The organism is Stenotrophomonas sp. YJH_SMC_82 (genome assembly GCF_059368875.1).
Genome location: NZ_JCAFSE010000006.1, coordinates 1 through 56567, shown reverse-complemented (window position 1 = coordinate 56567; position 56567 = coordinate 1). Strand labels below are relative to the sequence as shown.

Annotated in this window: 47 protein-coding genes, 12 tRNA genes and 1 other RNA gene (1 of these 60 running past the window's edge); 34 read left to right on the top strand and 26 right to left on the bottom strand. The window is 66.1% G+C overall.

The window, feature by feature from the left end:
* The 3 genes from phoR to AC5P53_RS19645 all read right to left on the bottom strand — a co-directional run.
* Positions 1-845 carry the 5' portion of a phosphate regulon sensor histidine kinase PhoR gene (gene phoR, locus AC5P53_RS19655; RefSeq protein ID WP_005415460.1) on the bottom strand. 487 nt of this gene lie to the left of the window's left edge, so 845 of the gene's 1332 nt are visible here — the first part of the coding sequence; the start codon lies at positions 843-845; its stop codon lies off the left edge, out of view.
* Positions 846-951: 106 nt separating this feature from the next.
* Entirely contained in the window at positions 952-1641 is a 690-nt protein-coding gene (gene phoB, locus AC5P53_RS19650; protein WP_005408258.1) for a phosphate regulon transcriptional regulator PhoB, read from the bottom strand.
* A 116-nt stretch (positions 1642-1757) separates the two neighbouring features.
* Positions 1758-3404: a M48 family metalloprotease gene (locus AC5P53_RS19645; RefSeq protein ID WP_014646090.1), complete on the bottom strand. Its 1647-nt coding sequence runs from the start codon at positions 3402-3404 to the stop codon at positions 1758-1760.
* A gap of 142 nt (positions 3405-3546) precedes the next feature.
* Between AC5P53_RS19645 and grxC the strand changes: the two genes are divergently transcribed.
* From grxC to AC5P53_RS19615, 6 genes are all read left to right on the top strand, one after another.
* Positions 3547-3837: a glutaredoxin 3 gene (gene grxC, locus AC5P53_RS19640; RefSeq protein WP_004154541.1), complete on the top strand. Its 291-nt coding sequence runs from the start codon at positions 3547-3549 to the stop codon at positions 3835-3837.
* Positions 3834-4226, top strand: a complete 393-nt coding sequence (locus AC5P53_RS19635) for a carboxymuconolactone decarboxylase family protein (protein WP_004154542.1) — start codon at positions 3834-3836, stop codon at positions 4224-4226. The genes grxC and AC5P53_RS19635 overlap by 4 nt, the downstream gene beginning before the upstream one ends.
* 322 nt (positions 4227-4548) lie before the next feature.
* Positions 4549-5553, top strand: a complete 1005-nt coding sequence (locus tag AC5P53_RS19630; RefSeq protein ID WP_014036138.1) for an isocitrate dehydrogenase — start codon at positions 4549-4551, stop codon at positions 5551-5553.
* A 248-nt stretch (positions 5554-5801) separates the two neighbouring features.
* Entirely contained in the window at positions 5802-6545 is a 744-nt protein-coding gene (locus tag AC5P53_RS19625) for a cysteine hydrolase family protein (RefSeq protein ID WP_014646091.1), read from the top strand.
* Positions 6546-6598: 53 nt separating this feature from the next.
* Complete coding sequence (locus AC5P53_RS19620; RefSeq protein WP_032961780.1) at positions 6599-7507, top strand: LysR family transcriptional regulator; 909 nt, start codon at positions 6599-6601, stop codon at positions 7505-7507.
* Between the two features lie 25 nt (positions 7508-7532).
* Positions 7533-8285, top strand: a complete 753-nt coding sequence (locus tag AC5P53_RS19615) for a sulfite exporter TauE/SafE family protein (protein ID WP_049407513.1) — start codon at positions 7533-7535, stop codon at positions 8283-8285.
* A gap of 11 nt (positions 8286-8296) precedes the next feature.
* Here AC5P53_RS19615 and AC5P53_RS19610 read toward each other — a convergent pair whose 3' ends face one another.
* Together AC5P53_RS19610 and AC5P53_RS19605 are read right to left on the bottom strand one after the other, a co-directional pair.
* Positions 8297-8917, bottom strand: a complete 621-nt coding sequence (locus AC5P53_RS19610; protein WP_014646094.1) for a flavin reductase family protein — start codon at positions 8915-8917, stop codon at positions 8297-8299.
* 89 nt (positions 8918-9006) lie between these two features.
* A complete protein-coding gene (locus AC5P53_RS19605) occupies positions 9007-9765 on the bottom strand; it encodes a Bax inhibitor-1/YccA family protein (protein WP_241887137.1) in 759 nt (252 codons plus the stop codon).
* A 180-nt stretch (positions 9766-9945) separates the two neighbouring features.
* Here AC5P53_RS19605 and AC5P53_RS19600 point away from each other — a divergent pair.
* The 18 genes from AC5P53_RS19600 to AC5P53_RS19515 all read left to right on the top strand — a co-directional run bounded on the left by AC5P53_RS19600 (position 9946) and on the right by AC5P53_RS19515 (position 21146).
* Positions 9946-10022 (top strand) — tRNA-Pro (locus tag AC5P53_RS19600).
* 39 nt (positions 10023-10061) lie between these two features.
* Positions 10062-10138 (top strand) — tRNA-Arg (locus AC5P53_RS19595).
* A gap of 174 nt (positions 10139-10312) precedes the next feature.
* Positions 10313-10389 (top strand) — tRNA-His (locus AC5P53_RS19590).
* Between the two features lie 79 nt (positions 10390-10468).
* Positions 10469-10544, top strand: a tRNA-Lys gene (locus AC5P53_RS19585).
* A gap of 196 nt (positions 10545-10740) precedes the next feature.
* Positions 10741-10816: transfer RNA gene (locus AC5P53_RS19580), tRNA-Lys, on the top strand.
* Between the two features lie 220 nt (positions 10817-11036).
* Positions 11037-11405 (top strand): hypothetical protein, encoded by a 369-nt coding sequence (locus tag AC5P53_RS19575; RefSeq protein WP_241887187.1) that lies wholly within the window; start codon positions 11037-11039, stop codon positions 11403-11405.
* Positions 11406-11544: 139 nt separating this feature from the next.
* Positions 11545-11629 (top strand) — tRNA-Leu (locus AC5P53_RS19570).
* A 188-nt stretch (positions 11630-11817) separates the two neighbouring features.
* Positions 11818-13113, top strand: a complete 1296-nt coding sequence (tig, locus tag AC5P53_RS19565) for a trigger factor (RefSeq protein ID WP_014646097.1) — start codon at positions 11818-11820, stop codon at positions 13111-13113.
* Between the two features lie 74 nt (positions 13114-13187).
* Positions 13188-13814 (top strand): ATP-dependent Clp endopeptidase proteolytic subunit ClpP, encoded by a 627-nt coding sequence (gene clpP, locus AC5P53_RS19560; RefSeq protein ID WP_019659528.1) that lies wholly within the window; start codon positions 13188-13190, stop codon positions 13812-13814.
* A 126-nt stretch (positions 13815-13940) separates the two neighbouring features.
* On the top strand, positions 13941-15230 hold the full coding sequence (clpX, locus tag AC5P53_RS19555) for an ATP-dependent Clp protease ATP-binding subunit ClpX (protein WP_014646099.1): 1290 nt from the start codon (positions 13941-13943) through the stop codon (positions 15228-15230).
* Between the two features lie 143 nt (positions 15231-15373).
* The gene (gene lon / locus AC5P53_RS19550; protein ID WP_014646100.1) at positions 15374-17821 is read left to right on the top strand and encodes an endopeptidase La; all 2448 of its coding nucleotides are present in this window, start codon (positions 15374-15376) and stop codon (positions 17819-17821) included.
* Between the two features lie 219 nt (positions 17822-18040).
* The gene (locus AC5P53_RS19545; protein ID WP_004146343.1) at positions 18041-18313 is read left to right on the top strand and encodes an HU family DNA-binding protein; all 273 of its coding nucleotides are present in this window, start codon (positions 18041-18043) and stop codon (positions 18311-18313) included.
* Positions 18314-18324: 11 nt separating this feature from the next.
* Positions 18325-18399, top strand: a tRNA-Val gene (locus AC5P53_RS19540).
* Between the two features lie 26 nt (positions 18400-18425).
* A tRNA-Asp gene (locus AC5P53_RS19535) sits at positions 18426-18502 on the top strand.
* 83 nt (positions 18503-18585) lie between these two features.
* A tRNA-Asp gene (locus AC5P53_RS19530) sits at positions 18586-18662 on the top strand.
* 87 nt (positions 18663-18749) lie between these two features.
* Positions 18750-18826 (top strand) — tRNA-Asp (locus tag AC5P53_RS19525).
* Positions 18827-18932: 106 nt separating this feature from the next.
* A tRNA-Asp gene (locus AC5P53_RS19520) sits at positions 18933-19009 on the top strand.
* 181 nt (positions 19010-19190) lie between these two features.
* Positions 19191-21146: a peptidyl-prolyl cis-trans isomerase gene (locus AC5P53_RS19515; protein ID WP_046429130.1), complete on the top strand. Its 1956-nt coding sequence runs from the start codon at positions 19191-19193 to the stop codon at positions 21144-21146.
* Between the two features lie 181 nt (positions 21147-21327).
* Here the strand turns inward: AC5P53_RS19515 and AC5P53_RS19510 are convergent, their stop codons facing one another.
* Entirely contained in the window at positions 21328-22530 is a 1203-nt protein-coding gene (locus AC5P53_RS19510; protein WP_046429131.1) for a lytic transglycosylase domain-containing protein, read from the bottom strand.
* Positions 22527-23291 carry a hydroxyacylglutathione hydrolase gene (gene gloB, locus AC5P53_RS19505; protein WP_241887188.1) on the bottom strand — a complete coding sequence of 255 codons (765 nt, stop codon included), beginning with the start codon at positions 23289-23291 and terminating at the stop codon, positions 22527-22529. Before gloB ends, AC5P53_RS19510 begins: the two co-directional genes overlap by 4 nt.
* Positions 23292-23302: 11 nt before the next feature.
* On the opposite strand from gloB, the gene AC5P53_RS19500 reads away from it, so the two are divergent.
* Genes AC5P53_RS19500 through dnaQ form a run of 3 tightly spaced genes read left to right on the top strand, consistent with a single transcriptional unit; the run spans position 23303 to position 25148 of the window.
* Positions 23303-23947, top strand: coding sequence for a methyltransferase domain-containing protein (locus AC5P53_RS19500; protein ID WP_041863105.1), 645 nt, complete (start codon positions 23303-23305; stop codon positions 23945-23947).
* Positions 23948-23959: 12 nt separating this feature from the next.
* Positions 23960-24412, top strand: a complete 453-nt coding sequence (gene rnhA / locus AC5P53_RS19495) for a ribonuclease HI (RefSeq protein ID WP_014646157.1) — start codon at positions 23960-23962, stop codon at positions 24410-24412.
* Between the two features lie 4 nt (positions 24413-24416).
* A complete protein-coding gene (gene dnaQ / locus AC5P53_RS19490) occupies positions 24417-25148 on the top strand; it encodes a DNA polymerase III subunit epsilon (RefSeq protein WP_014036152.1) in 732 nt (243 codons plus the stop codon).
* Between the two features lie 111 nt (positions 25149-25259).
* Here the strand turns inward: dnaQ and AC5P53_RS19485 are convergent, their stop codons facing one another.
* Entirely contained in the window at positions 25260-25964 is a 705-nt protein-coding gene (locus tag AC5P53_RS19485; protein ID WP_014036153.1) for a PP2C family protein-serine/threonine phosphatase, read from the bottom strand.
* A 165-nt stretch (positions 25965-26129) separates the two neighbouring features.
* Between AC5P53_RS19485 and AC5P53_RS19480 the strand changes: the two genes are divergently transcribed.
* Positions 26130-26220, top strand: a tRNA-Ser gene (locus AC5P53_RS19480).
* A gap of 312 nt (positions 26221-26532) precedes the next feature.
* Positions 26533-26937 (top strand): DUF6165 family protein, encoded by a 405-nt coding sequence (locus tag AC5P53_RS19475; protein ID WP_014646159.1) that lies wholly within the window; start codon positions 26533-26535, stop codon positions 26935-26937.
* Positions 26938-26955: 18 nt separating this feature from the next.
* On the opposite strand, the gene AC5P53_RS19470 is transcribed toward AC5P53_RS19475, so the two are convergent.
* A complete protein-coding gene (locus AC5P53_RS19470; RefSeq protein ID WP_046429133.1) occupies positions 26956-28002 on the bottom strand; it encodes a glycosyltransferase family 9 protein in 1047 nt (348 codons plus the stop codon).
* Positions 28003-28022: 20 nt separating this feature from the next.
* Between AC5P53_RS19470 and AC5P53_RS19465 the strand changes: the two genes are divergently transcribed.
* Genes AC5P53_RS19465 through AC5P53_RS19455 form a run of 3 tightly spaced genes read left to right on the top strand, consistent with a single transcriptional unit; the run spans position 28023 to position 29925 of the window.
* Positions 28023-28772, top strand: a complete 750-nt coding sequence (locus AC5P53_RS19465; protein WP_032958195.1) for a 3-deoxy-D-manno-octulosonic acid kinase — start codon at positions 28023-28025, stop codon at positions 28770-28772.
* Positions 28772-29539, top strand: a complete 768-nt coding sequence (locus AC5P53_RS19460) for an MBL fold metallo-hydrolase (protein ID WP_495227498.1) — start codon at positions 28772-28774, stop codon at positions 29537-29539. The genes AC5P53_RS19465 and AC5P53_RS19460 overlap by 1 nt, the downstream gene beginning before the upstream one ends.
* On the top strand, positions 29536-29925 hold the full coding sequence (locus tag AC5P53_RS19455) for a nuclear transport factor 2 family protein (RefSeq protein WP_241887189.1): 390 nt from the start codon (positions 29536-29538) through the stop codon (positions 29923-29925). Before AC5P53_RS19460 ends, AC5P53_RS19455 begins: the two co-directional genes overlap by 4 nt.
* A 90-nt stretch (positions 29926-30015) precedes the next feature.
* On the opposite strand, the gene ffs is transcribed toward AC5P53_RS19455, so the two are convergent.
* Positions 30016-30112, bottom strand: an RNA gene (ffs, locus tag AC5P53_RS19450) — signal recognition particle sRNA small type.
* A gap of 301 nt (positions 30113-30413) precedes the next feature.
* Here ffs and AC5P53_RS19445 point away from each other — a divergent pair.
* Both AC5P53_RS19445 and AC5P53_RS19440 read left to right on the top strand, forming a co-directional pair.
* Positions 30414-30731 (top strand): DMT family transporter, encoded by a 318-nt coding sequence (locus AC5P53_RS19445; protein ID WP_005415486.1) that lies wholly within the window; start codon positions 30414-30416, stop codon positions 30729-30731.
* Positions 30732-31090: 359 nt separating this feature from the next.
* Positions 31091-41983 carry an autotransporter-associated beta strand repeat-containing protein gene (locus AC5P53_RS19440; protein ID WP_241887190.1) on the top strand — a complete coding sequence of 3631 codons (10893 nt, stop codon included), beginning with the start codon at positions 31091-31093 and terminating at the stop codon, positions 41981-41983.
* 100 nt (positions 41984-42083) lie between these two features.
* On the opposite strand, the gene AC5P53_RS19435 is transcribed toward AC5P53_RS19440, so the two are convergent.
* The 16 genes from AC5P53_RS19435 to AC5P53_RS19360 all read right to left on the bottom strand — a co-directional run bounded on the left by AC5P53_RS19435 (position 42084) and on the right by AC5P53_RS19360 (position 55831).
* On the bottom strand, positions 42084-42710 hold the full coding sequence (locus AC5P53_RS19435; protein ID WP_032958203.1) for a hypothetical protein: 627 nt from the start codon (positions 42708-42710) through the stop codon (positions 42084-42086).
* Between the two features lies 1 nt (position 42711).
* Complete coding sequence (locus AC5P53_RS19430) at positions 42712-43398, bottom strand: TadE/TadG family type IV pilus assembly protein (protein ID WP_032958205.1); 687 nt, start codon at positions 43396-43398, stop codon at positions 42712-42714.
* Complete coding sequence (locus AC5P53_RS19425; RefSeq protein ID WP_041863110.1) at positions 43395-43778, bottom strand: DUF192 domain-containing protein; 384 nt, start codon at positions 43776-43778, stop codon at positions 43395-43397. The genes AC5P53_RS19430 and AC5P53_RS19425 overlap by 4 nt, the downstream gene beginning before the upstream one ends.
* 10 nt (positions 43779-43788) lie before the next feature.
* The gene (locus tag AC5P53_RS19420) at positions 43789-44679 is read right to left on the bottom strand and encodes a type II secretion system F family protein (RefSeq protein ID WP_049404978.1); all 891 of its coding nucleotides are present in this window, start codon (positions 44677-44679) and stop codon (positions 43789-43791) included.
* On the bottom strand, positions 44676-45530 hold the full coding sequence (locus tag AC5P53_RS19415; RefSeq protein WP_014646168.1) for a type II secretion system F family protein: 855 nt from the start codon (positions 45528-45530) through the stop codon (positions 44676-44678). The genes AC5P53_RS19420 and AC5P53_RS19415 overlap by 4 nt, the downstream gene beginning before the upstream one ends.
* Positions 45523-47247, bottom strand: coding sequence for a TadA family conjugal transfer-associated ATPase (locus AC5P53_RS19410; protein ID WP_495227497.1), 1725 nt, complete (start codon positions 47245-47247; stop codon positions 45523-45525). The genes AC5P53_RS19415 and AC5P53_RS19410 overlap by 8 nt, the downstream gene beginning before the upstream one ends.
* 13 nt (positions 47248-47260) lie before the next feature.
* The gene (locus AC5P53_RS19405) at positions 47261-48757 is read right to left on the bottom strand and encodes a type II and III secretion system protein family protein (protein ID WP_014646170.1); all 1497 of its coding nucleotides are present in this window, start codon (positions 48755-48757) and stop codon (positions 47261-47263) included.
* Positions 48744-49538: a Flp pilus assembly protein CpaB gene (cpaB, locus tag AC5P53_RS19400; protein WP_014036170.1), complete on the bottom strand. Its 795-nt coding sequence runs from the start codon at positions 49536-49538 to the stop codon at positions 48744-48746. The genes AC5P53_RS19405 and cpaB overlap by 14 nt, the downstream gene beginning before the upstream one ends.
* Positions 49535-49720, bottom strand: a complete 186-nt coding sequence (locus tag AC5P53_RS19395) for a hypothetical protein (RefSeq protein ID WP_014646171.1) — start codon at positions 49718-49720, stop codon at positions 49535-49537. Before AC5P53_RS19395 ends, cpaB begins: the two co-directional genes overlap by 4 nt.
* Before the next feature lie 10 nt (positions 49721-49730).
* Entirely contained in the window at positions 49731-50399 is a 669-nt protein-coding gene (locus AC5P53_RS19390; protein ID WP_014646172.1) for a hypothetical protein, read from the bottom strand.
* The gene (locus tag AC5P53_RS19385; RefSeq protein WP_241887191.1) at positions 50383-51198 is read right to left on the bottom strand and encodes a hypothetical protein; all 816 of its coding nucleotides are present in this window, start codon (positions 51196-51198) and stop codon (positions 50383-50385) included. Before AC5P53_RS19385 ends, AC5P53_RS19390 begins: the two co-directional genes overlap by 17 nt.
* Before the next feature lie 15 nt (positions 51199-51213).
* The gene (locus AC5P53_RS19380) at positions 51214-51999 is read right to left on the bottom strand and encodes a hypothetical protein (protein WP_014646173.1); all 786 of its coding nucleotides are present in this window, start codon (positions 51997-51999) and stop codon (positions 51214-51216) included.
* Positions 51996-53447 carry a pilus assembly protein TadG-related protein gene (locus tag AC5P53_RS19375; RefSeq protein WP_100449536.1) on the bottom strand — a complete coding sequence of 484 codons (1452 nt, stop codon included), beginning with the start codon at positions 53445-53447 and terminating at the stop codon, positions 51996-51998. Before AC5P53_RS19375 ends, AC5P53_RS19380 begins: the two co-directional genes overlap by 4 nt.
* Positions 53448-53637: 190 nt before the next feature.
* Complete coding sequence (locus AC5P53_RS19370) at positions 53638-53910, bottom strand: hypothetical protein (RefSeq protein ID WP_014036176.1); 273 nt, start codon at positions 53908-53910, stop codon at positions 53638-53640.
* Positions 53911-54449: 539 nt separating this feature from the next.
* The gene (locus AC5P53_RS19365) at positions 54450-55505 is read right to left on the bottom strand and encodes an OmpA family protein (RefSeq protein WP_495227496.1); all 1056 of its coding nucleotides are present in this window, start codon (positions 55503-55505) and stop codon (positions 54450-54452) included.
* Positions 55502-55831, bottom strand: a complete 330-nt coding sequence (locus AC5P53_RS19360) for a hypothetical protein (protein ID WP_126411778.1) — start codon at positions 55829-55831, stop codon at positions 55502-55504. Before AC5P53_RS19360 ends, AC5P53_RS19365 begins: the two co-directional genes overlap by 4 nt.
* Positions 55832-56567 lie beyond the last annotated feature (736 nt).

The window sequence follows — 56567 nt, the reverse complement described above, 5'->3', positions numbered from 1 at the left end:
ACGGTCTCTTCCTCGCTGTGCTCCTGCGATTCCAGCCGCGACAGGGTCAGCAGGTCTTCGACCAGCTGGGCCATGCGCTGGCTCTGCTTGCGCATTTCTTCCAGCATCGGGCCGGTGCCGGGGAAGTCCTCCGGATCCATCATGTCCAGGTAGCCGTGGACCACGGTGAGCGGCGTGCGCAGCTCGTGTGAAACATTGGCCACGAAGTCTCGGCGCACCTGTTCCAGGCGCAGCAGCTTGCTGACGTCGCGGGCGATCAGCAGCCAGTAATCCGACGAATAGGGAATCAGGCGCAGGTTCAGGCGGATCGCCGGATCGACCGGCGAGGGCACGTCCAGGATCGGTTCGGCATTGCGGCCACCGGCCAGCCAGTGGGCCAGCGGCATCGGCTGCAGGCGTTCGACCAGGGCCTCGCCAAGGTCGCCGGGATGGTGCAGGCCGAGCAGGGCGGTGGCCGCTTCGTTGAACCACTGCACGCGCTGGCTGTTGCGGTCCAGCACCACCACCGCGTCGGGCAATGCGGCGGCGGCGGCGCGGTAGCTGCGCAGCATGTCCAGCAGGCGGCGCTTGCGCACGCGCATTTCCACCTGGTTGCGATACAGCAGGCGGTCCAGTTCGTTCCAGACGCCGGTGCCTTCTTCGGCGGTGTCCCAGCGCTGGCGTGCGGTCAGGCGGCGCAGCACGCTGCGCAGGCGCCAGTAATGCCAGGCCAGGGTGGCCAGCGCGCCCAGCGCGATGCACAACCACAGATGGCCCGTGAACCACCCCACCAGTCCGGCGAACAGCAGTACCGCGGCAACGGTGGCCAGGGTCTTCAACCAGGCAGAGCGGATGTGGCGGGGCATTGCGGTCTCGTCGTTGAGGTGCGGCGGTTCACTGGAGTGAACCAAGGGTTATAGCAGAGTTGCCGGCACCGGCACCCGCAGGTGCGCGGTGCCGGCACGACGAGACTCAGGTGGCAGTGGAGAACCGGTAGCCGGCGCCGCGCACGGTCTGCACCATGTTCTCGGCGTTGAACGGTTCCAGCGTCTTGCGCAGGCGGCGGATATGCACGTCGATGGTGCGCTCCTCCACGTACACGCTGCCACCCCATACATGGTCCAGCAGCTGCGCGCGGGTGTAGACGCGCTCCGGATGGGTCATGAAGAAGTGCAGCAGGCGGTATTCGGTCGGGCCGATCGGCACCGGCTGGTCGTTGGCGAACACGCGATGGGCGGCGCCGTCGATGCGGATCGGGCCGACTGCCACGCTGCCGTCCTCGTCGTCCTCGCGGGCACGGCGCATCACCGCACGGATGCGCGCCAGCAGTTCGCGCGCCGAGAACGGCTTGACCACGTAGTCGTCGACGCCGGCTTCCAGGCCACCGACGCGGTCGTTCTCTTCGCCGCGGGCGGTCAGCATGATGATCGGCACTTCGCGGGTCAGCGTTTCCTTGCGCCAGCGACGGGCCAGGTCCAGGCCGCTGGTGCCGGGCAGCATCCAGTCCAGCAGGATCAGGTCCGGAACGCGGTCGGCGATCGCGGTCTGGGCCTCCCGGGCATCGCCGGCGTGGACCGGTTCGTAATCGCCCTTACGAAGGGCGAAGGCGACCATTTCACGGATCGCGGGCTCGTCATCGACGATCAGGATGCGTTTCTGCACGAGGACACCGTAGGGCTCGGTTACTGGAGTGGTGCCAGTAGACTACGGTTTGATGACATGTTTGTGACTGCCCGGCCGGAACCGGCCTGGATTGCCATCGGCCGGTCATGCAGCGCTCAGCGCCGGTCCAGGTCCGGGTCCTGCACGCCCTGGCGACGCAGCTCCAGCACGGTCGGGGTGATCGCTTCGATGCGGGCATCGACCCGCGCGCGGCCAATGTAATCCAGCGCCGGGTTGCGCTTGAGCGCCTGCAGCTGCAGCAGCGCCTGTTCCGGCCGACCGCTGAGGAAGGCGGCCTCGGCATAGGCCTCGCTGGCACGCACGCTGTCGCCGGCCAGCTCGCTGGCGCGGGCAAAGCGCTGCTGGAAGACCGGATCGTTACCGCTTTGCGACAACAGGGGGCGCAGCATCGCCTGCGCGCGCTGGCCGGCCTCGCGGTTGCCCTGTTCGTTCAGGATCTCGGCATAGGTCAGTGCCACCGGGCGGCTGTTGGGGTGTTCGCGCAGCAGCTGCTCGAAGCGGCTGTTGGCCTGGGCCGCCTGGCCTGCCCGCGATTCCGCTTCGCCCAGGCCCAGCGCCAGCCACAGGTTGCCGGGATGGGTCTGGAGCAGGCCGGCCAGGGTCTGCCGGGCCTGGCCGGCGCCGGCACGGCCACCGCGCATGACCGCCAGCGCCTGGCCATAGCGCTGCGCGTCGTTGAGACCGTCCTTCTGCCGCTTGGCCAGGTCGGCATACTCGCGTTCCAGCTCGGGGGTGGAATCCGCGCTGAGCACGCGCAGGCGCTCACGTGCCCAGTCGAAGTCGCCGCTGGCGCCACGGTTGAGCTGGCCGATCGGGAGGCGCAGCACACTGCTGGGCAGCAGCGGGTTGTTGCCGCGCAGCAGCGGCTCGCCCAGGCTGGGATCGGCCGGGTCCACCCGCTCCTTGCGCTCGCCGGTGGGGGTGCTGGTGGTCAGCAGCACCGTATCCTTCTTCATCTGCTCGGCGCGGGCCTTGGCTTCGCTGATGCGGGTGATGTTGACCGGGTGGGTGCGCAGGAACTCGGGCACGCTGTAGCCCCCTTCGTTGCCACGCATGGCCGCCGACATCCGTTCGAAGAAGCCGGCCATGGCATCCACGTCGTAGCCGCTGCGCGACAGGGTGCGGATGCCCAGGCGGTCGGCCTCGGACTCGTTGGAGCGGGTGTAGTTGATCTGCCGTTGCTGCATCAGGCCCATGCCCGAGCTGATCGCGGCCATCGTCGCGTTGCCGGACGACGTGCTGTTGCTGGCCTGGGCGGCCACCACCGCTGCCAGCATGCCCAGCAGGATCGGGATCTGGTCACGCTGGGCGCGCTCGACGCCGCGCAGCACATGCTGCTGGGTGACGTGGGCGATTTCGTGGGACAGCACCGCAGCGACCTCGTCCTCGCGCTCGGCGGTCAGCACCAGGCCGGCATTGACCCCGATGTAGCCGCCCAGCGTGGCGAACGCGTTGATCTGGCGGTCGTTCATCACGAAGAAGGTGTACGGCTGCCGCGGCTGGTCACTGTTGGAGCCGAGCCGGGTGCCCATGGTCTGCAGCCAGTCGTTGACCAGCGGATCTTCCAGCAGGTAGCCGTAGTTGCGCAGCTCGCGCAGCATCATCGCGCCGTACTCGGCCTGGCGGGCCGGGGTCAGCAGCTCGCCGGCCGAGGAGCCGATGTCGGGCAGCTTCTCCTGGGCCTGGGCCAGCGGCATGGCCAGGGCCAGGGTGACGGCGGTAGTCAGCAGCAGGGCTCGCAAGCAGGAGTTCCTCGGGCGGGGCGCGCCAAGCGTGGCAGGGCGGGGGGCAACCATTCGTTAATCCACAGTGTTGCGGCCGTGGCGTGGAAATTCCAGCGCACCGGTACCATATGTAGACCGTCGATCCATCGTGGAGTTTCCCGTGACAGCCCAGACCGCCGGCGGTGCCCCCGCCATCACCATCTATTCCACCGCCGTCTGCCCGTACTGCGTGGCCGCCAAGAACTTCCTGAAGAGCAAGGGCCAGCAGTGGACCGAGGTCCGCATCGACCTGGACCCGGCCGAGCGCGAGAAGATGATGGCGCTGACCCGCCGCACCAGCGTGCCGCAGATCTTCGTCGGCGACGTCCATGTCGGCGGCTACGACGACATGATGGCCCTGCACCGTGAAGGCAAGCTCGAGCCGCTGCTGGCCGGGCAGGGCCAGGCATGAGCGCGGCCGACGACGGCAGCAAGGACCGCATCGCCGAGTTCACCGAGTTCCGCAAGCGCATGAACGAGCGGATCCTGGGTGAGCCGAACCAGGTGGTGCGCCGCTTCTTCGCGCTGGACACGCAGACCTACCAGGCCGGCGCGCTGGACGTGAAGACCAAGGAGCTGCTGGGCCTGGTGGCCTCGATGGTGCTGCGCTGCGACGACTGCATCAGCTATCACGTGGCCCAGTGCAAGGACGCCGGCGTGACCCGCGAGGAGTTCTTCGAGACCTTCTCGGTCGGCCTGGTGGTGGGCGGATCGATCGTGATCCCGCACCTGCGCCGCGCGGTCGACTTCCTCGACCAGCTTGAAGGTGGCGCCGCCGCCCCGGCAGCGCACGAGCACTGAGGGGCGTGCCGGCCGCTGGCCGGTATTCCCTGAATCCGGCATGGCCGGGGTTGCCGGCCAGCGGCCGGCACTACCGCACCCGCGAGGGGCCTTCCCACGATCCAACAGCCCAGGAGCCCCCTTGTTGTTCAAGGGGGCGCGCCGACAGGCGCGGGGATAAGGCGGAATGCGCGGGCAATTCTGCCTGGGCCGGGCACTGGGACCATGGTCTATTTGGGACCTCGGCCCCGGCTCAGGCATAATTGCCGGTGAAACTTCCTTTGCGCCGGCGTTTCCGGGCACGTCCGGACGGCGTTTTTCCCCCTGTTCGGAACATCGATCAATGACGCAGAAAATTACGGTCATCCGCGGCGACGGCATTGGCCCGGAAATCATGGACGCCACCCTGTTCGTGCTCGACCAGCTCAAGACTGGCCTGGAGTACGAAGACGCCGACGCCGGCCTGGTGGCCCTGGAAAAGCACGGCGACCTGATGCCGGCAGTGACCCTGGAATCGATCGCGCGCAACAAGGTCGCGCTGAAGAGCCCGCTGACCACCCCGGTCGGTGGTGGCTTCACCTCGATCAACGTCAGCCTGCGCCGCCACTTCGACCTGTACGCCAACGTGCGTCCGGCCCACACCTTCCCGAACACCAAGTCGCGTTTCGACAACGTCGACCTGATCACCGTCCGTGAGAACACCGAAGGTGCCTACCTGGCCGAAGGCCAGGAAGTGTCGGCCGACGGCGAAACCGCCTTCTCCGGCACCCGCATCACCCGCAAGGGCTCCGAGCGCATCGTGCGCTACGCCTTCGAGCTGGCCAAGAGCACTGGCCGCAAGAAGGTCACTGCCGTGCACAAGGCCAACATCATCAAGTCGACCTCGGGCCTGTTCCTGAACGTCGCCCGTGAAGTCGCCGCACAGTACCCGGAGATCGAGTTCCAGGAAATGATCGTCGACAACTGCTGCATGCAGCTGGTGATGCGTCCGGAACAGTTCGATGTGATCGTCACCACCAACCTGTTCGGCGACATCATCTCCGACCTGTGCGCCGGTCTCGTCGGCGGCCTGGGCCTGGCCCCGGGTGCCAACATCGGCAAGGACGCGGCGATCTTCGAAGCCGTGCACGGCACCGCGCCGGACATCGCCGGCCAGGGCAAGGCCAATCCGTGCGCGCTGCTGCTGGCAGCCGCGCAGATGCTGGACCATGTCGGCCAGCCGGAAAACGCCGAGCGCCTGCGCAAGGCCATCGTGGCGACCATGGAAGCCAAGGATTCGCTGACCGGCGACCTGGGCGGCACCGGCACCACCATGAGCTTTGCCCAGGCCATCGCCAGCCGCCTGTAAGCGGCCGGCCGACCTCGGTTGGATCCACAGCGGGGCGCCTTCGGGCGCCCCGTTGCGTTGTGGGCCGGCCCGGTAGATCCACGCCGTGCGTGGAATGACGGGGCCTTGGTCCGCAGCCACCCATGGGGTGGCTCTACATGGAAATTGTCTGTGCGTACATTGCACAGATCATGTGCCGCTACGCAGCTGGTTCGTGCGTCACGCGCTCCGCATCCTGTGCCCACTTCCCAACGCACTGGAGCTCGAACATGAACCTCACCGCCTTCGGCCTGGCCAGCCTGATCGGCATGGCCACCACCGCCCCGGTCGCCGCCGCCGAGCCGGCCCATCCCACCATCCGCCACATGGCTGGCGCGCCGGTCGCGACCTCGCTGGATGCGGCAAAGACCGCCGTGCTGGTCATCGACTTCCAGAATGAGTACTTCGATGCCACGGCCGCACCGGGCTTTGCCGGTGGCCGCATGGTCATTCCCGATGGCGTGGCCGCGCTGCGGCAGGCGAAGCGGGTGGTCGAATTCGCCGATGCCCATGGCATCCGCGTGATCCATGTGCAGCACGTGCTGCCGGCGGGTGCGCCGCTGTTCGCACAGGGCAGCGTCAATGCTGCCTTCCATCGCGACCTGCAGCCGCGCCAGGGCGAGACCGTGGTGCAGAAGGACAATGTCAGCGTGTTCGCCGGCGCGTCCTCCACCGTGCTCGACCCGCTGCTGAAGAACGCCGGCATCGACACCCTGATCGTCACCGGCCTGCAGACCCATGCCTGCGTGGCTGGTGCCGCGCGCGACGCGGCGGCCGCGCCCCGTGGTTACCGGGTGATCGTCTCGTCCGATGCCAGCGCCAGCCGTGACCTGGACCTGGCTGGCGGCCGGCGCATCGGCCATCGCACGCTGCATGAAGCCGCTCTGGCCCAGATCGAGGACGCCTTCGGCGATGTCATGACGACTGACGCGATCCTGGCACTGCCGGTGCGCAAGGCCGGCGACGGCGCTTGATAAGCTGGCGGGGCCCGCATGCCGCGGGCTCCGCCACGTGGAGCTGCCCGCCGATGGATCACTTCGCTGCCCTGCGTGCACTGCGCGCCATCGTCGATGCGGGCAGCTTCACCGCGGCAGCCGAGCGCCTCGGTACCACCCACTCGGCGATGTCGCGGCAACTGCGGCAGCTGGAAGAACACCTGCAGGTGCGCCTGCTCGATCGCAACAGCCGCCGGCTGTCGTTGACCGAGGCCGGGCGCGACTACTACCGTGAGGCGGCAACGCTGCTGGACCGCCTGCAGGAAGCCGACGACCGTGCCCGTGCCGGGCAGGCGCAGCCCAGTGGAAGCGTGCGGATCAGCGTGCCGCAGGTGGTGGCCAGCCAGGAGCTGCCGCACTGGCTGCCGTCATTCCTGCAGCGTTACCCCCAGGTCACGCTGGACCTGTCGGCCGATGACCAGCTGGTCGATGTGGTCGGTGGTGGTTTCGACCTGGCCCTGCGCATCGCGGCTTCACTGCCGGACAGCCAGCTGGTCGCGCGCGAGCTGGCCAGCTGCCCGCGCATCCTGGTCGCCGCACCGGCCTACCTGGCACACCACGGACTGCCGCGGCAGGCAGCGGACCTGGCTCATCACACGCTGCTGGGTTTCAGTCCCACGCCAGCAATGCCGCCCTGGCAGTTGCAGGGGCCGCGCGGCGCAACCGCGAGCATCGAAGCCGGGCAGCGCCTGCGCGTGGATGCCACGCCCGCACTGTACGCCGCCGCGCTGGCCGGCATGGGCATCAGCCTGTTCACCGCCTTCACCGTGCAGGAGGATCTGCGCGCCGGTCGTTTGATCCGCGTGCTGCCGGCCTGGCATGCGGGCCAGCGACGCTACTTCGCGCTGTACCCGCATGCACGTGCACTGGCGCCCAAGGTGCGTGCGCTGGTCGAGCATCTCGCGGCCCACTACGCTGCACAGGTGAGCGCGGCAGGGTAGTCGCGCGGTTGCAGCCGGGGTGATGATGGAGTCGGTGTATCTGCTGGTCGCGCTTGGCGCGATCGTCGCCGGATTCGTACAGGGCCTGTCCGGTTTCGCCTTCGGGATGGTAGCGATGTCGTTCTGGGCATGGGGGCTGGAGCCGCGACTGGCCGCTGCGCTGTCGGTGTTCGGCGCGCTGGTCGGTCAGCTGGTGGCCGTGTTCACCGTGCGGCGTGGCTTCAACCTGCGCCTGCTGCTGCCGTTCGTGCTGGGCGGCCTGGCGGGCATTCCGCTCGGCGTGATGGTACTGCCACACCTGGACATGGACTGGTTCAAGGCGCTGCTGGGCGGCTTCCTTGCGCTGTGGTGCCCGGTGATGCTGATGGCGCGATCATTGCCGCCGATCCGCGTGGGTGGTCGTATCGGTGACGCGATCGCCGGCATGGCAGGTGGGGTGCTCAGCGGCATCGGCGGTTTCGCCGGACCGGTGCCGACGCTGTGGAGCACGCTGCGTGGCTTCGGCAAGGACGAGCAGCGCGCGGTCATCCAGAACTTCAACCTGGCGATGCTGGCAGTGACCATGGCCACCTATGTCGGCAGCGGCCTGGTGAGCCGGCAGATGCTGCCGTACTTCGCCATCGTGGCGCCGGCGATGCTGGTGCCGACCCTGCTGGGTGCGCGCGTCTACATCGGCATCAGCGAGGCGCGCTTCCGGCAGATCGTACTGAGCCTGTTGACCGCGTCGGGCATCGCATTGCTGGCGTCGTCAATGCCGGCGCTGCTGGCGCGGTCGTAACCGGTTGAACGTCAGGTCGGGCGGAACATGCGGAAGCGCTGTCCGGCGCCGATGCGGAAGTAGTCGGCAGGCCCGCCGCCGCGCAGGATCGGGGCCGCCGCAGCGGTGTCGTAGATGCCATCGACCAGCAGCCGTTCATCGATATGCACCGTCACCACTTCGCCCAGCACCAGCCAGCCGTTGGTGTCCTGGCCGGCGGCATCGCGCAGGCGGACGATCTGCGTGCAGCGGCATTCCATGCTTACCGGGCTCTGTGCCACGCGGGGCGGTGTGACCTGCGTTGAGGCCAGTGGCGTCAGGCCGGCAAGGACGAACTCGTCGACATCCGGCGCGACCGCACGGCAGCTTTCGTTCATCGCCTCGGCCAGGTCGAAGGTGGCCAGGTTCCACACGAATTCACCGGTGGCTTCAATGTTGCGCAGCGAGTCTTTGCGGCCCTGGCTGGAGAAGCCGATGATCGGCGGGGTGTAGTTGAAGGCGTTGAAGAAGCTGTAGGGCGCCAGGTTCAACGTGCCCTGTGCGTCGCGGCTGGAAATCCAGCCGATCGGGCGCGGGCCGATGATGGCGTTGAACGGGTCATGCGGCAGACGGTGGCCCTCTGCCGGGCGGTAGCTGTGGAAGGTGTCGGGCATGGGGGCAGGGGACGTGTGGGCTTGCTCGACTCTACAAAAAAGCCGCGACCCTTGCGGATCGCGGCTTGTCTCTCTCGGCGTGGCTGGACTCAGCGCTGCTGGATCTTCGACAGCAGGCGCAGGAACTCCGCATACAGCCAGACCAGGGTCACCATCAGGCCGAATGCGCCATACCACTCCATGTACTTCGGCGCGCACTGGGCCACGCCGGTTTCGATGAAGTCGAAGTCCAGCACCAGGTTCAGCGCCGCCACGACCACCACGAACAGGCTGAAGGCGATGCCCAGCCAGCTGGAGTCGTGGATCACCGGCACGTTGATGTTGAAGAAGCCCAGCACGAACGAGGCCAGGTAGAGCAGGGCGATGCCGCCGGTGGCGGCGACCACGCCCAACTTGAAGTTCTCGGTGGCCTTGATCACGCCGCTGCGGTACGCGAACAGCAGCGCAAACAGGGTGCCGAAGGTCAGCAGCACGGCCTGGAACACGATGCCCGGGAACTTGGCGTTGAACAGGGCCGAGATGGCGCCGAGGAACACGCCTTCCACCAGCGCGTACATCGGCGCGGTGACCGGCGACCATTCCTTCTTGAAGATGGTGATCAGCGCCAGCACCAGGCCGCCGATGGCGCCGCCCATGGCATACAACCTGGCTCCGGCCATGACCTGGCCGTAGTCGTCGATGGTCTGGTTCCAGGCGAAAGCGGCCGTCAGCACGGTCAACAGCAGCAGGAAACCGGTCTTGTTGACGGTGCCGTTGAGGGTCATTGCCTGGTCGGGGCTGGTCACCACCGAACCGCTGGCGAGGTCGAGGAAGGTCGACTCGGAAAGAGCCGGGTTGCCGCTGCGCATGCGTGTTCTCCGTGCGAATGAGGGTCAGGACGGCCATCCGGCCGATGGGCGTGAGCATAGCCGATGACTGCTTTCGGCGTTGTGGCAGGCCGCGGAACTGCGCATCCTTCGTTGACAGTTCCCAACGCGCTTGGCGACAATGACCAACTCCCCGGGCCTGACCCGAGGGGATTGCAAGACCGGGGTATAGCGCAGTCTGGTAGCGCGCCTGCTTTGGGAGCAGGATGTCGGGGGTTCGAATCCCTCTACCCCGACCAATCCCACGTCACGTCGGATTGGACACCGTTCCGGTTCGGGCGCCCGTAGCTCAACTGGATAGAGCACCGGCCTTCTAAGCCGGCGGTTACAGGTTCGATTCCTGTCGGGCGCGCCATTGGCGGGACAGCGGGATCGCATCGGCGGATGTGAAGAAGTGCTTGCAAAAGCGTAAAGACTCCACCAGAATATCGGACTCGCTTCGGCGGACCGGAACTTCGGTGACAGTCTCCAGGCAAGGTTTCAAGGTTCCAGTGCTGGCGGTATCGGCGGTGGAGCGAAAGTTTCAGTGGTGGCTGTAGCTCAGTTGGTTAGAGTACCGGATTGTGATTCCGGTGGTCGGGGGTTCGAATCCCCTCAGCCACCCCACTGATTCAACCGCATCGGCGCAGCCGAAACGGTATTGCAATAAACAGAAAGCACGCTACAATGTGCGTCTGAGTTTCACGGACCGTTAGCTCAGTTGGTAGAGCAGTTGACTCTTAATCAATAGGTCCAAGGTTCGAATCCTTGACGGCCCACCAAGACGGAAGCCACCTGGTACGCCAGGTGGCTTTTTTCTTATAGGTGTGACCCTTTCGTTTCAATGGGCCACACGTTGCAGGGCCCCGCCTGGTGTGGATCTGCAACGCATCGGGATCGCAGTGCTGGTTTCAACGATGTTGAAGAAAGTGCTTGCACCCACCGAGCGGATCGGGTCATAATTCGCGCCCCGATTTCGGGCTGTTAGCTCAGTTGGTAGAGCAGTTGACTCTTAATCAATAGGTCCAAGGTTCGAATCCTTGACAGCCCACCAGACGAAAGCCACTTGGTCATCCAGGTGGCTTTTTTCTTGCCCGCACGCCGGGTTGCGCTTCATCCACGCATGGCGTGGATCTACTGAAGCAGTGCTGAAATCAGGGGCATACGCGTCATCAGTGTTTTCAATGCTGTGCACTGCTTCTCACCGCATGGCGTCCTGCATCGCACCCAATAGATCTTCCGCGCCGATGGCGCATGCAGGCAGGAAGATGTTGATGGCTGAGATCACTCGATTGCACGGCACGGTGTGGATTCCCTTCGCGTTGATGGCACTGGCGGCCTGCACGCCGGGCAATGATCCCGCGCAGGCTGTCGAGCGGGATGCGGGCGCAGAGCGCATTCCGGCGCGCCAGATCGACGACGCCATGCAGATGCGGTCGGCCCGGCCTGCGGAGGGGGAGGTCCTGCCCGGCGCGGTGGACGTACAGCGCAATGCGGACGGTTCGGTGGATGTGCGCAGGGCTGCGCCGGCGTCGGTGGCCCTGCGTCGCACCGACGATGGGGGCGTGGAGGTCCGGAAGGTGGATGCGGCCGTCGACCCGGGTTCAGGCGCGGCGCCGGCCCGCACGGTACCGCAGCAGTAGGCTGCGGCCAGCCCGGCGGGTCGCGCACCCGCCGGCGTGGCTGCGATGCAGCGATGGCGCGGAGCGTAGTGGATTCAGCTTTGTGCAGGCCTTCCGATTCCAGTCGCCGCCTGCGACAATGAACACCTGTGCCGGCCACGCGAAAGTGGCGGAATTGGTAGACGCCCTGGATTTAGGTTCCAGTGCCGCAAGGCGTGGGGGTTCGAGTCCCCCCTTTCGCACCAGTGCCGGCCTGTCCCCGCCCTGATCGGGCCATCGGCGCCCCTTGACCGGCACGCGCTGGCAGTGCAGGCCGAATTGGGCGAAACTAAAGGGCTGCGGCAAGCAGGCGCGTCCCAGACGTCGTGTCCTAACAACCGTTTCATCCCAATCATCGAGCCGGGGGCCTGGGCCACCGGTGGCAGGAGTCAACATGCAAGCTTCGATCGAATCCACCGGCAACCTGGAACGCCGCCTGAGCTTCTCGCTGCCGGAAGAGCGTCTGCAGAGCCACATCGCCGGCCGCCTGGGCGAAATCGCCCGTACCACCCGCATCAAGGGGTTCCGTCCGGGCAAGGTGCCGGCCAAGGTGATCGAGCAGCGCTTCGGCGCGCAGGTCCGTGGCGAGGCGCTGGACGGCCTGCTGCGCGAGACCTTCGACGCGGCCGTGCGCGAGCACGACCTGCGCGTCGTCGGCAGCCCGCGCATCGACAAGGGCGACGAGGGTGAGTTCTCCTTCGTGGCCACCGTGGAAGTGGTGCCGGACTTCGGCGACATCGACGTCAGCAAGCTGACCGTCGTGCGCCACACCGCCGAGATCACCGACGCCGACATCGACCAGATGATCGAGAACCTGCAGAACCAGCGTCGCACCTGGGCCCCGGTCAGCCGTGGCGCGCAGGACGGCGACCTGGTCGCGGTGGAAACCTGGTCGCAGGCCGGCGAAGAGCGCCTGCCGGCCGAGGGCACCGAGAAGGGTTCGATCGTGCTCGGCCAGGGCATGATGTTCGACACCATCGAAAAGGGCCTGGTCGGCCTGGCCAAGGGCGAAGAGAAGACCCTGGACGTCGAGTTCCCGGCTGACTGGCGCGTGCCGGTGCTGGCCGGCAAGACCGTGCAGGTCACCGTCAAGGTTGCCGACGTGTCCGAGCCGGTCGTGCCGGCGGTCGACGAAGCCTTCATCAAGAGCTTCGGCGTGAAGGGGGGCGACGTCGAGCAGTTCCGCAGCGACATCCGCGCCAACCTGGAGCGTGAGCTGAAGGGCGCGCTGATGAACCGCCTGCGCCGCGAAGTGGGCGAGCAGCTGATCGCGGCCTACTCGTCGGTGGAAATGCCGCCGCGCCTGGTCGAGAACGAAGCCCGCGCCATGCTGGCCCAGCAGGTCGAGCAGCTGCGCCGCAACGGCCAGAACGTCGGCGAGATCCCGGCCGATGCCCACGAAGGCTTCAAGGACGCCGCCGCCAAGCGCGTGCTGGTCGGCCTGCTGGTCGGTGAAGTGGCCCGCATCAACGACCTGCGCCTGGAAGCCAAGCGCCTGAACGAAACGATGCGTCTGATCGCCTCGACCTACGAAGAGCCGGAGCAGGTCATTGAGATGTACCGTAACGACCCCCAGCTGATGTCTGGCCTGCAGAACCGTGTGATGGAAGAGCAGGTGATCGACTGGATCGCCGAGCGTGCCCAGCACACCGAAGAGAAGCTGTCGTTCCAGGACGCGATCCGCCAGTAAGCCGGCGGATCACCGGATGCCCCGCGCCTTTGCCGGCGCGGGGTTGTTGCCCCCCAAGATAGGTACCTCACGTAATGGACAACCGAACCAAAGCCCTGAACCTGGTTCCGATGGTGGTCGAGCAGACCAGCCGCGGCGAGCGTGCCTACGACATCTATTCGCGCCTGTTGAAGGAGCGCCTGATCTTCCTCGTGGGCCCGATCGACGATCACATGGCCAACGTGGTGGTGGCGCAGTTGCTGTTCCTGGAATCGGAGAACCCGGAAAAGGACATCAACATCTACATCAACTCGCCGGGTGGCGTGGTCACCGCCGGCATGGCGATCTACGACACCATGCAGTACATCAAGCCGAATGTGAGTACCACCTGCATCGGCCAGGCCGCCTCGATGGGCGCCCTGCTGCTGGCCGCGGGCGAAGCCGGCAAGCGCTATGCGCTGCCGAACTCGCGCGTGATGATCCACCAGCCGCTGGGCGGCTACCAGGGCCAGGCCACCGACATCGACATCCACGCGCGTGAGATCCTGACCCTGCGTTCGCGCCTGAACGAGATCCTGGCCAAGCACACCGGCCAGTCGCTGGAGACGATCGCCCGCGACACCGAGCGCGACAACTTCAAGAGCGCCTTCGAGGCGCAGGCCTACGGTCTGGTCGACCAGGTCCTGGAGCGTCGTCCGGATGAGTCGATCCAGGCCGGTTGACCGGCCTTCACGGGGCCAGGGAGGCCCCGTTCCTGCAGGGTCGGGCGGGACTGGTGTCCCCTCGGCCCTGTGCTATTCTCGAATCGAACCCCCGTTCAGCGGGTGGGGTAACTGGGTAAGCGAAGCATGAGCGAAGACCGCCAAGGTCGTTCCACGGACACCGGCAAGATCCTCTACTGCTCTTTCTGCGGCAAGAGCCAGCATGAAGTGCGCAAGCTGATTGCGGGTCCGAGCGTATTCATCTGCGATGAGTGCGTGGAGCTGTGCAACGACATCATCCGTGAGGAACTTGAGGAAAAGGCGCAGTCGGCGCGCAGTTCGCTGCCCAAGCCGCGCGAGATCCTCGAGGTCCTCGACCAGTACGTGATCGGCCAGAACCGCGCCAAGCGCACCCTGGCCGTGGCCGTGTACAACCACTACAAGCGCATCGAGAGCCGGCAGAAGAACGACGACGTCGAACTGGCGAAGTCGAACATCCTGCTGGTCGGCCCGACCGGTTCGGGCAAGACGCTGCTGGCCGAAACCCTGGCCCGCCTGCTCAACGTGCCGTTCACCATGGCCGACGCCACCACGCTGACCGAAGCCGGTTACGTGGGCGAGGACGTGGAGAACATCATCCAGAAGCTGCTGCAGAAGTGCGACTACGACGTCGAGAAGGCACAGCAGGGCATCGTCTACATCGATGAAATCGACAAGATCTCGCGCAAGAGCGAGAACCCGTCGATCACCCGCGATGTGTCCGGCGAAGGCGTGCAGCAGGCCCTGCTGAAGCTGATCGAAGGCACCGTGGCCAGCGTTCCGCCGCAGGGCGGGCGCAAGCATCCGCAGCAGGAATTCCTGCAGGTGGACACCAAGAACATCCTGTTCATCTGCGGCGGCGCGTTCGCCGGGCTGGACAAGGTGATCCAGGCCCGTTCCACCGACGTCGGCAGCATCGGCTTCGGCGCCAAGGTGAAGAGCAGCGAGCGCAAGCAGGAAGTGGGCAAGGTGCTGGCCGAAGTCGAGCCGGAAGACCTGATCAAGTTCGGCCTGATTCCGGAGTTCGTCGGCCGCCTGCCGGTGGTGGCGACCCTGGAGGAGCTGGACGAGCCGGCCCTGATCAAGATCCTGACCGAGCCGAAGAACGCCATCACCAAGCAGTTCAAGAAGCTGTTCGAGATGGAGAACGTCGAGCTGGAGTTCCGTCCGGACGCGTTGTCGGCCATCGCCAGGAAGGCGCTCAAGCGCAAGACCGGTGCCCGTGGCCTGCGCACCATCGTCGAATCGGTCCTGCTGGACACCATGTACGACCTGCCGTCGCAGGAAAACGTCAGCAAGGTGGTGGTGGACGAATCGGTGATCGAGCACAAGTCCGAGCCGTACCTGATCTACCAGACCCCGGCGGTCCCTGAACAGAAGGCCGCAGGCGCCGAGTGATCCTTCCAGGTTGTTGATTGGAAAGGATTTTCAAGGAATGCCTTGCATCTGAAAGCCGATGGCCCCATAACGGGGCCATCGGCTTTTTTTGTCTCCGGAAGATGCCCTCCCGGAGGCGGTTTTCCCCCTTCCCTGGAGCCCCCATGGCCCGTTCCCCAAGTGAAACCCTCGACCTGCCGGTCCTGCCGCTGCGCGACGTAGTGGTGTTCCCGCACATGGTCATTCCGCTGTTCGTCGGCCGTGACAAGTCCATGCACGCGCTCGAACAGGCAATGGAGGCGGACAAGCGCATCCTGCTGCTGGCGCAGAAGTCGGCCGAAACCGACGACCCGCATGCGGCCGACCTCTACCAGGTCGGTACGCTGGCGCAGGTGCTGCAGCTGCTGAAGCTGCCCGACGGCACCATCAAGGTGCTGGTCGAAGGCCTGTCGCGCGTGCAGGTCACCCACGTTGACGAGCGCAACGGCTCGCTGCACGGCCAGGCCGTGGAGATCGACGCCAGCGACGAGCGCGAAGCGCGCGAGGTCGAGGCGATCGCCCGCTCGCTGATGTCGCTGTTCGAGCAGTACGTGAAGACCAACCGCAAGCTGCCGCCGGAACTGCTGCAGACGCTGTCGGGCATCGATGAGCCGGCGCGCCTGGCCGACACCATCGCCGCGCACATCAGCGTGCGCCTGGCCGACAAGCAGCGCCTGCTGGAAACGCTGGCCGTCGGTGACCGCCTGGAGATGCTGGTCGGCCTGGTCGACGGCGAGATCGACGTGCAGCAGATGGAGAAGCGCATCCGCGGCCGCGTGAAGTCGCAGATGGAGAAGAGCCAGCGCGAGTACTACCTCAACGAACAGATGAAGGCCATCCAGAAGGAACTGGGTGACCTGGACGATGCGCCTGGCGAGCTTGAAGAGCTGGCGCGCAAGATCGCCGAGGCCGGAATGCCGAAGGCCGTTGAGGCCAAGGCGCGCAACGAGCTGAACAAGCTCAAGCAGATGTCGCCGATGTCGGCCGAAGCGGCGGTCGTGCGCAACTACCTGGAGTGGTTGCTGGGCGTGCCGTGGAAGAAGCGCAGCAAGGTTCGCAAGGACCTGAAGGTGGCGCAGGACACCCTCGATGCCGATCACTACGGGCTGGAGAAGGTCAAGGAACGCATCCTTGAATACCTGGCGGTGCAGTCGCGCGTGAAGCAGATGAAGGGCCCGATCCTGTGCCTGGTCGGGCCGCCGGGCGTGGGCAAGACCTCGCTGGGACAGTCCATCGCCAAGGCCACCAACCGCAAGTTCGTGCGCATGTCGCTGGGCGGCGTGCGTGACGAGGCCGAGATCCGTGGCCACCGTCGCACCTACGTCGGTTCGATGCCGGGCCGCATCGTGCAGAACCTCAACAAGGTCGGCAGCAAGAACCCGCTGTTCGTGCTCGACGAGATCGACAAGATGTCGATGGACTTCCGCGGCGATCCGTCCTCGGCGTTGCTGGAAGTGCTCGACCCTGAGCAGAACAACGCGTTCAACGACCACTACCTGGAAGTGGACCTGGACCTGTCTGAAGTGATGTTCGTGGCCACCTCGAACTCGCTCAACATTCCCGGCCCGCTGCTGGACCGCATGGAAGTGATCCGCATCCCCGGCTACACCGAGGATGAGAAGCTCAACATCGCCACCCGTTACCTGGTGCCCAAGCAGGTCAAGGCCAACGGCCTGCAGCCGGAAGAGCTGGAGATCGGCAGTGACGCCATCCAGGACATCGTGCGCTACTACACGCGCGAGTCGGGCGTGCGCAACCTGGAACGCGAGATCGCCAAGATCTGCCGCAAGGTGGTGAAGGAGATCGCGCTGGCCGGCCCGCAGCCGGTGAAGGCGAAGAAGGGCGCGAAGAAGAAGGCGCTGGTGAGCGTGTCCAGCAAGAACCTGGACAAGTACCTGGGCGTGCGTCGCTTCGACTTCGGCCGTGCCGAGGAAGAGAACGAGATCGGCCTGGTCACCGGCCTGGCCTGGACCGAGGTGGGTGGCGATCTGCTGCAGATCGAATCGACGCTGGTGCCGGGCAAGGGCCAGCTGATCCTGACCGGCCAGCTCGGCAACGTGATGAAGGAATCGGCTTCAGCGGCGCTGTCGGTGGTGCGTTCGCGCGCCGTCGGCTTCGGCATCGACAGCGACTTCCTGCAGAAGCACGACGTGCACCTGCATGTGCCCGATGGCGCTACGCCGAAGGACGGCCCGAGTGCCGGCGCGGCGATGGTCACCTCGCTGGTATCGATGCTGACCAAGGTGCCGGTGCGTGCCGACGTGGCGATGACCGGCGAGATCACCCTGCGTGGTCGCGTCACGGCCATCGGTGGACTGAAGGAGAAGCTGCTGGCCGCACTGCGTGGCGGAATCCGCACGGTCATCATTCCCGAGGAGAACCGCAAGGACCTGGCCGACATCCCGGCCAACGTCACCCGCGATCTGGAGATCGTGCCGGTGAAGTACATCGAAGAAGTCCTGGACCTGGCGCTGGAGCGTCCGTTGGCACCGAAGAAGGCGCGCAAGAGTGCGCAACGTGTCACGGTGCGCAGCAAGGCCAAACCGAGTGGAAACGCGCGCGTCAAGCATTGACGCGCGCTGTCCAATGGCCCGAAACCCGCGTCGTTGCTGGCTTTCCAGCTTGCGTGGGGGTAGGGCCACTGGTATAAAAGCAGCACTCGCGAATGAGTGATCGCAGTCTGGCGATCGCTGAATTCGGCGAACCGTTTCCACATGGCGGCCGCATGCAGAGCGCGTGCGGTTGCTTCCCTGTCGAATAAGCGGAACCCACCGCCAAAGGAGTTGTAGAGAATGAACAAGACCGAATTGATCGATGCCGTTGCTGAAGCTGCAGACCTGACCAAGGCCGAGTCCAGCCGCGCTGTCGATGCCGTCGTTGCTGCCGTCACCAAGGCGCTGAAGGACGGCGATGCGGTCACCCTGGTTGGCTTCGGTACCTTCCAGGTCCGCGACCGTGCTGCCCGCACCGGCCGCAACCCGAAGACCGGCGACACCATCAAGATCGCTGCTTCGAAGAATCCGTCGTTCAAGGCTGGTAAGGCCCTGAAGGATGCTGTAAACTAAGCGGCTCGCTGGGGTGCTTAGCTCAGCGGTAGAGCGTCTCCTTTACACGGAGAGGGTCGGGGGTTCGAAACCCTCAGCACCCACCACAGCACCGCGGTAAAAGTTTGAGTGTGGAGCGGTAGTTCAGCTGGTTAGAATGCTGGCCTGTCACGCCGGAGGTCGCGGGTTCGAGTCCCGTCCGCTCCGCCATTCAACGAGGCCTCCGGCCAAAAGCTGGAGGCTTTGTTTTCTCCCCGGTCCAGGCCGGCTGAAAGCAAAAAAGGTAACAACGCGGAGCGGTAGTTCAGCTGGTTAGAATGCTGGCCTGTCACGCCGGAGGTCGCGGGTTCGAGTCCCGTCCGCTCCGCCACTACATCGAGGCCCCCGGCCTGAAGCTGGGGGCCTTGTCTTCTCACCGACAGGTTCGGAAGGAAGGCGAAAAGGTTTTTGCAAGAACGGAGCGGTAGTTCAGCTGGTTAGAATGCTGGCCTGTCACGCCGGAGGTCGCGGGTTCGAGTCCCGTCCGCTCCGCCATTGCAGAATTCTTAAGTCCCTGTGAAAAAACTTTGAAAAAAGTGTTCATCGGGCTGGGTTTCCAGACAGTCTTCGGATATACTGGGCGCCTGCAAAGTTCAAGCGCGGAGCGGTAGTTCAGCTGGTTAGAATGCTGGCCTGTCACGCCGGAGGTCGCGGGTTCGAGTCCCGTCCGCTCCGCCAACTTCAAAAGCCCTCGGCGCAAGCCGGGGGCTTTTTCTTTGCGCCATGGTGGAAATGGTCGACACGCGGATGGCGCATGCCTGCCGATGTGGGCGCAGGCCGCGCTGGCGCTGCTTTTGGTCCCTGCGGCGAAGCGGGTTACACTGCCGGGCTCGCCAATAAGGCCTTGTGATTCCTCACCATGCTGCAGAAACTCCGCGACAAGACCTCAGGCTGGATCGTCACTGTGATCCTGGGGCTGCTGATGATTCCGTTCCTGTTCGTGATCGACAACAGCTACCTCGGTGGCGTTGGCGCACAGAACGTGGCCAAGGTTTCCGCGCCGCCGACCTGGTGGCGTTCGGCGCCGTCGTGGTGGCCGGTGCGCATGCTGTGGCAGCACCACGAGATCAGCTCGCAGGATTTCCGCACGCGTTTCGAGCAGGAGCGCATGCGTGAGCGCCAGCAGCAGGGCGACAACTTCGACCCGCGCGCGTTCGAGAGCACCGAGAACAAGATGGCCGTGCTCGACCAGCTGATCGACGAGCAGGTCGTGCGCCTGGTCGGTGAGCAGGCGGGCGTGGTGATCGGCGACGGCGCGGTGCGCGAGTACATCGCGACCATGCCCGCATTCCTCGATTCGAACGGCAAGTTCAACGAGAACAACTATCGCCTGGCCCTGGCCGGCGGCAACCCGCCGCGTACGCCGACCCAGTTCCAGGAGCTGGTGCGCGAGAGCCTGCAGCAGTCGGTGATTCCGTCGGGCCTGCAGAGCTCCGGCTTCGTCACCCAGGCAGAGACCGAGCGCCTGTTGAAGCTGCTGGGCGAAACCCGCGACGTCGAGCTGGCCGCGTTGCCGCCCGTACCGGCCGATACCGCGCCGGTCACCGATGAGCAGATCAAGCAGTGGTACGACAGCCACGGCAAGGATTTCCGCCAGGCCGAGAGCGTGTCGCTGGAGTACGTCGAGATCAACGGCGCGAACCTTCCGGCACCGGCGGCGGCCGATGAAGCCACCCTGCGCAAGCGCTATGAAGACGAGAAGGCGAAGTTCACCTCGCCGGAGCAGCGCCAGGCCTCGCACATCCTGATCACCGGTGACGGTGCAGAAGCCAAGGCGAGCAAGATCGCTGCCGAAGCCAAGGCCGCTGGTGCCGATTTCGGCGCGCTGGCCAAGGCCAATTCGGAAGATCCGGGCTCCAAGGACCAGGGCGGGGACCTGGGTTGGGTCGAGCGCGGTGCGATGGTGAAGCCGTTCGAGGACGCGCTGTTTGCGGCCAAGGCCGGTGACGTGATCGGCCCGGTGAAGACCGAGTTCGGTTACCACATCATCAAGGTGGCCGCTGTGCGCGGTGGCCAGGGCAAGTCGTTCGAGGAAGTGCGTGACACGCTGGCCGCCGAACAGCTGAAGGCCGACGGTGAGCGCGGCTTCAACGAGCTGGCCGGTCGCCTGGTCGATGCCATCAACAAGAGCCCGAGCGACCTGGCCGCTGCCGCCAAGGAAGTGAACCTGCCGCTGCAGACGCTGGGCCCGATCACCCGCGCGACCGCCAGTGGCATCGCGGCTGACCCGGCCGTGCTGCGTGCGGCGTTCTCCGACGTGCTGGTGCAGGACGGTACCGCCAGTGACCCGATCGCCCTGGGGGGCGCGACCAACCACAGCGTGGTCATCCGCGTGGCTGCGCACACCCCGGAACAGGCCCTGCCGCTGGACAAGGCTCGTGACCAGGTGATCGCCGCGATCCGCGCTGACCGCCAGCGCCAGGCCAGCGACAAGGCGGCCGATGCGATCCTGGCCAAGCTGAAGGCGGGTGCCACCCTGCAGTCGCTGGCCGCCAGCGAGAAGCTGCAGCTGAGCCCGATGCCGGGCCTGCCGCGCAGCCAGCCGGTGCCGACCCCGGAAATCAACCGCGCGATCTTCAGTGCGCCGGTGCCGGCCGAAGGCAAGCCGAGCTATGGCAAGGTCGACGTCAATGGTCACGCGCTGCTGTTCGCGGTGAACAAGGTCAATCCGGGCGACATCAAGGAAGTGACTGCAGAGCAGCAGAAGCAGCTGAAGGAACAGCTGAGCCAGATCGATGGCATGGCCGCGGCCAAGGCCTACATCGAGGCGATGCGCAAGAAGTTCGTGATCCAGACCACCGAGGCGAACCTGTAAGCCTTGCGGCGAGCAGATCGAAGAAGGCCCGGCATTGCCGGGCCTTTTTTTGTGCGGGCGCTGCTGGAAATCGAATTGTAGAGCCGAGCCCGTGCTCGGCTGGTCATGAACCCCGACAAGTCGCAGGCAAGAAAAAAGCCGAGCATGGGCTCGGCTCTACAGGAGGGCCCTGGCCTACGCGTCAGTCTTCGACGCGCAGCACGGCGCCCGGCTTCAGCACGCTGCTGCCGCTCAGGCCGTTCAGCGACAACAGGGCCTTGACCGGCATGCCGTAGCGGCGGGCGATGGTCCAGGCCGACTCGCCATCACGCACGGTGTGGCGGCGGCTGCGCGGACGATCAGCGATCGCGGCGACGGTCTTGGCCACCTGCGGCGTCGGTGCTGCGGTGGCGACTGGCGCAGCGCTGGCGACCAGGGCGGATGCGGTGTCCGCCACCGTCGCATTGGCAGCCGAGACAGGAGCCAGCACGCGGGTGGTACCCGACGAGGCGCGGCCACCGCCCGCCAGGGCGGGGTTGAGGCGGGCGATCCTGGCCGGGTCCAGGGCGCGCTGTGCGGCCCACTGCTGGACGCTGGTGCCGGCGGGCAGGGTGTGGTCCTTCAGCACCGGCACGGTGCGGTCCAGCGAGGCCATCACGCCCGGCTGGTCTTCCACGTCTTCCAGCACGCAGGCCAGGGCATGCAGCTTCTCGACGTAGGCATGGGTGACCGGCGACAGGCCGGGCAGCGCCGACGGCTTGGCGTTCTGCGCGTTCATGCCGGCCTTGCGCATGGACTGCAACACGCGGTACTCACCGGCGTTGTAGGCCATGGTGGCCAGGCGCCAGTCGCCGCCGAACATGCCGTGCAGGGTCTTCAGGTAGCGCACTGCGGCCTGGGTGGAATCGACCGCCGACAGGCGGCCATCGTAGCCGTTGGCCATGGGCACGCGGTGGTTGCGCGCGGTGGTGGCGATGAACTGCCACAGGCCGGTCGGGCCGCTGCCATTGCGGGCATTGGGCCGGTAGCCGCTTTCCACGAACGGGATCAGTGCGAATTCGGTAGGCAGGTTGGCCTTGCGCAGCTCTTCAACCACGTAGCCGAACAGCACCAGCGCATCGTCATCCTGGTTGGCCAGGCGCGACGGGGCGTGGGCGAACTGCTTCTGCCAGCGCGGGCTGGTGGCCTCGGCATTGCAGGTGGGCTCGGCCAGGCCGTCGCGGAAGCTGGAGAAGATCTCCTGGCCATTGCGGACCGACGCGGCCGGCAACGCGGCCGGATCCAGCGGCAGGGCCGCCGCGGCGGCCAGGTTCTGGCCGATGCCCGCGCCCAGCGACTGGGCACCGGCGGTTCCGGCCAGCCCCAGGACCAGGCCCAGGGCCAGCGGCAGACTTCGGCGCATCATGCGCGGAAGCCGTCTTTCCAGTGCCGGAGACCGGCCATGACGTCGACGTCGTCAACGACGTCGCGGCCCAGGTGCGCCGACACTGCCGCGCGGATCGGCGCCGTGTGCACACGCAGGAACGGATTGCAGTCGAGTTCGTTGGCCAGGGTTACCGGCAGGGTGGAACGGTCATCGCGGCGCATGGCCAAAGCCTCCTCTTGGCGCTGCCACAGGGCAGCGTTGGCGGGGTCGACATGCCGCGCGAAGACGGCATTTGACACGGTGTACTCGTGGGCGCAACAAAGCAGCAGTTGCGCGGGCAAGGTACCCAGCTTGCGCATCGATGCCAGCAGCTGGGACGGCGTACCTTCGAACAGGCGTCCACAGCCCAGGCTGAACAACGAATCTCCGCTGAAAAGATGTTCAGCAGTGTGAAACGCGATGTGGCTGCGGGTATGCCCGGGCACGGATAGTACGTGGAACGTCCGGCCCAGTGCCTGAACGCGTTCACCTTCGCCGACCCGCTCGGTCGCTGCAGGGATGCGCTCCTCGACGGGCGCGATGACCCGTGCGCCGGGAAAACGTGCCTGCAACGCGGGCACGCCACCGATGTGGTCATCGTGGTGATGGGTGAGCAGGATCGTGTCCACGCGCAGGCCCTGATCGGCCAGCGCAAGCACCGGCGCGGCATCGCCGGGATCGACGACCACGGCAGCGCCAGCGTCGTCGATCAACGTCCAGATGTAGTTGTCCGCAAATGCGGGCAGGGCAGTCAGTCGCATAGAATTGGACCATGCCCGCGCTGCAGAGCACCCGTCAAGCGAGCCAGGCCCCGTGGTTCGACACTGAACCGGCGGGCTCCTTGCGCGTGCTGGAGCGGCAGTTGCTGCTGCCGCAGCTGTCTGTCCTGCCGACGCAGCCCTGGCTGTGGATCGCACCGAGTGCGGCCTGGCTGGAGGATGCGCAACTGGGCGGGCGCGGGCTGCGGCTGTTCCGGCAGGGCCAGGGCTATGCCGGCGACACCCGCTGTGCGCTGCCGCTGCCGCTGGCCAGCGAGAGCGTCAACGCGGTCGTGCTGCAGCATGTGACCGCGGGCGATGCGGAGCGACTGCTGGACGAGTGCGAGCGCGTGCTGATGCCGGGCGGCCACCTGTGGCTGAGCAGCCTCAACCCGTTCAGCCCTTACCGCACGCATTGGCGCCAGCACGGACTGGTGGTGCGCACGCCACAGCGGATCCGCCTGCTGCTCGGCCGCCACGGGCTGGAGTGCGACGATATGCGTTACCTCGGCCCGCTCTGGCGCGGTGCAGGCAGTCGCCGCACGGGCGGTTGGGCGCCGCTGCGCGCGGCCTGCCTGTTCCATGCTGAAAAGCGCACGCTGGCCCTGCCCGGGCCGAAACCGTTGCCGGTGCGTTGGCTCGGCACCGTTGCCACCTGATCTGGAGTTGTATTGAAAACCATCGAAATCCACACCGACGGTTCCTGCCTTGGCAATCCCGGCCCCGGCGGCTGGGCTGCGCTGCTGCGCTACAAGGGCCACGAGCGTGAACTGAGCGGCGGCGAAGCGCACACCACCAACAACCGGATGGAGCTGATGGCGGCCATTTCCGGGTTGGAGACGCTCACCGAGCCCTGCAACATCGTGCTCTATACCGATTCGCAGTACGTGCGGCAGGGCCTGACGCAGTGGCTGCCCGGCTGGATCCGCAAGAACTGGAAGACCGCCGGCGGCGACCCGGTGAAGAACCGCGAGCTGTGGGAGCGCCTGCATGCCGCGACGCTGCGGCACCAGATCGACTGGCGCTGGGTAAAGGGCCACTCCGGTGACCCGGACAACGAGCGGGTGGATACGCTGGCGCGCAATGCGGCCATCCAGATCCGCGACGCCAGCCCGGTAAACTGAGCCCATGCGTCAGATCATCCTCGATACCGAAACCACCGGCCTGGAATGGAAGAAGGGCAACCGCATCGTCGAAATCGGCTGCGTGGAGCTGTTCAAGCGCCGCCCGACCGGCAACAACTACCACCAGTACATCAAGCCGGACTGCGAGTTCGAACAGGGCGCGCAGGAAGTCACCGGCCTGACCCTGGAGTTCCTGGCTGACAAGCCGGACTTCGCGCAGATCGCCGATGAGTTCCTGGCCTTCATCGATGGCGCCGAGCTGATCATCCACAACGCGGCGTTCGACCTGGGCTTCCTCGACAACGAGCTGTCGCTGCTGGGCCCGCAGTACGGGAAGATCACCGATCGCTGCACAGTGATCGATACCCTGGTGATGGCGCGCGAGCGCTTCCCGGGCCAGCGCAATTCGCTGGATGCGCTGTGCAAGCGGCTGGGCGTGGACAACTCGCACCGTGCGCTGCATGGCGGCCTGCTCGATGCGCAGATCCTGGGCGACGTCTACATCGCGCTGACCTCGGGGCAGGAAGAGATCGGATTCGGCCTGGGGGATGACGATGGCGGTGGCGCCGGTGCGGCGCTGCAGGCCTTCGATACCAGCAAGCTGCTGCCGCGTCCGCGCGTAGTGGCCACGCCGTCGGAGCTGGAAGCGCATGCCGCGCGGCTGGAGCGGCTGCGCAAGAAGGCCGGCCACGCACTGTGGGATGGGCCGAAGGTGGAAGAGCCCGCCAGCGCGTAATGCCTGGAAGAGGTAGTGCCGGCCGCTGGCCGGCATCTGCGTGAACACGTTTCCCGGTGAGTCGGCCAGCGGCCGGCACTACCGCCTCCACGCATGGCGTGGATCTACGGGTTAATGGCAGCGCACCAGGATCACGCTGATGTTGTCGCGGCCACCGCCGTCGAGCGCGGCGGCGACCAGCGTGTCCACGCATTCCTGTGCGCTTGCATCCTCGAAGGCGAGGGTGCGGGCGATGCCGCGGTCGTCCACTTCCTCGGTCAGGCCGTCACTGCACAGCAGCAGCTGCATGCCGGGGCGCAGCTCGCCGCTGGTGGTGGCCACGTTCAGATGTGCCGGATCGGTGACGCCCAGCGCCTGGGTGACCACGTTGCGATGTGGATGCGCGCGTGCCTGTTCGGCCGTCAGGTTGCCCTGCGCGACCAGTTCCTGCACCACGCTGTGATCCTGGCTGAGCTGTGCCAGCTGGCCGTCACGCCAGAGGTAGGCACGGCTGTCGCCGACCCATGCCACTTCATAACGATTGCCCTGCACGCGTGCGGCGACCACGGTGGTACCCATCGGCAGGGTGTCGTTGCGCCGCCGCGAGGCGCGGATGATCTCTTCGTCGGCGGTGCGGATGGCCTGGGCCAGCGGCGCGCCACGGCGGATCTCGCGCACGATGGTTTCGCGCGCCAGCGCGCTGGCCACCTCGCCGCAGGCGTGGCCGCCCATGCCATCGGCCACCAGCCACAGGGCCAGCTCGCTGTCACCGTAGTAGGTGTCTTCGTTGAGCTCGCGGCGCAGGCCGGGGTGGGTGAGGTGTCCGAATTCGATCATGGTGTGCAGGGGCGGGGTATTGCTGGGGAGACAGGCATCATCGGGGGGCTGCGGGCATCCGGCAAGGCATGCATCCGGGAAATTTTCACTTCATTGACCGGAATGACTTGTCGTCGGCCTGACTTCCTCGTATGATGCGCGTCCCCGGTCCGCCGGGGACCACCCGGAGAGGTGGCAGAGTGGTTGAATGTACCTGACTCGAAATCAGGCAGGCGTTTATAGCGCCTCGGGGGTTCGAATCCCCCCCTCTCCGCCAGATAAAGAAAAAGGGCTGCCGAAAGGCAGCCCTTTTTCTTTATCTGGCGCGGGACGCGACGCGCTCTGCGCGTCGCCCCACACGTTGCTGCGCAACGCGTGGGCCCCTCCCTTTGCCGGCCTCTCCCCGCCCCTGTCGGGGCAGCCCCTCAACAGAGGGGCTTGGTCCTCCAGATGCATCACTGAGATCCGCGCGGTGCGTGGATGCTGTTCCTGCTGGCAGGCTCATCCACGCATGGCGTGGATCTACCGGGGATATCCGTGCGGACGCTGCGGGTTACCATGTACGCATCACCTGCTGGAGCTTTTCCCCATGACCGCTGAAATCCTCGTTCCCGTTTCTTTCGGCGAGCTGCTGGACAAGATTTCGATCCTGCAGATCAAGTCCGAGCGCATCAGCGACGAGGGCAAGCTGGCCAACGTGCGCAGGGAGCTGTCGGCGCTGGAGCAGACCTGGATGGCGCACCCGGCGGCCGTGAAGGACATCGCCAGGCTGCGTGCCGAGCTGAAGGTGGTCAACGAGCAGCTGTGGGAGATCGAGGACGACATCCGGCTGAAGGAGAAGGCGCAGGCGTTCGACCAGGGCTTCATCGACCTGGCGCGCAGCGTGTACCTGCGCAATGACGAACGCGCGCGCATCAAGAAGGCGATCAACCTGGCGCTGGGCTCGGCGTACGTGGAGGAGAAGTCCTATCAGGATTACGCGCAGCGCGTGTAATCCCGGGCGGCCTGCCGCTCACCCCAGGTGGTCGGCGACGTAGCGTTCGAAGGCAGCGATACCGTCTTCCACGGTGATCAGTTCCATCACATCGTCGAACTCGATCTTGGTGCCCCACTTCAGATCGGTGGCCTGCTTGGCGAGGTATTTGCGTGCCGCATCGTCGTAGCGGTCCACGCAATAGCGACGATCCGAGTACGGGCCGCTGCGGTTCGGATTGCTGGCCGCATGCAGGCCCAGCACCTTGGCGCCCATCGCGTTGGCGATGTGCATCGGGCCGGAATCGGGCGTCATCACCAGGTTGGCGCGGGCCAGCAGGGCGGGCAGCTGCTTCAGCGTGTCCTTGCCTACCAGGTCCAGCGCCGGCGTGTGCAGCTGTGCCTGGATGGCGTCGGCCATGCTGCGCTCAAGTTCGCTGCGGCCGCCGCACAGCACCACCTGCCAGCCGCGCGTAACCGCGTGGTTGGCCACGGCGGCGTAGCGGTCGGCGTACCAGTTGCGGCGCACGTGGCTGGAGCACGGCGAGATCATCAGCACCGGGCGACCATCGTCGTGCCACTGCGCGGCGGCCCACTCATATGCCGACTGCGGCACGGCCAGGTCCCAGCTGACCTCGGTCTGGCGCAGGCCCAGCGGTTCGCAGAAGCTGCCGATGGCATCGAGCACATGGATGCCCGGACGGTCGGGAATGCGTTCGTTGATGAAAAGCCCATGCAGGTCCTTCGAGCGGCTGCGGTCGTAGCCGATGCGGCGCTCGGCCGGAATGAAGGCCGACAGCAGGTTGGCGCGGAACGCGACCTGCATCTGCAGCAGCGCTTCGAAGCGCCCCGGCGGCAGCTGCCTGCGCAGTTCCTTGACCCCGGCCATGCCGCTCTTCTTGTCGTAGGCATGGAAGGTGACGCCGGGCAGGCCGTCGAGCAGCTTGTGGCCAACCTTGTCGATGATCCAGTGGATCGGCGTGTCCGGGCGCGCGGCCTGCAGGGTACGCACCAGGGGCACCACGTGGGTGACATCGCCAAGTGCGGACAGGCGCAGGAGGCACAAGGAGGAGGACGCTGATGCCATGTGTTGTTAGACTCAATGAAATGGTCGCATTCGACGCCAATGAAGCGCTGACGCCATGCCGCGAGGGTCGCGGCATCGGGGCCATTCTGTTCGACCGCGAGCGGCTGCGGCAAGCCGAGATCGGCCTGTTCTCGCCCCAGCACTGGGGCAGCAGGGCCCGGCCGGTGGGCGAGGGCGGCCGCGGCAGCGCCTGGTTCGTCGATGCGCCGTTCGGTGCCAGCGTGCTGCGCCACTACCTGCGCGGCGGCATGGCGGCCCGTATCAGCCATGACCAGTACCTCTGGCGCGGCTCGGACCGGACCCGCAGCTTCGCCGAATTCCGCCTGATGCGCGCCCTGCGCGAGAAAAAGCTGCCGGTGCCACGGCCGATCGCCGCCTTCTACATGCGCGAGGGCCTGCGCTACCGGGCGGCGATCCTGATGGAGCGGATCGAGGGCGTGCGCTCGCTGGCCGACCGCGCACTGGTGGCCGGCCGGGGGGCTCCCTGGGAGGAGACCGGGCGCCTGATTGCCCGTTTCCATCGTGCCGGCCTGGACCATGCCGATCTCAACGCGCACAACATCCTGTTCGATGGCAGCGGCCATGGCTGGCTGATCGATTTCGACCGCGGCGTGATCCGCATCCCGGCGACCGCCTGGCGCGAGCGCAACCTCAAGCGCCTGCTGCGCTCGCTGATCAAGCTGCGCGGCGAGCGCAGCGTGGAAGACGTGCAGAAGGACTACGCGCGGCTGCGCCGTGCCTATGACATGGCCTGGAACCGGGGCACCTGATGGACTGGGCGTTGCGTTTCCTCGGCGTCGGCAATGCGTCGGCGGTCGAGCTGGGGTCGCCGATGTCGGTGATCGAGCGCGATGGGCGCCCATGGCTGACCATCGATTGTGGTGGCGAAGGCCTGACCGCGTTCAAGGCGCACTACGGGCAGATGCCGCAGGCGCTGTTCGCCACCCATGTGCACCTGGACCACGTGGCCGGCTTCGAGCGCCTGTTCGTGGATACCTTCTTCAATGCGCACCGGCGCGGCAAGGTGCGCCTGTACGTGCCCGCCACGGTGGTGCCGCTGCTGCACAAGCGCATCGGGGATTACCCGAACGTGCTGGCCGAGGGCGGTGCGAACTTCTGGGATGCCTTCCAGCTGATCGTGGTGGGCGAGGCGTTCTGGCACGAGGGCGTGCGCCTGGAAGTGTTTCCGGTGCGCCACCACTGGCCGGAGACGGCCTATGGCCTGCGCCTGCAGGGCGCGCTGACCTGGAGCGGCGATACCCGGCCGATTCCGGAGATGCTGGCCCGCTTCGCCAGTGACAACGAACTGATCGCTCACGATTGCGGCCTGCACGGCAATCCCTCGCATACCGGCGTGGACGATCTGGAGCGTGAGTACAGCGCCGAACTGCAGGCGCGGATGATGCTGTACCACTACGCCAGCGCGGCCGATGGTCTGGCGCTGGCTGCGCGTGGGCACCGCGTGGCGCAGCCGGGGCAGTGCGTGCCGCTGGCGAGCCCGACCGCCCCGCACGTGCTGGTCCAGGACCCGCCGTGAGCGGTACCGGCCAGCCCGCAGATGCGGCGTTGGCTGCCGGGCTGGAGGCGCTGGAGCGTGCACTGCATGCGCCGCAGGTGCGTGCCGACCGCGAGCAACTGGCCGCATTGCTGGATGAGGATTTCAGCGAGATCGGCAGCTCCGGCCAGTGCTACGACCGTGCGGCCGCGCTGGTGGAGATTCCGCTGGAGCGTGCCCAGGTGCAGATCGAATCGGAGCAGTACGCCGTCTGGCTGCTGTCGCAGGACCTGGCCCAGGTGCGCTACCGCAGCCGCCATCACCTTGATGGGCCGCTGCAGCACTGGGTGCTGCGCAGTTCGCTGTGGCGCGGGCACGGGGACAGATGGCGCATGGTGTTCCACCAGGGCACGCCCGAGGCAGGGTAGCGCGGCGCCATGCCGGGCCAAGAATGCGAAGCCGGGGTCAGATCCCTTTGCCATGCAAGGGGATCTGAGCCCAGTGCGGAAAAGGCGGTGGCCCAGCCGGCTGACCTCGGCGCCCGCGTCGATCGATACCGTTGCTGCCTTCCGGCCCTGGCGGGGTTTTCGACCTAGCGTCGCGAGGGGCCGACGGGGCCACCATAGAGACGTTGGCCGCCCGGTGGGCGGCCAGTTCACGGATCAGGGGAAACAGCGCGCGGCGCGCCGGAGACCACAGCCGGACTGCACATCGGGCTGGCCGATGGCAGACGCGCATTCTAGCGCAGACGGGCCCATCGACGCCAGCTTCATGCACTGAATCGGCTGTAACCCGCTTCCGGCGGCAGCGGCCTGGGGCTGCCGCCGTTGCTAGAATGCCGGCCAGGAGGAACGACCTCCCCCACATCGGGAACCAATGACCAGGACGGCCTGGCCCTACCAAGAGGAGGGCCGTCATGGCCTGGATCTATCTGTTGTTTGCCGGCCTGCTGGAAATCGTCTGGGCCGTGTCCATGAAGCAGTCCGAAGGCTTCACCCGGCTCACCCCCACCGTGGTCACCATCATCGGCATGATCGCCAGCTTCTGGTTGCTGGCGGTGGCCATGCGCAGCCTGCCGCTGGGAACCGCCTATACGATCTGGACCGGCATCGGCGCGGTCGGGGCGTTCGTGGTTGGCATTGTGTTCCTGGGCGAGCAGGTCAGCCCGATGCGGATCGGTGCGGCGGTGTTGATCGTTTCCGGCCTGGTGCTGATGAAACTCTCCAGCAGCTGAATTTATTTACTCATGGCGGGGAATGGATTCTCCGCCACATGCGGCAATATGCATTTTCGGCAAAACCATTTTGTCCGCCCCTGTTATTTGACGCACGTCATAAAAATAGCGCGCGTGATTCACATGCCGCTGGCACCGTCGGTCGCACAGTGCCGCCATTCGTCGGGCGAAATCGGGGAGTTTTCGCCTTGATGGACGCGCTGGCGCACCTGTCCCCGGGTGCGATCGCGTGAAGATGTGAAGATTTTCAGGAGTTAATGCCTTCAGGCCTTGTTCCCGTTCGGGGAGCCGGGGTGGGCCGCATTGTCTCCAAAAAACCTGCCAGCTGTGCCATCCGGTCTTTTCATGGAGATTTACCGATGAACCGCATTTACCGTCTGGTTTTCAATCGTGCCCTTGGGGTAATGCAGGTTGCTTCGGAGGTCGCCCAGAACCCCGGCGGAAGCGCGGTCAGCGCAGGGCGGGTGCCGCGATTGCGGGCGCACCAGCTGGCGGCGGCTTTGGCCGCCACACTGGCCAGCGGATCGGCATTCGCAGCGTGCACGGGCACCACAACCGTAAACTGCGACAGCACCACCAGCATCAACAACTACTCCAACGCGACCAACGGCCTCACGCTGAACATCGACGCGGGTGCATTGCTGCGTACGCCGCCGATCGTAGGCGGCGGCAACGCAGCAACGCTGACCGGCGACAACGTGACGGTCAACAACAATGGCACGATCGATCCGAGCTCGATCATCCTCGCCTCGCCCGGCCTGGTCATCGGCAATGGTTCTGCCAACAACAGCGCGATCGTCGTCAACAACAACGCCAGCGGACAGATCAAGGGTGTCGTCAACATCGCAACGCTGCTGGGCTTCGGTGGACAGGCGCTGGTGGCACAGAATGTCAACGGCACCACCACCATCAACAACGCCGGCCTGATCAGCACGTCGCTGATCGGTGCAGGCAGCGTTTCCGACGCGACCACGGTGGTGACCTATGGTGGTGCAGCCGCCAATGTGGCCAACACAGGCACCATCGACGGACGCGTCGGCCTGGGTGCTTCTGGCGGTAACACGTTCCTCAATGCGGGGGCGGTCAGTGGCAGCGTTCACCTGGGTGATTCAAGCGGCGGCAACACCTTCACCGCAGTGTCGGGTTCCAGCGTTGTGAGCGGCGGCGGCAGCGCTCTTGCCGGCGTGATTACCGGTGTCACCGGGGTAAAGGTTGCGGCTGCGGGATCGGTCGACGCCGGTACCGGCAGTGGTGCGGCCAACAACACGCTGGTGTTGCAGAACGTCGTCAGCGGTCCGGGGTCCGGCACCGGCGGAGCGGTGACCACGCTGGGCTGGAACCAGTACCTCAACTTCCAGAAGCTCACCGTCAACAGCGGCACCTGGAACCTGCAGGGTGCGTGGGCGGGTGCAGGTACGAGCACGCTCAATGATGGCCTGGTCAATTTCAACAATGCCGGTTCCTTCGGCACAGGGCTGTTCACCGCCAACGGCGGTGCCATCGCCTCTGCCACGGCCGGTCTGAACCTGGCCAACGCTTTCAGCCTTGGTGGCAATCTGTCCCTGGCAGGGACCAATGCGTTCAGCCTGGGGGGCTTGCTGTCCGGTACTGGCGGGCTGACGGTCAACAACACCGGCATCGTTACTCTCGGCGGCGCAAACCTGTTCTCCGGCGGCGTCAACCTCAATGCCGGCGGCCTGGTACTGGGCAATGCCGGTGCACTGGGCAGCGGCAACCTGACCGTGGGTGGCAGCGCTTCACTGGATACGACGGCGGGCTTCACCCTGGGCAACAATCTGGTGATCAATGGCGGGGGCTCGCTGAACCTGCTCGGCAGCAATGCGTTGTCATTGAACGGTTCGATCTCCGGTGCCGGCAACCTGACCAAGAGCGGCGCCGGCACCCTCACCTTGAACGGCGCCAATGCGCTGACCGGCAGTTTCAACCTGGCCGGAGGCGCGTTGGCGCTGGGCGCGGGCGGCAGCCTGTCACCCACCGGTGCGATCACGGTCGGCGTCGGTACCACCCTGGACCTGTCGGCGGCCGCCAACCAGACCATCGGTTCGCTGGCGGGCCTCGGCGGTTCGGTCAACCTGGGCAGCCACACGCTCACCCTCGCGGGGCTGGGCGATACCAGCTACAGCGGCACGTTCGCCGCAGGCACGGGTGGCCTGGTCAAGCTGGGCACCGGCGTGCAGACCTTGTCGGGCGTGAACAACCTCAGTGGCGGCGTGGCACTCAACGGCGGCGGCCTGCTGCTGGGCAATGCTGCTGCGCTGGGCAGCGGTGCGCTCAGTGTCGGCGGCAACGTGACGCTCGATGGAACCACGGGGGCGCTTGCACTGGCCAACGCGGTCAACCTCGGTTCGGGTGCCAGCCTCAATCTGCTCGGCAACCAGGCGTTGACGTTCAACGGCGTGATCGGTGGCACCGGTGGCCTGGTCAAGAGCGGTGCGTCGTCGCTGACGCTCAATGGCGCCAACACCTTCGGCGGCGGCGTGGCGTTCAATGCCGGCAGCCTGGTGCTGGGCAACGCTGGAGCACTGGGAACCGGTGCGCTGAATGTTGGTGGCGTGGTGTCGCTCGACACCAGCGCGGCGCTTGCGGTCGGCAATGGCATCACGCTGGGCGCGGGTGGCTCGCTCAATGTGCTGGGCTCGAACGCATTGACGCTGGGCGGCGCCATCGGTGGCACCGGCAGCCTGGTCAAGAACGGTGCCGCCACGCTTACGCTGGGTGGCGCAAATACCTTCACCGGCGGCCTGGCGATCAATGCCGGCAAGGTTGCGGTGGGCAGCGGCGGAAGCCTGGCCGCCGGCGGTGCGGTCAGCCTGGCCGGCGTTGGCGCGGACCTGGACATCTCGCTCGGCGGCAACCAGACCATCGGCGCGCTGTCCGGTATTGCCGGCAGCACGGTGACGCTGGGCAGCAGCACGCTCACCTTCGGTGATGCCACCAACCAGACGTTCGCCGGCGTGATCGGCGGCACCGGTGGCCTGATCAAGCAGGGCACCGGCGTGCAGACGCTGAGCGGCGCCAACACCTTCAGTGGCGGCGTGAATCTGACGGCGGGTGGCCTGCTGCTGGGCGACAGCAGTGCGATCGGCAGCGGGGCGTTGACGGTCAGCGGCAACGGTTCGCTGGATACCACGGCAGCGTTGAACCTGGGCAATGCGATCAACCTCGGCGCGGTCCTGACCCTGCCGGGCAGCCAGAACCTGGCCCTGGCCGGCAACATCACGGGCACCGGCAGCCTGGTCAAGAACGGCGCGGCGACACTGACCTTGAACGGTACCAACACCTTCAGTGGTGGACTGAACGCAAACGCTGGCGCCCTGCTGCTGGGCAACAGCGGCGCACTCGGCACGGGGACGCTGGGCATCGGTGGCAACGTCTCGCTCGACGGCAGTGCGCCGCTGAACCTGGGCAACAACGTGGCACTGGGTGCAGGCGCCGCGTTGTCGCTGCCGGGTTCGCAGTCGATCACGCTGGGTGGGGTGGTGTCCGGTGCGGGCAGGCTGGTGAAGAACGGTGCCACCACCTTGACCCTCAATGGCGCCAACAGCTTCGGTGGCGGGCTGACCGTCAACGGCGGCGGCCTGCTGCTGGGCAATGCCGGCGCGCTGGGCACCGGTGCATTGTCGGTGGGGGCCAATACCACGCTGGACAGTTCGGTGGCGCTGGACCTGGCCAACAGCGTCAACCTCGGCGCCGGTGCGGTGCTGGATCTGCTGGGCAGCCAGAACGTGTCGCTGGGGGGCGTCATCAGCGGCACCGGCGGGCTGGTCAAGAACGGTGCGGCGACACTGGCGTTGAACGGCGCCAATACGTTCAGCGGGGGCGTCGGGCTTAACGCGGGCGTACTGCAGCTTGGCAACGCACAGGCGCTGGGTACCGGCCAGCTGGACGTGGGCGGCAACGCTTCGCTGGATGCCACTGCGGCGCTTTCGGTGGGCAACACCCTCGGCCTCGCCGCCGGCGCCAACCTCACCGTGCTGGGCAGCAATGACCTGACGCTGACCGGTCCGGTGTTCGGCGCCGGCGGGCTGATCAAGGATGGCGCGGCGCGCCTCACGCTGTCTGGCGCCAACACGTTCGGGGGTGGCACCACCGTCAACGCCGGCACGCTGGCGCTGGGGGCCGGTGGCAGCCTTGCCGCGGCCGGTGCGGTGGATCTTGCCGGTGCCGGTGCGACGCTGGACATCTCCGCAGCCGGTGCCGCGCAGACCATTGGCGCACTCAACGGCGTCGCAGGCAGCCAGCTGGCGCTGGGCGCGCAGTCGCTGACCTTTGGCGGCGCCGGCAACGGCAGCTTTGCCGGCGTGATCGGTGGCACTGGCGGCCTGGTCAAGACGGGTACCGGCGTGCAGACGCTGTCCGGTGCCAACACCTTCAGTGGCGGTGTTGCACTCAACGCGGGTGGCCTGATCCTCGGCAATGCCAGCGCGCTCGGCACCGGTGCGCTGGGCATCGGTGGCACCACCACGCTGGACAGCACGGTGGCGTTGAACCTGGCCAATGCAGTGAACTTCGGTGCGGGCACGCAGCTGACGCTGGGCGGCAGCAACGATGTCACGCTCGGTGGCGTGGTGGCCGGCAATGGCAGCCTGGTCAAGAACGGTACGGGCCTGCTGACCCTCAACAACACCAACACCTTCGCTGGCGGCCTGACCCTGAACGGTGGTGGCCTGGTCGTCGGTGCGGATGGTGCGCTTGGTACCGGCGCGCTGGCGGTGAATACCAGCACCACGCTGGATGCGGGCGCGGCAGTGACGCTCGGCAATGCGGTCACGCTGGGCTCGGGCGTTGCACTGACGGTGCCGGGCAGCAATGCGCTGACGCTGTCGGGCGTGGTCGGCGGCAATGGCAGCCTGATCAAGAACGGCGCTACCACGCTGACGCTGTCCGGTGCCAACACCTACACCGGCGGTACCACCATCAATGCCGGCACGCTGGCGCTGGGCACGGGCGGCAGCCTGGCCGCGGCGGGTGACGTCACGTTGGGGGCGGGCGCCGGCTTCGATATCTCCGGTGCCGGCAGCAGCCAGACCATCGGCGCACTCAATGGTCTGGGCGGCAGCACGCTGGCGCTGGGCGGAAACTCATTGACGTTCGGTACGGCCGGCAACGCCGCGTTCGACGGCGTGATCAGTGGCGGCGGGGGGCTGGTCAAGGTGGGCGCGGGCGTACAGACGCTGTCCGGTGCCAACACCTTTGGCGGCGGCGTGACCCTCAATGCAGGCGGGCTGGTACTCGGCAATGACGCGGCGCTGGGCACCGGTGCATTGACGGTCGGCGGTGCTGCCACGCTGGATACCACCGGCCTGGCAACGCTGGCCAACAACATCGCGCTCAACGCCGGGCTGACCGTGCTCGGGACCAACGCACTGACGCTCAACGGCGTCCTTTCCGGTGCCGGCAGCCTGACCAAGAACGGCAGCGCGACGCTGACCTTGAATGGCATCAACAGCTATACCGGTGGCACCAACATCAACGCCGGCACGCTGGCGCTGGGGGCCGGTGCCAGCCTGGCGGCGAGCGGTACCGTGAACCTCGCCACAGGTGCCACGCTGGATCTGTCTGCCGGCAGCGGCACGCAGGTGTTCGGAACCCTGGTCGGCAACGGTACGGTGAACCTCGGCGCCAACTCGATCGAAGTCGGCGGCGCCACCAATGGCACCTTCAGTGGCTCGATCGCAGGCACGGGTGGCCTGACCAAGGTCGGTACGGGCATCGAGACGCTGACCGGTGCCAACACCTACACCGGCGGCACCTTCATCACTGCCGGTACGCTGGCGATTGGTCCGGGCGGCAGCCTTGCAGCCACCGGCGCGGTGACGCTGAGCGCTGCAGGCACCGGCTTCGATATCTCCACCGCAGGTGCCAACCAGACCATCGGCTCGTTGAACGGCGTGGCGGGCTCGACGGTGAGCCTGGGTGCACAGACGCTGACACTCGGTGGTGTGGGCAACAGCCTCTTCGATGGCGCGATTTCCGGCACCGGTGGCCTGGTCAAGAATGGCGCCGGCGTCCTCACACTGGGAGGCGCCAATCTGTTCAGTGGTGGCGTCGCACTCAACGGTGGTGGCCTGGTGGTCGGCAACAACGCTGCGCTCGGCAGCGGTGCGCTGGCAGTGGGCGGCAACGCGACGCTGGATGCATCGACAGGCGTCAGCCTGGCCAACAACATCGGGCTCGCAGCGGGCGCGAACCTCGACCTGCTTGGCAGCCGGGCGCTGACACTGGGCGGTGTGATTTCCGGTACCGGCGGCCTGGTCAAGGACGGTGCGGCCACCGTGACCCTGAGCGGTGCCAACACCTACACCGGTGGTACCACCATCAACAACGGCACGCTGGCGATCGGCGCGGGTGGCAGCCTCGCCGCGACCGGCGCGGTGAACCTGGCCGGTGCCGGCACGTTCGACATTTCGGCGGGCAACCAGGCCATCGGCTCGCTGGCCGGCGTCGCCGGCAGTACGGTGGCGCTGGGTGGCAGCACGCTGACCCTGGGCGGCACCGTGGACAGCACCTTCAGCGGTGCGATCAGTGGCAACGGCGGCCTGGTCAAGAACGGTGCAGGCGTGCAGACGCTCAACGGCGGCAGCACCTTCAGCGGCGGCGTAACGCTCAACGCCGGCGGCCTGGTGGTCGGCAACAATGCTGCGCTGGGCACCGGTGCGGTGACGGTCGCGGGCGCTGCGACGCTCGATTCGAACACAGCGGTCACCCTCGCCAACAACTTCACCCTCAACAACGCGTTGACCGTCCTCGGCAGCAACAACCTCACCCTCAACGGCAACCTGAGCGGCACCGGCAGCCTGACCAAGGAGGGAGCCGCAACGCTGACCCTGAACGGCACCAACACCTACACCGGTGGCACCAACATCAACGCCGGTACATTGGCACTGGGCGCTGGCGCGAGCCTGCACGCCAGTGGCATCGTCAACCTGGCCTCGGGTGCGATCTTCGATCTGTCGGCGGGCAGCGGCACGCAGCAGTTCGGCACACTGGTCGGCAACGGTACGGTGAACCTGGGGGCCAACACGCTGACGATCGGTGATGCCAGCAATGGCACGTTCAGTGGTTCGTTGGCCGGCTCGGGTGGCCTGATCAAGGAAGGCTCGGGGACCCAGACGCTGACCGGCACCAACACCTTCACCGGGGGTACCACCATCAACGCCGGCACGCTGGCGATCGGCGCCGGTGGCAGCCTGGCGGCGACCGGTGCGGTGAACCTGGCCAATGCCGGTACCACCTTCGACATCAGCGCGGGTGGTGCGCAGGCGATCGGTTCGCTGGCAGGCGTGGCGGGTTCGACCGTTGCGCTGGGCGGCAGCACGCTGACCCTCAATGGCGTGGGCAATACCACGTTCGCCGGCACCATCGGAGGGGCCGGTGGCCTGGTAAAGAACGGCGCAGGCATCCAGGGCTTGACTGGCGTCAACGTCTTCACGGGCGGCGTGACCCTCAATGCCGGTGGCCTGCTGCTGGGCAACGACGGTTCGCTGGGCACCGGCGCGCTGACCGTGGGCGGCAACGCCAGCCTGGACGGCACCAGCGCGCTGACCCTGGCCAACACCGTGCAGCTGGCCAATGGCACGCTGACCCTGGCGGGCAGCAACGCGCTGACCTTGAATGGCCCGATCAGCGGCGCTGGCGGCCTGCTGAAAGATGGCGCGGCAACCGTCACCCTGGGCGGCGCCAGCACCTACACCGGTACCACCACCATCAACAGCGGCACGCTGGCGGTGGCGGCCGGTGGCAGCCTGTCCGGTGCCAGCACGGTGAACCTGTCCGGTGCCGGCACGTTGGACATCAGTGCCGGTGGCAGCCAGAGCATCGGTGGCCTGGCCGGCGTGACCGGATCCAGCGTGGTGCTGGGCGGTGCGACCCTGACCACCGGCGGCGACAACGGCAGCACCACCTTCGGCGGTGTGCTCAGCGGCACTGGTGGCCTGGTGCAGAGCGGCACCGGCACGCTGACCTTGAGCGGCGACAACGTCTATACCGGCGGCACCACCATCAATGGTGGCAGCACGCTGCAGATCGGCAATGGCGGCAGCACCGGCTCGGTGCTGGGCGACATCACCAACAATGGCAGCCTGGTCTACAACCTGGGCACGACGGCAACCGTGGGTGCGGTGGTCAGTGGCAGCGGCGGCCTGACCCAGGCCGGTAGTGGCACGCTGGTGCTGACCGGCAACAACACCTACACCGGCGGTACCACCATCAATGCCGGCGGCACGCTGCAGGTGGGCAATGGCGGTGCGACCGGCGCGATCGTCGGTGACATCACCAACAACGGTGCGCTGGTGTCCAACGTGGCCGGCAACACCTTGCTGGGCGGCACCATCAGCGGCACCGGTGGCCTGACCCAGGCCGGTGCCGGTACGCTGACCCTGACCGGCAACAACACCTATACCGGCGGTACCACCATCAATGCCGGTGGCACGCTGCAGGTGGGCAATGGCGGTGCCACCGGTGCGATCACCGGCAATGTCGCCAACAACGGCAGCCTGGTCTTCGACGTCGCGGGCAACACCACCGTCGGCGGCGCGATCAGTGGCAGTGGTGGCCTGACCCAGGCCGGCAGCGGGGTGCTGACCCTGGTCGGCAACAACACCTACAGCGGCGGTACCACCATCAATGCCGGCGGCACGCTGCAGGTGGGCAATGGCGGTACAACCGGCGCCATCGCCGGCGACATCACCAACAATGGTGCGTTGATTTCCAACGTGGCCGGCAACACCGCGCTGGGCGGCACCATCAGTGGCAGTGGCGGCCTGACCCAGGCCGGCAGCGGTACGCTGCTGCTGACCGGCACCAACAGCTACACCGGCGGTACCACCATCAATGCCGGTGGCACGCTGCAGCTGGGCAATGGCGGTGCGACCGGTTCGATCGTCGGTGATGTCACCAACAATGGCACGCTGCTGTCCAACGTGGCCGGCAACACCACGCTGGGCGGCACCATCAGCGGCAGTGGCGGCCTGACCCAGGCCGGCAGCGGCACGCTGACCCTGACCGGCAACAACACCTATACCGGCCCGACCACCATCAACGCCGGTGGCACGCTGCAGGTTGGCAATGGCGGCGCGACCGGTGCGATCGGCGGCAGTGTCGTCAACAACGGCAGCCTGGTGTTCAACGTGGGTGGCAACAGCACCGTCGGCGGCGCCATCAGCGGCAGCGGCGGCCTGACCCAGGCCGGCACCGGCACCGTGGTCCTGGCCGGCAACAACACCTATACCGGCGGCACCACCATCAACACCGGCGGCACGCTGCAGGTCGGCAACGGTGGCGCGAGCGGTGCGATCACCGGCAACGTCAGCAACAACGGCAGCCTGGTGTTCAACGTGGGCGGCAACAGCACCGTCGGCGGCACCATCAGCGGCAGCGGCGGCCTTACCCAGGCCGGTACCGGCACCGTGATCCTGACCGGCAACAACACCTATACCGGTGGCACCACCATCAACGCCGGTGGCACGGTGCAGGTCGGCAACGGTGGGGCCAGCGGCGCGATCACCGGCAACATCACCAACAACGGTGGCCTGGTGATCAACACCGGTGGCACCACCACGCTGGGCGGCAGCATCAGCGGCGGCGGTAGCATCGTGCAGGCCGGCCCCGGTGGCCTGAACCTCGGCGGCAACAGTGGTGGCTTCAACGGTACCGGCCAGGTCACCGGCGGCGGCCTGAATGTCACCGGCACCATCGGCGGCCAGTGGACCATCGGCAGCGGTACCACGCTGTCCGGCACCGGCACCATTGGTGGCACCGGCGGTGGCGTGACGGTGTCCAGTGGTGGCGTGCTGTCGCCGGGTAATGGCCCGGGCAACGGCAGCGGCACAGGCAATGGCACCGGCACGATCACCGTGGGTGGCAACCTGACCCTGTCGCCGGGCAGCACGCTGGGCATCGATCTGGGTGCCAGCGGCAGCGATACGGTACAGGTGGGCGGCAGCGCCAACGTGGGTGGCAGCACCGTAAAGGTGAACACCATCTCGCCGAGCACCAGCTACCAGCAGGGCCAGCAGTACACGGTGATCAATGCGGGCGGTGGGGTGAGCGGGCAGTTCGCCTCGGCGAACTCGCCGTCGGCCTTCCTGACCATCACCCCGGTCTACACCGCCAACACCGCCAACCTGCAGATCGACGTGGCGCAGACAGCGGCGTTCACCACCGTGGCCAACACGCGCAACCAGTACAACACCGCTGCGGCGCTGGACAGCCTGCCGCAGAGTGGCGCGGCGCTGGGCCTGTACAACACGGTGCTGCTGTATGACGCCGGCACTGCGCGCAGCGCATTCGACCAGCTGTCCGGCGAAGTGCACGCGGCCAGCCGCGCGGTGCTGCTGTACGACAACTATCTGGAAGAGGGCATCCGCCAACGCCTGGGCAGTGAGCTGCCGACCGTGCGTGGTGAGCGTGCCTCGGCCTGGCTGGCTGGTAGCGGCAAGGTGTTCAAGCAGGATGGCGATGGCAATGGCAATGAGATCCGTTCCAACCGCAATGCGGTGATGGCGGGTGTGGACTGGCAGCTGGGTGAACACGTGGTGCTGGGTGCGGCGGCCGGCAACGAACGGCTGGATACGCGCCTGTACGATCGCAGTTCGCGCGCCCGCCTGCGCGGCAACACGTTCGGCCTGTATGCACAGGGACAGTGGAACAACGGCTTTGCGGTCGGTGGCAGCGTGTCGCGCGGTGACTACCGCACGCGCACCACGCGTGAAGCGCCTCTGCTGGGCCAGACCCTGTACAGCCGCCAGGATTCGGACGTGACCATCGCCCAGGTCGAAGGCAGCTGGACCTGGACCCATGGCAGGACCCAACTGCAGCCGTACGTGCAGTTCACCCGGCACTGGGTCGACAGTGATCGTGCGCTGGAGCAGGGTGGCAGTGCCGCACTGGTGCTGGAAGGCGGCAAGGACACGCTCAACGTCAGCACGGTGGGCGTGCGGGGCCGCTGGGACGTGGGTAGCGGCGCGCGCTTCCCGGCGCAGCTGACCGTCGGCCTGGGCTGGCAGCATGCATCGGGTGACACCGATGTGGCCAGCCGCAACCGCTTCGCGGTCGGTGGCGATGCCTTCGATGTCTACAGCGCGGTGATGGCACGCAATGCGCTGGTCAGCCAGCTCGGCGTGGCGGTCGGCCTGGGTCGCAACAGCCAGCTGTCGATGTTCGTGCAGGGCCAGCACGGTGATGGCCGCCGCGATGTCGGCGGGCAGATCAACCTGCGGGTAGGCTTCTAAGGGGGGCGGGCCAGCGGTAGATCCACGCGCTGCGTGGATCTACCGGCGCGGAGGGAGTGAGACCTCCCGCGCCACGGTGTCGGCACTGCAACCACCTCGCTCAGTTCGCCGCATCCTGCGTGCGTCGCCGCAATCCGGCGGGCGGGTCGAACAGGCTCGACGGCACCTCATCGAATGTGACCTCGGTAACCCGCAGGCCGCGTTCGGTACGCTGGTTGCCGGTGCGTCCGCGGTAACCCAGCAGCAGGCCCGTGCGGGTATCGATCCACAACGTGCCGGAGGTGGTGCCATCAGGGCCCTGCGCATTGTCATAGCGCCAGCCGGCAGCGAGGCGACCCAGGATGAACTCGCCGGGTGCGGGAGAGCAGCGCCCTCCGATCGTGTGGCATGGGGCGGCAGGATCGTACCAGTAGGGACCACTGGCGTCGGCGACCGGCAGCGTGTAGTTGCCGCGTTCGCTCACCAGCCATGCCCGGCCGCGCTGGCCCTGGGTGGTCAGCCATGCATCGGGCGCATTGTCGCCGCGGAAATCAATACGGATGGCAGGCCCGCGCAAACGGATCTCGACCTCGACCTCACCACCAGGCGAGCTTGGACCGAGTGGGCCCAGGCCATAGGCGCGTGCCAGCAATCGCGCCTGTGGAGGTTCGTTGTCAGCAGCGTCCGTGGATTGCGCGGCGACGGCCCAGGTTGCTGCCATCAACAGGCTGGCCAGCAGCACCTGCATGTCAGCGCGCCAGGTTGTTGCTGTCATGCACGGGGCTCTGCATGCGGACGATCGCGTAGGACTCGATCGGCATGCGGCGATGGCCGGTGATCGGGTCCTCGATCAGCATCGAGGCCGGGCGGAAGCTGTCGCCTTCGCTGACCAGGTCTGAAAGACCGGCAATCACCCGGTCGGCAAAGGGAACGATCAGGGGCATCGGATAGGTGACCTTGATCTTGAGGATGTTGGCGTCCTGCACGCTGACGCGGCTGCTGCCGACACGTGCATCGCGGAAGGCAAGATTGTCGTTCGGCAGCGCATAGCGCCCATCGAACTGGCGCTCGCGGAACTCGTTGTACGCCGCGCGGCTGGGTGAAATGACCTCGATCTTCGGTGACAGCAACGGGTTCTTCCACAGCAGGGCGACCTTGGCGCGGGCGGCGACGGCACCGGCGGCATCCGGCGAGGTCGCGTACAGGGGAGCCATCGCCATTTCCAGTGCGCTGCGCATCTCGGAATGATTGACGCCACTGACCGCGCCGGCACGCGCGGCCTGCAGCGTGGCGAAATCCAGCAGCGACTTGGCGCGATAGATCAGGACGAACTGGAAGATGACCAGTATGAGGAAGACGAAGGCCGGAACCACGATGCAGAATTCAATCAGCGATTGGCCCCGCTGCTGGCGGATGGATGTGCGGATGTGCTTCATTGCAACGCCCTCGTGGATGGCGGTGCCGCAGGCGGAGAAGGGCACCATTGGAACGTCTCGCCCAGCACCGGGGCAATATGCCTGAGGCTGTCCACCGGCATTTCCAGCGTCGAGTAGGCGCCGCGGCACCAGGCGCCGCGCCATGGGCGCACGGCCTCGCGCCAGCCAACGGCGCGCTGATCGCGGTCCAGGAACAACAGGTCGAGTGGATACCCCATGGCCAGGGTGTGCACGCTCGAGCAGGGGGTTATCAGCAGGCCCTGCCCAGGCTGGAGTGGCGCGCGCAACAGCAGGCCGCGCAGCCGCTGGTGCCAGCGATCGGCATGCCAGACGCAGCTGAGCAACTGCTGGTGGTTGCGGATCAGGGCGCCGGTTCTCATGTGCGCGGACTCACAGGATGCCCTGCTGCTTCATCTGCAGGAAGATGAAGTAGGCCAGGACGACGAAGATCAGCGGGAAGAAGAACAGCACCAGCGGCAGCATCATCTTCACCGGCGCTTCCAGGGCCAGCTTCTCGGCGCGAAGGAAGCGCTCTTCGCGGCGCTGCATGGCCTGCGAGCGCAGTGTGTCACTCAGGCTGGCACCCACCCGGTCCGCCTGGATCAAGGCGCTGGTGAAGCTGGTCAACTGGGAAATGTCGGCGCGATCGGACATGCGCCGCAGCGCTTCGGCACGCGGAAGGCCGGCGCGCAGATCACGCAACATGCGCGAGAACTCCTGTGACAGCGGACCGGGTGGACCCTTGTCGACGGACTGTTCGATCGCACCGGTGATGTTCAGGCCCGCTTCGACGGCCATGGTGATGAAGTCGAGGAAGATAGGCAGGTCGCGGATCACATGCTTGGAGCGCGCTTTCCGCCGTTCGCCCAGCCACAGCGTGGGATACATCCACCCGAACGGTGCGCCGAATGCCAGGGCCATCAGCACGGAGCCGACTCCGAACCGGCCCAGCAGGATGATGGTGAGCAACAGGAAGCTACTGGCCACGGCGGCGGAGACGATGCGTGCGCCATACAGTTCTTCCGGTGACAGCACGAAGTCCTGGCCGGCCGACTGCAGGCTGCGATGCGCGCGCTCCAGCTGTGCCGAGGACAGGCGCGGCCCGGCCAGGCGCGTAGCGACCGTAATCAGCGGCCACAGGATGCGCAGCAGCAGCGGCAGCGGATCCTGGTAGTTGCGCTGGTCCACCTCGACCGACTGCACCAGTCCGCGCAGCGCGAATGCAAGCAGCCCAACAGCGGCAGCGGCAAGCAGTGCGACCAGGATGAGCAGGGCGTTCATATATCGATCGTCATGATTTTGCGGCACATGCGGTAGCCGAGGTATTCCAGTACCCCGATCAGGGCCATGACGCACCAGCCGATGAAGGTGTGGAACATGGGGTTCATCGTTTCTGGATAGAACAGCACGAGGAAGCCGACAAGGCCGGCTGGCAGCATCGCCATGACGATGCCCTGCAGGCGCCCCTGCGCGGTAAGTGCCTTGACCTTGCCTTCCATGATGAGCTTGCGCCGCAGCGTTTCGGCGAGCGTGGAGAGGCTCTCGGCGAGATTGCCACCAACCTCGCGCGAAATGCTGACGGCGGCCACGAACAGCTTCACGTCGGCAATGGGCACGCGGGCGGCGAAGTTGTCCAGCGCCTCCTCCGTGCGCACGCCCATGTGCTGCTCGCGCAGTACCAGTGCCAGCTCCTGGGCCAGCGGAGGCAGGCCGTCATGGGCCAGTGCTTCCAGCGCAGGATTGAAGCCGACGCCGGCCTTGAGGCTGCCGGCCAGCATCAGCAGCCCGTCGGGCAACTGCTGCTGGATCTGGTCGAGGCGGCGCTGCTTCAGCCACAGGTAGATCTTGCGTGGCGCTATGGCCAGCAGGATCAGGGCCAGGATCGGCAGCAGCAGGTTACCGCCGGTGACGATCCACAGCAGCACGGGAATCGCCAGCAGCATCAGGACATTGGTCCTGAACAGCACGCGCGGGTCGACGAACAGGAACATGTCGGCCAGATTGACCCGCGCCTGGTCCATGAAGTTGGCGCGGTAACGGTCCATGAAGCCGGAGCTGGCACGCGCCAGCAACAGCACCGAGCCCGTCACGCAGGCAAAACACAGCAGGGCGATCAGCAGGATGTCACTCATTCCGCCGTCCCCCGGTACGGAAAATGTCCAGGTCAACGGCGACGCCGCGCTCGGCAAGCTCTTCATAGAACTCCGGCACTGCACCGGTCGCGACGAACTCGCCCACCACCTTGCCATCGCGTCCGGCAGTGGAGCGTGCCTTGAACAGGAACACATCCTGCAGCTGGATGGTTCCGCTTTCCATGCCCGTCAACTCAGTGATGTGGCTGACCTTGCGCGAACCGCAGGGGAAGCGCTTCTGGTGCACGATCAGGTCCACTGCCGACGAGATCTGTTCGCGCACCACCGTCATCGGCAGCTCCATGCCGGACATCATGACCATCACTTCCAGGCGCGACAGCGCCTCGCGCGGATTGTTGGCATGGGCGGTGGTCAGCGATCCTTCGTGGCCGGTGTTCATGGCCTGCAGCATGTCCAGTGCTTCGCCGCCGCGGCACTCGCCGACCACGATGCGGTCCGGGCGCATGCGCAGCGCGTTGCGCACCAGGTCGCGGATGGAAATGTGGCCCTTGCCTTCCATGTTGGGAGGACGCGCTTCCAGGGCAACCAGGTTGGGCTGGACGAGCTTCAGTTCGGCCGCGTCCTCGATGGTGACGATGCGATCGGTATCGGGAATGAAGTTGGAAAGGATGTTGAGCAGGGTGGTCTTGCCGGAGCCGGTGCCGCCGGTGACGACGATGTTGCGCCGTTCGCGCACCGCAACGATCAGGAATTCCAGCATCGGCTGGCTGAGCGAACCGAAGGTGAGCAGGTCCTTTCCTTCCAGCTTGCGCTTGGCGAACTTTCGGATGCTGATGCTCGGACCGCGCAGCGCCACCGGCGGAATGATGGCGTTGACGCGGGAGCCATCCTTCAGCCGCGCGTCGACCATCGGCGAGCTTTCGTCGATGCGGCGACCGAGGGGCGTCACGATGCGCTCGATGGCTGACAGCACCGCGCGGTCACTGGTGAAGACAATGGGGGACCGTTCGATCCGGCCCGCACGTTCAATGAAGATCTGGTCGTGCGCGTTGACCATGATTTCCGTCACCGTCGCATCGTCGATCAGGTCTTCCAGCGGGCCCAGGCCGATGGCCTCATCGAGCACCTCCTTGGCCAGCCTGCGTGGGTTGATCGTCTTGGGCAGCTCGGAGAACTCCCGTTGCATCACCTCATCGATCAGCTTGATCGTGGCGTTGCGCAGCGACTCATCGTCCATGCTGCGCACGTCAAGCCGGCGCAGGTCCATCTGCTTGACCAGCGAGGCATGCAGCTTTGCACGATAGACCGCCATGTCCGGCGGCAGCTGCTCCGGCCGCGCCAGCTGGCGTTCGCTGGATGGCTGCGCCGGTGCGGGTGCCGGTGCGGGCGTGGCGTCCACCGGTACATCGTTGGCCGCGCCCGCATTGAAACTTCCAGCATCGGCGAGGGGTTCGGCCGGCGGGTCGTCGTCCACCACCTGCAGCAGGTAGTCGCCGATCTGCACGCGGTCACGGCAGGTGAGCGGGCCACGGCTGCCTTTGACCTGTTCGCCATTCACCAGTACCGGCGAGCGGCCTCCCAGGCTCTCGATGAAGATGCCCTGGTCCTCGCGCTTCAGCGCCGCATGGCGTTGGGCGATGCTCCAGCCCTGCAGCACCACCAGGTTGCCGTCGCCACGGCCGATCCCGCATTCACGGTGCAGGCAGCGGACACGTCGCTGGTCGCGGTTGGGTGTGTCGATGAGGATGTTGAACATGCGACGGCTCCGGTCACTGCACGAAATCTTTGTTCCGGCGCGGCATGGCCTGCTGGCCGCGCTCCTGGATCTGTCGCGCACGCTCCAGGCCATCGAGGTTTTCCTGCGAGCCCGGCGTCACCACGCGCGGAGTAACGAACATCACCAGCTCGGTACGGTTGCCACGGAAGCCATCGGAGCGGAACAGCTTTCCGAGGATCGGGATATCGCCCAGCAGCGGCAGGCGCTTGGCATCCTGCTGCGCGCTGGAGTCGATCAGCCCGGAGATGACGATGGTTTCCCCTGCGTGGACGTTGATTTCCGACTCGGTGCGGCGGGTGGTGAAGCCAGGCACGCCCTGCACGGTCACCGTCGGATCGACGCGGCTGACCTCAGCCAGGATGCGGGTGGAGATGTCCTGGTTGAAGTTGACCAGGGGCTCGATGTCGAGCTTGATGCCGTATTCCTTGTAGTCGACGGTGACCTGGCCGAAGCCCTGCGGAACCGGGATCGGCACTTCGCCGCCGGCCAGGAACTTGGCCTGCCCGCCGCTGCGGGCGCTGAGTTGGGGCGAGGCCAGCAGGAACGCCTTGCCCTTGTTCATCATCAGGTTGATCGCCGAGCCGATCTGCGTGGCGATGCCAAAGAAGGCCTGGGTTCCCTGCAGCTTGTTCGGCAGCAGCACGCCGTTGGCCGGGCTCTGCTCGGGGTTGATGCGGTAGTAGTTGTTGTTGGTGAAATCCTTGACGATGCCCGCCACCGGGCCACGGATGACGTTGTCCCACTGGATGCCGAGTTCTTCCAGCGCATTGGTGTCGAATTCCATGATCTTCACGTCCATCTGCACCATCGGGCGCATGCCCACCGGGTCGGCAGTAGTGAAATTCAACACCGTCGGGTAGATCTTTTGGATCGCATCAATGCGGCTGCCGATGCCCGGGTTGATGTCCTGGCCGGTAATGACCACACGGTCGGCGACCGCATGCACATTGATCTTTTCCACGTCGGCCAGCAGGGTACGGATGGTCTCGGCCAGGCTGACGGCATCGTTCTCGGAGATGTCCACCTGCACCTGCAGCTGCTTGCCGTTCTGCAGCCACAGGTGAACCGTGGTGGAGCCGGGCTTCATGCCCATCATGATCAGGTCGCGCGGGCCGACGTTGGTGACCTCGAGCATCTCGCCACTACCGACGGCCACGCGCTTGAGCCCGCTGGGCAGCGTGTAGACGGCGGCCTGGCCGGCATAGATCCGGGCGCGGGTGGGCAGCGGCACCGCAGGCATGGCCGATGCGCTGGTGCGATAGGCGGGATCGGGAACCGGCGCCGGGAAGGCGCTCTGCCCACCGGGTACCGGTGCATGGTTGGTGTTGGGCTGCGGTTGCGCCTGGACAGCAGGGCGCGGTGCGGCCATGACCGGTACCGGGGTCAGCTGGGTGCCGGTGGTCTGTGCCACGGCCAGCAGTGGCGAGGTGACAACAGCGATGGCCGCAGTGGCGGCGATGAGGCTGCGGATTCCATTATTGCTGCGCATTCGTCGACCCTTTGCCCCCAATGATGAATTGCACGCCAGCACGACCCTGCGTGCCGTTGCCGAGCAGTTCCCTCTGCGTCATGCCACTGAGGCCGAACGCACCACGATCCTCCACCTGGCGAAGCATCACCCGCATCGAACCCGCCTTGGCGGCGACCGTGAGTCGCTGCGCCTGTGCCGGTGTCAGTTCCAGAGTGATGTTCGAATAGCCCTGCTGGTCTTCCGAGGCCGGCGTTTCGCCGACGCGGTTGCCGGTTGCCAGAACGTTGATGTCCTCAAGCAGCGGCAGCACCCGGGCACCGGTCTGTTCCTGCTCGACGGTGAGCAGGATGTCGACGTGATCTCCGGGAGCAATCATGCCGGAGATCGAGTTCGTCTCGTCCACCTGGAGGGTGTAGCCCACGTTGCCCTTGGCGATCACGCGCGAGAACTGGTCGTACAGCGGTACCAGTGCACTGGCACCCAGCGGTGCACCTTCGCGGATCGGCGCGCGCAGCATGCGGCCGCTGTACTCGGACACATTGTCCGGCGTGATCGCATCGGCAGGCGGCAGGTCGGCGGGGACTTCGCGCACTGCAAGGTCGGCAACGGTGACAATGCTGCCCGGCTCCATGTCGGTCTTGGGCACGGCTACCGGCACCATTTCCACCGGCGGAGCGGCACGCTCGTTCACTGCCTTCTGCACGTAGCGCACGGCGACCAGGGCCGCGAACAGGCCGAGCGCGAGGGCGATGATGATGAAGACGACGTTGCGGTTGGCTTTCAGCGGGAGCGCCTTCATACGACTCCCATCGACAGCATGTAGGTGAACCCCTGGTACGCCTTGCGCAGTGAATCGATCAGCTCGAGCACGATGTTCGGCTCGGCGACCAGGACCAGGACACCGACGGAAGCGACCACGGCGTACTCGATCAGTGCGGCCCCGCGCTGGCGGCGTAGGGACGGGGGAATGCGTTTTCTCATGGCGGTGGTCTCAGTGCTGCGACTGGTTGACGACAATCGAGGTTCCCTGCTCGTGCCGGTTGAAGGTCATGGTCATTTCCTGGCTGCCCTTGCTGTAGCGGACAACGCACTGCAGCGCGATCATCGAACACCCCGCAGGGCCGGAACTTCGGCTCCAGCCGTCCGCAGGGAGGCGGCTGGCATAGAAGGCATCGGTCTGGAACGGAGACAGCGTGCTTTCCATGGACAGGCTGCGCCCGGGCGTGTCCAGGTAGGTGATGTCATTGATCACCTGCGTCCCGGACGGTTTCGGGAAATCGGCGCCGGCCGCGGCATCGGGCTTGCGCTTGAGCAGGCGTGTAATGCCGATCTGTGACTGGCTGCCACTGCCCTTGGCCGATACCTCGATGGTCACGTAGTACTCGCCGTGTGCGTGGCCGATCACGGTCTTGCCGCCGACCTCGTTGATCACGGTCTGCCCGGGCCATTCGCGGTTGTAGTAGCTGACGATGGACGACACCGGCAATGCGGACGTGAAGCGCGAGATGCGCATGGGCAGGCCGTTGTAGAGCATGTCCTTGGCCACCCACTCGCTCTGCGCGCCCTCGGGCTCGGGAATGTCCGGCCAGGACGCGGCCAGCGCAGGCCAGGCGAACAGCAGCGCGGCCAGTGCCGCCAGCAGGTCAACGCGACGGCGCATAGGCAGGCAACTTGTCGACAGGCACCACGTCGGGCGCGATGTAACCGGGATCAAGCCTGCTCAGCGTCCCGATCATCGGGATGCCGGAGAGGCCGTCAAACGCCTTGGCGATGCCCGCCATGTGCTGGGATGGCACCAGTGGCTTGACCTGCGCGATCACCGAGCGTGACGAGTTGACCTTGAGCCCGGAACCGGCTGCATTCCAGGGGTCGGCCAGCACCACATGGGTGGCCTGCAGCTTCAGGCCCAGCGAATCGAAGGGTTCCAGATAGGCGGCAGCACTGCCGTTGGCACTTTTCAGATCCTGCACATCCAACCGCAGCTGGGCCTGGGTCAGGCCGTTGCGGTTGGGCGGGAACGAACCGAACATCGAGGTCACGTCGCCGATCTTCTTCATCATGCCGCCTGCCGACGTGCTGGTGTAGGAGACCAGGGCGAGGTCACCGCGCCGCACCAGCGGCTGGTTGGAGAAGGTATTCATCAGGACGTCGCCGACGGCGGCATCGCGTGCGCCGGTCTGCGCCTGGCTGACGATGGGATCGTTGGCAGGCCCGAAATAGCGGTCGACGGCAAGATCGCGCTGGCGGCCGCTGGCCGGCAGCTTGTAGTCCGGCGATACGGTGGCTTCCCAGGCGATCGCGCGCGCGGCCTGCTGGGTGGCCTGGCGGGCGTGGATGTACTTGGCCAGGATCGGGATCAGCAGGAAGATCGGCACCAGCACGGCGCAGAGCACGGCGACTTCGGTGAGACTCTGGCCGCGCTGGCGACGCGCGCCGCGGAATGGGCGTTCCCTGTCCATGGCTACCTCAGCAGGTCATCGTTGGGAGGACGGTTCGCGCGGTACCTCGAGGTCGCCGCGTTCAAAGGGTTGGCCCACCGTCATGCGCTGCGTGGTCAGGCGGGTGCCATTGCCGTCGAGGGGTTCCTGCTCCAGGACAATGGCGTAGCGGCTCGGCCGGTAGTCGTTCAGTGCACCGGGGGTGAAGCCCCAGCTGGCACCAGCCGACCACACGCACTGGCTGAACCTTCCGTTCTCGTCCTTCCACACGTTGCACGGCTGGCCAGCGACCCTGCGGTTGCCCGCGCGCTGGAAGCCCGGAGAGGCGCTGCCTTCGTCGGCTTCGGCGGCAAAGCGGGTGAGCCCGTCGCTGTCGGCGGGGGACTGGCTACGCTCTCCCGTTGCCAGATCGACCTGCTCCACGCCGGAGGCGCTCTGGGTCTCCTGCAGGCCGGTAGCCTCCAGCCGGAACTGGCAGCTGGTCGCAGGGCCATCGTTGAGCAGGCGCCACTCGCGGGTACGGAACACTTCCTCTTTGCTGGAAAGCCAGGCTTCGTAACGGACGGTTCCCAGGCGGGCGACATCGGCGTCATCCAGTGCGCGGGTCGGCAATCCTGCCGCCTGGCAGTCGCTCAGTGCCTGCTGGTAGCTGGTGCGCGCCGCGTTGCGTCCATCCACCAGGGTTTCGGCAATCTGGTCAAGATGGATGCCCGGCATGTTCCTGGCAGCGGCGGGCTCGCCGTTGTCCGCCGCGCTGCCACAGCCGCTGATCAGCAGTGTGGCGATCGACAGGTGCAGGCGATTGAAAACAGCAAACGTCATGGCATCAAGGCTCCGGCTGCCGCCAGGGCAGCCTTGGTGGTGGCATCGGTCTTGACCAGTCGTGCCTGCCAGTAAGGGCTGAACAGGTTTCCGGTTTCACGCTTGCGGTCATCGCGGCTGAACATGCGCAGCTGCACCGGGCGGTCGAAGAACACCTGCGCGGAGGAAAGTGCGGCGATCTTGTTGTTGGCCATCCTGTCCGGCAGTTCCATCTGCGAGCCGGCCGGGGCGCCGATGCCGGCGCCGGACGTGGTGCGCGCGCTGGTGCCGGCGGTCTCGGCATAGATGGTGAAGACCGGGCCGACCTTGTCGCGGTCACGATCATTCTCGGCGTAGGGCTGCAGTGCCTGCCCGGCCTTGACGTCGTGATAGTCGCGCAGGCCGTTGTAGCCGGTGAAGAAGGCCTTGCGATGCTGGCCATTGGCGAAGCGCACGTTGGCATCCTGGCTGCGGTCGACAATCCACGCCGCGCCACGATTGCGGCGCACCGCTTCGCCATACGGACGGTAGCGGCGGCGGTCCCAGTCCGAGTACCAGCCGTTGCCGTTGCCGAAGCCGTTGAGGAAGCGCTGGTTGCGATAGCTTTCCACGGCCTGCGCACCGCCCCAGCCGACCGGAATATCGATATCGGAAAGCGGCCATGGCAGCGGAAGCTCGACGGCCATGGTGTCCAGCGCTGCCCATCGGTTGTAGTCGACCATGTCGGTGCCGCCGGACTGCACCAGGAAGCCGAGGAAATCATCGCTGCGGCTCTTGCTGAAGCCATCACGCGACTGCATCACCACATTGCGGAAGCGGTCGGCGCCCTGGCGCTGCGTGGCCGAGCCACCGTTGGCGGTACGGGGAATGCTGTAGCGCTGCAGCAGCCGGTTCTCGGCCGTGGCCAGTTGCGTGCCGAGCACCGCGGTTCCGATGGTGCCCAGTTGTGCCTGCGGTGAGTTCCGCTGCAGCACATCCTTGGCGATGGTGTAGCTGTCCAGCCGCGATACGCCCTCGATGACGAGCTGCACCGAGGCGGCGAACATCATGTTGAGCTTGTCGATGGCGATGATGGCCGCCTGCGCGACAGGCTGGAACGTCTGGCGGGTGACCTTGAGAATGCGTTCGGCGACCTTGAAGGCGGTTGCCAATGCCTTGAACACCACGCCGATGTAGGGAATGGCGGAGAGCACATCCAGCGTGGTGCGGATGACGATGGAGGTGGTGTGCATCTGGTTCAGCCACGAATAGAGGCTGATCGTCTGTGCCACGGCCACTTCGTTGGCAACGCGGGCACGGTTCATGTAGGCCGCGTAGTTCAGTGCGCGTGCCTGCTGGATCGCAACGCTGTAGGCGGCGGCGTCGGCCGCATTGACCAGCTCCACCTTCTTGTTCACCACCTGCCCTGTGTTGAACAGCAGGACAATCCCGATGCATAGAACCAGAATGAGTGCCAGCCCGAGAACCATTGCTTGGCCGGCGACCGTTCGGTGGCTGGAAACGCCCCGGGCCGCACGGCTTCGTGCCAAAGCCAATGCGCTGCGCATAACGAATTCCTGGGCCGGAGGCCATGGCTGCCCGTCGCGCGCCGCGTGCGGTGCGCGCAGGGAGATTATGCTGGGAGGGCCCTGGCGGCTTCATGCCGCCAGGGCTGGGGTATTACTTGTTCTTGTACGCGTCCATGCCCTTGGTCTTGTCAGCTTCCTGCTGGGCGCTGTTGGCCTGGTTCTTGGCGCGGTTGATCGACTGCGTCGCGCTCTGGCCGGAAAGTTCTTTCGACATGCCTGCCACCTGGCTGCGAACCGTGCCTCCGAAGAAGGTGACGGCTCCGATCGCGGCGATGGCGATCAGCGCGGTGATGATGATGTACTCGGTCATGCCCTGACCGGCCTGCTTACGGGAAAAACGGATGTGACGACGGCTGCGTTCCATGTATTTCCTCCTTGATGGCAGGAATCCTCCCGGGTGTGCGGGATATTCGGCGTGTCCGCTGGGGGATCCTGATTAATGGCAGGGCGAGGTAAAGACAGGAAGCTCACACCCTGGTTCGTCGAAAATTTGTCGCTTGTTCGAGAACGGGGCCAAGCCTATCGACAGAAAATTGACGATACAAGTCAGGTTTTTCCGATATGCAATGAAATATTTGAAAATGTGATGCACATTGCAGATTAACAATTGTCTGCACATAATCACGTCAAATTTGAGCTAGATGCACCGCTTTTCGTTAAGGAAATTAACACTTAACTGACATATTTGTGTCACGCAGGCGGCTTGTGGTGCCGGAATATTGGCGCGCTACAGAGGGCGCGTGCACGGCCTGCTTCTTGTTCGAACGGGATGAGAGATCCGCGTGTTTTTATCTCGTTGCATCCGCGGCAAAACAAATGACCGTGCGGCGCGGAAAAGAAAAAAGCACATGCAGGGCATGTGCTTTTTCCGGAGTGCTTCAACGCAGTAACGTCGTGGTGATATCAGCGCTTGACCAGTTCCACGCGACGATTGGCGCGGCGCCCTTCTTCGGTTGCGTTGTCGGCGACCGGCTGGCTCTGCCCATAGCCTTTCGCGCTCAGGCGTTCGGCTGCGATTCCACCGCCGACAAGACGCGTGCGCACCGACTCCGCACGCGCCTGCGAGAGCGCCTGGTTGTGCGATTGGCTGCCGCTGTTGTCGGTGTGTCCTTCAACGGAAAGGCGAAGCTGTGGGTCGGCCTTCAACAGTTGGGTGACCTGTGCGATCTGCGGTTCCGAATCGGGCAGGATCTCGGCGGCGTCGGTTGCGAAGTTCACCTGGATGGATACCTTGCCACTGCTGTCCAGTGCCTGTTTCAGCGTGTCCGCTTCAATGACCTTGGCCGTGATCTGCACCGGTTTTGTCTCTGCGACGAGCAGGCCGACGGAGTTTCCACCCGAGCCCAGGTGAATCCAGATATCGCGATCTTCGCGATGGATGACATAGGTTTCTGCGGGTTCATTGTAGATGTCGCCGATGCCGCCGACATAGGTGGTCGCCGCCTTGCTGTTGCCGATGTCACGCGATGCATCGGCCGGTATGGTGCCGGAGAAAATGCGCTTGCCCCCCAGGGCCTCGACCAGGCTCTGTACATTGCGGCTGAGCTCCAGCTGCGAATAAGGGTGATCGGTGCTGCTCTGCAGGACCGAAGAATGAACCTTGCCTTCAATCCATTCCACGCGATCGCCGGTCCAGAACGGTACGCGATCGAATTCGCTGTCTACGACGTCCTGGCTGGTGTAGCCCTGCGGCAGTCCGAGATAAGGGAAGCTGCCGATCGTTGCCTGCGATACGGGCAGCTCGGCAACATTGAACGCTGCGGCCTTCTGGCTTCCATCCGTGGCCGCAGCCGCCTGCGGTGATGGTTCGGCTGCGGTGCTGGAAGGTGCGGCCGAGGAAGCGCCACCCTCTGCAGGCGCTTCGCCAGCGCGCTTGCAGGCACCCAGTGCCAGTACCAGGCTGGCGGCCAACAGGCTCGCGCGCACTGCGGACATCGTCGATCCGTGCTTCTGCGTCATGAACGCACCTGCTTCATCAGTTCGTTGCAGACTTCGCTGGTGGGCTTGTACTGGCCCTTCTTCCAGGCATCGGTGATCTTCTTCTGTGTCTGCGCTTCGGCCGTGTCATAGGCCTGGTCGAAGCCTGCTTCGGCGCCGAACACGGTTTTTGCCTGTGCCTTGTGGCTTGCGCGCAGCTTGGCGGCCTGTTCCGGGGTTGCGCCGCACGCCAGGGCATTGCCTGCATGCGTGCCTCCCAGTGCGCCGAACTGCGCCGCACCGCCGCCCTGTGCGACTGCGGTGCCGCTGCCGATCAGCAAGGCGGAGGTGATCACTAGCTTCGTCATGAAATACCGCATGTTGATGTTCCTCATCCGGCCCGATAGCGGGCATCAATCCCCTGTGGCCCGAGCATAGCAACAGGCAGTGAGTGCCAGCGTGTCGTTGCATCGCCACGGCACGGCCAGTGGTCAGGGCGTGGACAGGAAGCGCGGGGTGCCACGACGTGGGGCAGATCCTGTCGTTGGACGGCCATCGAACGTGGAAGCGGGACGGTCGACCAGGCATCCCCGCACGACGGAAACCCATTGATGGATCTGGAGCAACAAGCCCCTCTGTTGAGGGGCTGCCCCGACAGGGGCGGGGAGAGGCCGGCAAGGGGAGGGGCCCGAACGTTGCGCAGCAACGTTTGGGGCGAAGCGCGCGCAGCGCACTTCGCATCTCCCGCCAGTGGCCTCTGCGAGGTACAGCCGACCAGGCATCCCCGCACGGCGGAAACCCATTGATGGATCTGGAGCAACAAGCCCCTCTGTTGGGGGGCTGCCCCGACAGGGGCGGGGAGAGGCCGGCAAGGGGAGGGGCCCGAACGTTGCGCAGCAACGTTTGGGGCGAAGCGCGCGCAGCGCACTTCGCATCTCCCGCCAGTGGCTTCTGCGAGGTACAGCCGACCAGGCATCCCCGCACGGCGGAAACCCATTGATGGATCTGGAGCAACAAGCCCCTCTGTTGAGGGGCTGCCCCGACAGGGGCGGGGAGAGGCCGGCAAGGGGAGGGGCCCGAACGTTGCGCAGCAACGTTTGGGGC

Bases quoted from the DNA above. Each gene is read 5' to 3' on its own strand.
- AC5P53_RS19620 (WP_032961780.1), top strand. From the start codon at position 6,599: ATGGATCACTTCGCTGCCCTGCGTGCACTGCGCGCCATCGTCGATGCG.
- AC5P53_RS19365 (WP_495227496.1), bottom strand. From the start codon at position 55,505: ATGACGCAGAAGCACGGATCGACGATGTCCGCAGTGCGCGCGAGCCTG.
- AC5P53_RS19435 (WP_032958203.1), bottom strand. From the start codon at position 42,710: ATGCAGGTGCTGCTGGCCAGCCTGTTGATGGCAGCAACCTGGGCCGTC.
- AC5P53_RS19515 (WP_046429130.1), top strand. From the start codon at position 19,191: ATGCTGCAGAAACTCCGCGACAAGACCTCAGGCTGGATCGTCACTGTG.
- AC5P53_RS19635 (WP_004154542.1), top strand. From the start codon at position 3,834: ATGAGCGCGGCCGACGACGGCAGCAAGGACCGCATCGCCGAGTTCACC.
- gloB (WP_241887188.1), bottom strand. From the start codon at position 23,291: ATGCGACTGACTGCCCTGCCCGCATTTGCGGACAACTACATCTGGACG.
- tig (WP_014646097.1), top strand. From the start codon at position 11,818: ATGCAAGCTTCGATCGAATCCACCGGCAACCTGGAACGCCGCCTGAGC.
- AC5P53_RS19375 (WP_100449536.1), bottom strand. From the start codon at position 53,447: ATGGTTCTCGGGCTGGCACTCATTCTGGTTCTATGCATCGGGATTGTC.
- AC5P53_RS19370 (WP_014036176.1), bottom strand. From the start codon at position 53,910: ATGGAACGCAGCCGTCGTCACATCCGTTTTTCCCGTAAGCAGGCCGGT.
- AC5P53_RS19485 (WP_014036153.1), bottom strand. From the start codon at position 25,964: ATGATCGAATTCGGACACCTCACCCACCCCGGCCTGCGCCGCGAGCTC.
- AC5P53_RS19470 (WP_046429133.1), bottom strand. From the start codon at position 28,002: ATGGCATCAGCGTCCTCCTCCTTGTGCCTCCTGCGCCTGTCCGCACTT.
- cpaB (WP_014036170.1), bottom strand. From the start codon at position 49,538: ATGAAGGCGCTCCCGCTGAAAGCCAACCGCAACGTCGTCTTCATCATC.
- AC5P53_RS19445 (WP_005415486.1), top strand. From the start codon at position 30,414: ATGGCCTGGATCTATCTGTTGTTTGCCGGCCTGCTGGAAATCGTCTGG.
- AC5P53_RS19605 (WP_241887137.1), bottom strand. From the start codon at position 9,765: ATGCGCAGCGGCAACCCGGCTCTTTCCGAGTCGACCTTCCTCGACCTC.
- AC5P53_RS19460 (WP_495227498.1), top strand. From the start codon at position 28,772: ATGGACTGGGCGTTGCGTTTCCTCGGCGTCGGCAATGCGTCGGCGGTC.
- AC5P53_RS19575 (WP_241887187.1), top strand. From the start codon at position 11,037: ATGGCTGAGATCACTCGATTGCACGGCACGGTGTGGATTCCCTTCGCG.
- AC5P53_RS19625 (WP_014646091.1), top strand. From the start codon at position 5,802: ATGAACCTCACCGCCTTCGGCCTGGCCAGCCTGATCGGCATGGCCACC.
- clpP (WP_019659528.1), top strand. From the start codon at position 13,188: ATGGACAACCGAACCAAAGCCCTGAACCTGGTTCCGATGGTGGTCGAG.
- AC5P53_RS19425 (WP_041863110.1), bottom strand. From the start codon at position 43,778: ATGAGAACCGGCGCCCTGATCCGCAACCACCAGCAGTTGCTCAGCTGC.
- clpX (WP_014646099.1), top strand. From the start codon at position 13,941: ATGAGCGAAGACCGCCAAGGTCGTTCCACGGACACCGGCAAGATCCTC.
- AC5P53_RS19430 (WP_032958205.1), bottom strand. From the start codon at position 43,398: ATGAAGCACATCCGCACATCCATCCGCCAGCAGCGGGGCCAATCGCTG.
- AC5P53_RS19380 (WP_014646173.1), bottom strand. From the start codon at position 51,999: ATGACGTTTGCTGTTTTCAATCGCCTGCACCTGTCGATCGCCACACTG.
- AC5P53_RS19465 (WP_032958195.1), top strand. From the start codon at position 28,023: ATGGTCGCATTCGACGCCAATGAAGCGCTGACGCCATGCCGCGAGGGT.
- AC5P53_RS19510 (WP_046429131.1), bottom strand. From the start codon at position 22,530: ATGATGCGCCGAAGTCTGCCGCTGGCCCTGGGCCTGGTCCTGGGGCTG.
- AC5P53_RS19410 (WP_495227497.1), bottom strand. From the start codon at position 47,247: ATGTTCAACATCCTCATCGACACACCCAACCGCGACCAGCGACGTGTC.
- dnaQ (WP_014036152.1), top strand. From the start codon at position 24,417: ATGCGTCAGATCATCCTCGATACCGAAACCACCGGCCTGGAATGGAAG.
- AC5P53_RS19475 (WP_014646159.1), top strand. From the start codon at position 26,533: ATGACCGCTGAAATCCTCGTTCCCGTTTCTTTCGGCGAGCTGCTGGAC.
- AC5P53_RS19360 (WP_126411778.1), bottom strand. From the start codon at position 55,831: ATGACGAAGCTAGTGATCACCTCCGCCTTGCTGATCGGCAGCGGCACC.
- AC5P53_RS19385 (WP_241887191.1), bottom strand. From the start codon at position 51,198: ATGGACAGGGAACGCCCATTCCGCGGCGCGCGTCGCCAGCGCGGCCAG.
- AC5P53_RS19610 (WP_014646094.1), bottom strand. From the start codon at position 8,917: ATGCCCGACACCTTCCACAGCTACCGCCCGGCAGAGGGCCACCGTCTG.
- AC5P53_RS19395 (WP_014646171.1), bottom strand. From the start codon at position 49,720: ATGAGAAAACGCATTCCCCCGTCCCTACGCCGCCAGCGCGGGGCCGCA.
- AC5P53_RS19615 (WP_049407513.1), top strand. From the start codon at position 7,533: ATGGAGTCGGTGTATCTGCTGGTCGCGCTTGGCGCGATCGTCGCCGGA.
- AC5P53_RS19500 (WP_041863105.1), top strand. From the start codon at position 23,303: ATGCCCGCGCTGCAGAGCACCCGTCAAGCGAGCCAGGCCCCGTGGTTC.
- AC5P53_RS19390 (WP_014646172.1), bottom strand. From the start codon at position 50,399: ATGCGCCGTCGCGTTGACCTGCTGGCGGCACTGGCCGCGCTGCTGTTC.
- AC5P53_RS19630 (WP_014036138.1), top strand. From the start codon at position 4,549: ATGACGCAGAAAATTACGGTCATCCGCGGCGACGGCATTGGCCCGGAA.
- AC5P53_RS19405 (WP_014646170.1), bottom strand. From the start codon at position 48,757: ATGCGCAGCAATAATGGAATCCGCAGCCTCATCGCCGCCACTGCGGCC.
- lon (WP_014646100.1), top strand. From the start codon at position 15,374: ATGGCCCGTTCCCCAAGTGAAACCCTCGACCTGCCGGTCCTGCCGCTG.
- AC5P53_RS19415 (WP_014646168.1), bottom strand. From the start codon at position 45,530: ATGAGTGACATCCTGCTGATCGCCCTGCTGTGTTTTGCCTGCGTGACG.
- AC5P53_RS19420 (WP_049404978.1), bottom strand. From the start codon at position 44,679: ATGAACGCCCTGCTCATCCTGGTCGCACTGCTTGCCGCTGCCGCTGTT.
- AC5P53_RS19545 (WP_004146343.1), top strand. From the start codon at position 18,041: ATGAACAAGACCGAATTGATCGATGCCGTTGCTGAAGCTGCAGACCTG.
- AC5P53_RS19440 (WP_241887190.1), top strand. From the start codon at position 31,091: ATGAACCGCATTTACCGTCTGGTTTTCAATCGTGCCCTTGGGGTAATG.